We start from the raw sequence: 55888 nt of genomic DNA on the forward strand, positions 1-55888 counted from the left end.
TAGGAAAAGAACCCGCACACCACCGACATCAGCAGGTAGGTGAGCAACGGCTGGCCGACATACGCCTCCTGCACCACCAGCAGCAAACCGACGCTGGCACCGATCAGCGTGCCATAGGCGCGCTCAACGGCCTTCTTGCCGATATTGCCGTGGTGTTGCAAACCGCCGATCACCACCAGCATGGTCACCGATGCCCATTCACCATGGGGCAGGTTGATGCCGGTGGTCAGCAGGATCGTCGCCAGCAAGCCGATGGATACGCGCACGGCGTGGATCAGTTTGGCGTGGCGATAGCGGCGGTAGGGGTCGAGCAAGGGGCGCAGCAGGCGCCGGGCGAAGAGTGGCAGGTTCATCGGTAATTAAAGTGGCCTCGGTTTTGGATATGTACACAATCCAAATGTGGGAGGGGGCGGTCCCCTCCCACATTGCGATCGGCATTGTGCTTAGAAGATATAGTCGGTGGTCAGGAAGCTTGAGTCACGGTTACGCAGGATATCGCTGACCAGCGCCTTGTTGCTGTCCTGGAACTTGGTCGCCACCAGGGTGCGGATCGAAAACACGCGCAGCGCATCATGTACCGACAGCGTGCCTTCGGCCGAGTTCTTGCGCCCGTTGAACGGGAAAGTGTCCGGGCCGCGCTGGCATTGGGCGTTGATATTGATGCGGCCGACCTGGTTGGCGAAGGTGTCCACCAGGCGTCCGACTTCCACGGCGTTGGTGCCGAAAATACTCAATTGCTGGCCGAAGTCCGAGTCGAGTACGTACTCGATCACCGTCTCCAGATCGCGGTAGGGCACGATGGGCACCACCGGGCCGAATTGTTCCTCGTGGTACACGCGCATCTGCGGGGTCACCGGGTACAGCACCGCCGGATAGAAGAACGAACCACGATGGGTACCGCCATTGGCATTCACCACGTGGGCGCCGTGTTGTTGGGCATCGGCCACCAGGTCGTTGAGGTAATCCACCTTGCCGACTTCCGGCAGCGGTGTCAGTGAAACCCCGTCTTCCCAGGGCATGCCGGGCTTGAGGGTCTCCAGCTTGCGGTTGAATTTCTCGATGAAGCTGTCGACCACGTCTTCATGCACAAACAGGATTTTCAGCGCGGTGCAACGCTGGCCGTTGAAGGACAGCGAACCGGTGACAGCCTCGCTGACGGCGTTGTCCAGGTCCACCTCGGGCAGCACGATGCCGGGGTTTTTCGCATCCAGGCCCAGGGCCGCACGCAGGCGGTGCGGCTTGGGGTGCAGCTTTTTCAAGTCGCTGGCGGCCTTGTTGGTGCCGATAAAGGCAAAGATGTCGATCTTGCCGCTGGCCATCAACGCACTGACGGTTTCGCGGCCGCTGCCGTAGATCACGTTGATCACCCCGGCCGGGAAGCTGTCGCGGAAGGCTTCCAGCAACGGACGGATCAGCAGCACACCGAGTTTGGCCGGCTTGAACACCACGGTATTGCCCATGATCAGCGCCGGGATCAGCGTGGTAAACGTCTCGTTGAGCGGGTAGTTGTAGGGGCCCATGCACAGCGCCACGCCCAGGGGCACGCGGCGGATTTGCCCGAGGGTGTCCTGTTCCAGCTCGAAGCGGCTGCTGCGGCGGTCGAGTTCCTTGAGGGCATTGATGGTGTCGGTGATGTAGTCGCAGGTGCGGTCGAATTCTTTCTGCGAGTCCTTGAGGTTCTTACCGATCTCCCACATCAGCAGGGTGACCACTGCGTCGCGCTGTTCGCGCATACGTCGCAAAAACGCCTCGACGTGCTGGATACGCTCCACCACGCGCATCGTCGGCCATTCACCCTGGCCACGATCATAAGCGCGCACGGCGGCATCGAGGGCGGTGAGGGCGGTGTCGGCGTCCAGCAACGGCGTGCTGCCGATCACCACGCGGCGGTCGCCCAATTGCACCGGGCTCTGCACCTGGGCCAAGGGGCCGTTCCACACCTGCAACTGGCCATCCACCAGGTAGTCACGCTGTTCGATGGGCGCCGCCAGGCGGTATTGCTCGGGAATATCGGCGACGCTGGTGGGAAACAGCTGGGCGAGCAGGTTGCTGGTGGTCATGGCACTACCCCTGAAATAGTTGCAAAACATGACGAGAGAGTCACCCAACACAGGGCTCTATGGCAAGGCTTGTGCGCGTTGCATACACACCTGGGCGTGTCGCCTGCTCTTCGAGATAGTAGACTGCGCGCCTTTCTTGAAGGAGTTCACATGAGTCAGTACCAGCCGGGCATTCTTGCCGCACCGGTGCCTTTGCAGGCACGCCATCTGTTTTTTGCCGTGGACACCCTGGCAGCCGTGCCCGCTGCGCTGGACGCGCTGGTGCAGTTGGCCGATTCGGCGGCAGTGGTCGGATTTGGCGAGCCGCTGGTCAACGCGCTGGGTGCAACGGTTGATGGTTTGCGCAGCTTTCCTGCCGTGAGCGCACCGGGTGCGCACAACCCGTCCACCCAGCAGGCACTGTGGGTGTGGCTGCATGGCGTCGATCGCGGTGAGTTGCTGCTGCGCAGTCGCGCTTTCGAGAAGGCCCTGGCCCCGGCGTTTCGCCTGGTGCAGTCAACCGAAGGCTTCCGCTACAAGACCGGCTTCGACCTCACCGACTACGAAGACGGCACTGAAAACCCCCACGACGACGCTGCCGTTGAAGCCGCCCTGACCGACAGCGGTGCCAGCTTCGCCGCGATCCAGCAATGGCAGCACGACCTCGATGGCTTCGCCGCGTTGCCCGCCCAGGAGCGCGACCATATCATCGGCCGCCGCCATGGCGACAACGAAGAGCTTGAAGACGCTCCCGAATCCGCCCACACCAAACGTACCGCCCAGGAAAGCTTCACCCCGGAAGCCTTCGTGGTGCGCCGCTCCATGCCCTGGGCCGAAAATGGCCAGGCCGGGTTGATGTTCCTCGCATTCGGCCATTCCTTCGATGCGTTCGAAGCCCAACTGCGCCGCATGAGCGGGTTGGAGGACGGGATTGTCGATGGCCTGTATCGCATCAGCACGCCGTTGACCGGTGGTTACTACTGGTGCGCGCCGGTCAAGGACGGACGCCTGGACCTGAGTGCAATCCTTCAAGGACCGCGTATCTAACGCTGTCCGGACTTGGGTGGCGAAGCGGTTTTTGCGTACGACTGCGGAACCACCCTGGCGTGGGTCGCCACAGAGACAACAGTCTGCTTTGCATATCCGTTTTTCGACGGTATGTAGAGCGGATTTGTCGAGTAATCAAGGAAACTCACTCATGGCTATCATTCATCAGCACCACGTGTCTCTTGTCCATAGTGCATCTTTCGCCACCCATGCCCCTGTTGTTGCCCATTGGCACCCTGCCAACCCTTATGCGGGGCTGTCCGACGCCGCGCTGGCGCGGGAGTTTGACAAAAATTTCGATGCATTCAGGCCAGCAGGCTCGCCACATGCGACGCTGGGGAAAATTCGTGAGGTCGCGAGGCGCCCGCTGACGGGAGATGCGCAACAAAACAAGTTGACAATGTTGGCCAGGGAAGTGCTCAAGCGTGACCAGGTGATGAATCAGCTGGATACGGTGGATGTTGCGGGTCGGGACGGTATTATTGGCCGCTGGAATCCGAAGATGGCCGCCGCCAAGTTATCGGACGTTCCCCCACAATGCTCTGCTTCAACTCCAGAAGCTTGCCGTCCCAGTCCCATCATTGCTGCGAGCTTGATTGTTTACTAAGGGATGACAGGCAGGCGTGATGCGCGATGAGGCGCACATTCCATGTTCATCAACATGAAAATTTTGACAGCGGCGCCATGGGCCACTGAAATCAATCCCCGTTGATCGTATGCTAGTGGCCTTTGTTACCTGTCCGGATGGTTCATGTCTTCTGTCGTCGATGGGCTGCCCCTCAATAAACGCCTGCCGGCCGTGATCGCGATCTCCCTGGGGATCGGCATGGCGACCCTGGACACGGCCATCGTCAACACGGCCTTGCCGACCCTGGCCGAAGGGATTGGCACCGATTCCGCCTCGGTGATCTGGGTGGTCAATGCCTACCAGTTGGCGATTATCGCCACGGTTCTGCCGTTTGCGTCCCTCAGCGATGTGCTCGGGCACCGCCGCGTGTATCTCGGCGGGTTGCTGCTGTTTATCGTCTCGTCGCTGTTTTGCGGACTGGCCGGTTCGCTGGTGACCCTGACTGCCGCGCGAGTGGTGCAGGGGCTGGGGGCGGCGGCGATCATGAGCGTCAATACGGCGTTGCTGCGGCATATCTACCCGTCAAAAATGCTCGGGCGTGGCCTGGGCTATAACTCGCTGGTGGTGGGGCTGGCGTTTACCCTGGGGCCCACGGCGGCGTCGGCGATTCTGTCGGTGGCGACCTGGCACTGGCTGTACCTGATCAATGTGCCGTTGGGGCTGTTGGCCCTGGGATTGGGCCTGCGTTCATTGCCGACCCTGCCGATGGCCGGGCATGCCTTCGACCGCCTCGCGGCTGCACTGTGTGCCGGGTTGTTCGCCTTGCTGGTGCTGGGGCTGGGCACGGCGGTGCATGGTGCGCAGGGGGCGTTGACCCTGGGCTTGATTGCGGTGGCGCTGCTGTGTGGCGCCTTGCTGCTGCGTCGGCAGGCCGGTCACCCGGCGCCGATGCTGGCGTTGGATCTGTTCAAGCGGCCAGTGTTTGCCTTGTCTTCCTTGACGGCGATCTGCGCCTTCAGCGCCCAGGGCCTGGCCTTTGTGTCGCTGCCCTTTCTGTTGCAGGCGGTGTTGGGGCATAGCCAGGTGGAAACCGGGTTCCTGATGACACCGTGGCCGGCGGTTGTGGCGGTGATGGCGTTGGTCGCCGGGCGCCTGGCTGACCGTGTGTCCCTGGGCCTGCTGTGCGGTATCGGGCTGTTGATGTTGAGTGTGGGCATGGCCGGGTTGGCGACCTTGGGCCACGGCGCGTCGGCCTTCGATATTGGCTGGCGCATGGCGTTGTGCGGTGCCGGTTTCGGCTTCTTCCAGTCGCCCAACCTCAAGGCCTTGATGACCAGTGCGCCGTTGGCGCGCAGCGGTGGGGCCAGCGGCATCGTGGCGATTTCGCGGTTGCTGGGGCAGACGCTGGGGGCGTCGTTGGTGGCGCTGTGTTTCCACCTGTCCCTGGGCAATGGCCCGCTGTATGCGCTGTGGCTGGGTTGCGTGTTTGCGCTGGTGGGCGCCGTGGCCAGTGGCCTGCGTTTGCTGCCCTACGGGAAAAAGCCGTTGTAAAACCTGCGGTGGGAGGGCTACCGTGGCGACCTGAATATTTCGGGATGTTTCAGATTTATGTCCAGCCTGGCCCTCCGCACTGCCGATACCCATTCCCGCCGCGCTGCGTTGACCCTGGCCTTATGCCTGCCCAGTGACGTGTTGCTTTATCTGCTGCTGCCCATGGAGTCCCAGGCCTTCGGCATCACGCTCGCCCAGGCCGGGGTGTTGCTGGCGGCCAACCGCCTGGTGCGGATTTTCGGCTATCGGCATGTGTTGAATTTCTACGCGCGCAACGGTGATCGCCTGACCTGCATGATTGCCGCCGGCGCCGCAACGCTGTGCGCCCTGGGCAATTCGGTGCTGTCGGGTTTTGCCGCGTTGTTGGGGCTGCGGCTGGTGTGGGGCCTGTGTTTTGCCGCGTTGAACCTGTCGACTCAGGTATTGGCCACCTCCGAACCGGAGGGCGCCGCGCGCCGGGCCGGGCGTTCGCGGGCCCTGATCGCCTGGGGGCCGATGCTGGCGTTGCCGTTCGGTGGTTGGCTGACGCTGTGGGCCGGGCCGCGTCCGATCTTTGTGATCCTCGCCGGCTGTTGCCTGGTGGGGCTGTGGATGGCGCGCGGCCTGCCCAGCGCCGGGCATGATTTGCACAGCACCCCGGGGCGCCGTTTCAAGTGGCCCGACAGCGTGGCGCTGTGGTCGTTTATCGAAGGCGTGGCGCTGGACGGACTGTTTATTTTCGGCCTGTCGATCCAGGCGCAGAAGCTGCTCGGCGGTAATGCGGTGCTGATCGCCGGCGGCTTGATGGCCCTGCGTTATGTCTCGGAAATGCTCCTGAGCCCCCTGGGAGGTCACGCCGCCCAGCGCTTTGGCGCGACCTCGATGTTGTTGCTGTTTTCGTTCCTGAGTGCCTTGGCCTTGACGGCGTTCGGCAGCTATTGGGTGATTGTCGGCGCGGCGGCGGTGTTGGTGCTGCGCGCGTTGCAACTGCCCCTGGTGACCACCCTGGTCGCCGAGCGCAACCCCGGTTCGCTGCGGGTGTCGGCCCTGGCGTCGAATGCGGTATGGCGTGACATCGGTGCGGGCCTCGGGCCACTGCTGGCAGGCCTGCTGTTGCCGGTGGCCTCGGCACCCCTGGTGTTTGGCGTGGCGGGTGCGGCGATTGCGGTGAGTGCGTTGTTCTGCTGGCGCACCCGTGTGGCAGCAGACTGACTTACGTGCGTTTCAATCCTTCCAGCCAGGCGGGATCAAAGCGGGTTTGTTCGGTGTCGATCCCCAGTGCCAGCATCGTGTTCTTATGCGCGTCCATTTCACCGACCAACTGCGCCTGGGCACTGGAGTTGGCGTCCAGGGCGTGCATCTGCGTCAGCCCCAGGTGATAGAAACGCAGTATCTTCATGGCCGTCGGATCATTCGCCTGCACACGCTCGGTGACGGTGTGCATCACGTTGGTCACGCGCATCAGGGTGCGCTTGAGCTGCCAGCCATACACGGCCGGTGCCAGCCACGGTTGGGTGCGGAACGGGCCGCGCAGCAGGGCGACCGTTATCAACACCCCGGCGAATACGCCACCGACATTAAAGCGGAAGTTGTCACCGCCGGGTTCGCCGAACAGCATCACCGCCAGGCTCGACAGCAGCATGGCCAGGGCCACGAACAGCACGGCCACGATCAGCGTGCTGCGGCGCGTCTGTTGGCGGTAGGTGACGGGGTCGCAGGGTTTGAGCTCGAACATCCGGTCCAGGTCTCCAGGGCGGGTAGGGGGGAAGGCATCTTCTCATGGTCAGCGGTCAGTGGTGGGGCAATCAAGTTGAACCATGATCTGGGGCAGTTTCTCTAAACCGGTGTAGTCCCTTTGAGGTCAACCACCATGCCCGAATACAAGCAGCCACCGCCCGGAACCCCCGACCCTGACCGCACGCCCGGTGAAGAGGAGCGCGACAACGATGCCTTGCGCCCCAATGACCCGAAAGAGCGTGACGCCCAGGATGATGTGGAGCGCGTCGAAGACGACCTGGAAAACCTCCACGACAAAGCTCGCCCGCTATAACAGGAGACCATGATGAACAAGCGCTCGGATGGACCGCCCTCCAATGAACACGCCAGCGGCAAGGATGAGCTGGGATTTGATCCGGACTCGCCCGATGTGGCTGATCCGCAGGTTGATCCCATCGGTCCGGCCATCGCCCCTCTGGATAAAAAGGCCAAGGACGACGGGAAAAAAAAGCCGCCCTACGATCCGTTGGGCGACTTGAAGAAATGAGCTGGGCCCCGCCAATGAGCGGGGCTTTTTGTTTATCTGGGCGGCATCCAGGTGACGTCGGTAATGCCGTACTTCTCGGCCCACGGGCGCGTGGTTTTTTTCACTTGCTCATGGCCGACCCGGCCGATACGGCTCACATGCGCAATGTCAGCGTCAACGGCTGCCCAGTGCCAGGCCTCGGCGTTGTTCATCACTTCGGCACGCACCACAAAGGACTTCGGTTGACCGTGCAGTTGGTAGTGGATGGTGTAGATTTTTGCGGTACTCATGTTGCCTCCCTGTCTTGTTATAGATGGATAGGGAACGGTTTAAAAAGGTTCACTCAAAATGACAATCTGCATGCTTGCGCGGCATAGTGACGCATTCCTCCCGCGCCCAAGGATCGCGCCATGACCCTCCTGAACCACAGCCGCCTGTACCTGCAACGCTTGGGTTACGACTCGCCACCACCGCCCACCCTGCAGACCCTGCGGGATTTGCAACTGCGTCATGTGTGCACCTTCGCCTTCGAAAGCCTGTCGACCCTGCTGCGCCTGCCGGTGCCGATCGACTTGCCCAGCGTCGAGCAGAAAGTCCTGTTCGATGGGCGGGGTGGGTATTGCTATGAGTTGAACCAGATGTTCCTGGCGCTGTTGCAGGAACTGGGGTTCGAGGCGCGCGGCATTACCGGGCGGGTTGTGATGGGTGGTCCGCCGGACGCACGTACGGCGCGCACCCATCGCCTGAGCCTGGTGACCCTGGACGGCGTGCGCTACATCACCGACGTCGGCTTTGGTGGCATGGTGCCCAGCAGTCCGTTGCAGTTGGACACGCAGGCCGTGCAGGCCACGGCCCATGAGCCGTATCGCCTGACACTCAATGAGCAGGAGGGCAGCTACACGTTGTGGGCCGAGGTCGCGGGGGAGTGGCGTGGCTTGTATGTGTTCGACCTGCAAGTGCAGGCAGACATCGACTACGAAATCGGTAACTGGTACGTCTCGACCCATCCAGGTTCGCCGTTCCTGGGCCAATTGAAAGTCGCACGCCTGGCAGCGGGCGAACGCCACACCTTGAACAACGCCCACTATGGGATTCACTACCTGGATCGGCCGAGTGACAAGCGTGTGATCCAGAGCGCCGACGAGCTGCTGGACGTACTGGGCACTACCTTTGGGATTCGCGTGCCGGTTCACCCTCAGCTTGATTCAACCCTTGAGGGCTTGGTAATGGCTGCACGCCAGGAGTATTGATCTAGAGCCATCGCTGAACCGTTTTACCTCCAAGTGGGGGCAAATTTTTTCGAACCTTTGGTGCCAGCCTGGGTTCGAAGCGTTTCCTGAATAATTTGCCCACCAGACAAGGAGATGTAAACGATGTCCAAACTATTCGCAAACCTCCTCAAGCATTCCTCACTGCTGGCGCTGGTCGCCGCGCCAGCAGTGGCGTTCGCCGCACCGTCCACTGACCCGATTTCTACCTTTGGGATTCTGGGCAGCTACAACGACTTCAAGCTCGAAGGCGGTAGTGAAAGTGATAAGGACCACATGCCCGAAGCCGGTCTTTTCTACAACTTCGGCAACAAGCTCACCGCCGAGTCGGGCTTTATCTACCAGGCAGGTGTGGAAGCCAAGTACGGTAAAAAGAGTGATAACAAACTCAAGGAAGGCCAGGCCGACCTGGATCTCGGCTGGCGTGCCGCGCTGGATGCGCGCAACTTCGTCGACGTGATCGTTGGCGGCGGTTACAGCTGGACCCGCTATGAGCTGGACTCGAACGACTACGACATGGAACTCACCAACAAGTCGCCGTTCGCCAAGGCAGCCCTGGGCTACAACCATCAGTTCGATGACATGACGCTGCGTTTCGAAGCCGGTGCGCGTCGCACCATTGATGGTCGTACCAAGCTCAAGGTGGACGGCGTGGGCAGCGACACCGTAGACCTCAAGGACCGTACTAACCCGTATGCGGAAGTCAGCCTGCTGATGAACCAGAAGGGCGACCTGCCGGTGATGGCGGGCCTTTACTACACCCGCACCGAATACAAGCTCGACGGTGATTCCGAAGTGGCCGATAACACTCGGCTCAAGCGGGATGAGTACGGGGTCAAGCTAGGCATCGCGTTCTGACGCGGTTGCAATGTAAAACGCCCCGAACATTCGGGGCGTTTTTTTGGGCTGTTGCAGGTCAGCCCAGAACGCAAAAACGGCGCCCTGGGGCGCCGTTTCTGTTGATTCGCATACCGCTAAGGGATCAAACCCCCAGCACCGCGTGCTGCACCAGGGTCAGCAACGGTTGTGGGTACACGCCGAGGAAGAAGGCGAGCAGGGCGATAGCCAGCAGCATCACGCCACCGGCTTTCTGTTCCCAGTGCAGCTCGGCATCCACACGGCGCAGGTTTGGCTCGATCAGGTACAGGGTGACCATCACGCGCAGGTAGTAGAACACGCCGATGGCACTGCCCAGCACCAGGGACGCAACCAGCCACCACTCGTGGGCTTCGACACCGGTCGCGACGATGTAGAACTTGCCGATAAAGCCCGCGGTCAGCGGGATACCGGCCAGGGACAGCATCATCACGGTGAGTACGGCGGTCAGGTACGGACGGCGCCAGAACAGGCCGCGGTATTCGTACAGGGCGTCGGCGTCACGGCCCTTGTAAGGCGAGGACATCAGGGTGATCACGCCGAACGCGCCGAGGCTGGTGATCACGTAGGTGACCAGGTACACGCCGATGGCTTCCACGGCCAGGCCTTTGCTCGCCACCAGGGCGATCAACAGGTAGCCGAAGTGGGCGATGGACGAGTAACCCAGCAGACGCTTGAGGTTGTTCTGGGTCAGCGCCAGCAGGTTGCCGAACAGGATCGACGCGATGGCGATCACGGTCAACACGTTGCTCAGCACGCCGGTGTTGGCGGCAGGCGAGATCTGGAACAGACGCACCATCACCGCAAACACAGCGACCTTGGACGCGGTCGCCAGGAACGCCGCCACCGGCGCCGGGGCGCCTTCGTACACGTCCGGGGTCCACAGGTGGAACGGCACCAGCGACAGCTTGAACGCCAGGCCGATCAGCATCATCGCCAGGCCCAGTTGGGCAATCGGCGCGGGGCTGTTGGTGGCGGCCAGGGCGTGACCGATACCGGTGAAGCTCAGGCTGCCGGCTTCGGCGTAGAGCAGGGCCATACCGAACAACAGGAACGCGGAACCGGCGGCCGACAGCACCATGTACTTGATGCCGGCTTCCAGGGAACGCTTGTTGAAGAAGGCGTAGGCCACCAGGCCGTAGGTCGGGATCGACAGCAGTTCCAGGCCGATGAACAAGCCGGCCAGGTGCTGCGCGCTGACCAGCACGATACCGCCGGCCGCAGCCAGCAGGATCAGCAGGTACAGCTCTTCGCGGTTGCCCGGGTAGCCGGTGCCGCCTTCGCCGAGGTAGGCGTGGGCGAGGGTGACGCAGGCGAGGGTGGCGACGAGGATCAGCGCGATATACAGCAGCGCGAAGTCATCGACCATCATCAGCGGGGTCACCGCCAGTGGCGCGACCTTGAGTGCCGGGATAATCGACAGCAAGGCCAGGTTCAAACCGGCGCAGGACAGCAGGAACGTTTGTGAGTGATTGCGGCGCCAGGCGATCGCCAGCATCACCACCACGATGGTGAGGCTGGTGATCAGCAGCGGCGCAAGCGCGATAAAGTGTTGGATCGTGAATTCCATAGCGCTCTTACCGGGCCGAAGCGAGTTGAGAGAAGGCGGTGCCGAACCACTGCTGCACGCCATGCATCGTCGCGGCAGAAGTGTCCAGGAACGGTTGCGGGTACACGCCGATGTAGATCAGCAATACCGCAAGGCCGAGCACCATGATCAGTTCGCGAGCATCCATCCCTTTCAGGACGGTGTCGGACTTGGCCGGGCCGAAGTAGGCGCGGTGGATCATGATCAGCGAGTAGACCGAACCGAATACCAGGCCGGAGGTAGCAATGGCGCTGATCCACGGTGTTTGCACGAAGGCACCCATCAGGATCAGGAACTCGCCGATGAAGTTACCGGTACCCGGCAAGCCCAGGGAAGCGGCGGCGAAGAACAGGCTGATCGCCGGCAGGTACGCAATGCGCGACCACACGCCGCCCATCTCACGCATGTCACGGGTGTGCAGGCGCTCGTACAACTGGCCACTCAGGATAAAGAGTGCCGCGGCCGAGACACCGTGGGCCAACATCTGGATCACCGCACCTTGCAACGCCAGCTGGCTGCCGGAGTAGATGCCGATCAGTACGAAGCCCATGTGCGAAACGGACGAGAAGGCAATCAGACGCTTGATGTCGGTTTGGGCGAACGCGAGGAATGCACCGTAGAAGATCCCGATCAGGCCGAGGGTCATGGCAATCGGCGCGAACTCGGCCGAGGCGTTCGGGAACAGCGGCAGGGCGAAACGCAGCAGGCCGTAGGCCGCCGTCTTCAGCAGGATACCGGCCAGGTCCACGGAACCGGCGGTCGGCGCCTGGGCGTGAGCGTCAGGCAGCCAGGAGTGGAACGGCACCACCGGCAGCTTCACCGCGAAGGCGATGAAGAAGCCCAGCATCAGGATGTACTCGGTGGTCAGGGACATCTTGGTTTTCAACAGGTCGGCGTAGTTGAAGGTAATCACGCCAGTCGAGTTGAAGTTGACCAGTACCAGGCCCAGGATCGCCACCAACATGATCAGGCCGGAAGCCTGGGTGAAGATGAAGAACTTGGTCGCCGCGTAGATCCGGGTTTTCTTGCCGTCCGAAGAACTGTGACCCCAGAGCGCGATGAGGAAGTACATCGGCACCAGCATCATCTCCCAGAAGAAGAAGAACATGAACAGGTCGAGGGCGAGGAACACGCCGACAACGCCGCCCAGGATCCACATCAGGTTCAGGTGGAAGAAGCCCACGTGACGCTGGATCTCTTTCCAGGAGCAGAGTACCGAGAGGATACCCAGCAGGCCGGTCAGCAGGATCATCAACAGCGACAGGCCGTCGAGGGCCAGGTGCACGTTGATGCCGAAGCGCTGGATCCACACGTGCTTGAATTCAAGCGCGAACGTTGGATCGACACCCGGTGCCGGAGCGAATGAATAGTCGCCATGGGCCCACAGCCAGAGGCCGAGTGCGAGTTCCAGGGACATGGTCAGCAACGCAATCCAGCGGGGGAGGGTGGCGCCGAAGCGTTCACCCATCCAGCAGAGCAGGCCGCCGATAAAGGGGATCAGGATTAGCCAGGGCAGAATCATGACGGGCTCGTTTCCTTTCGCAAGTTCGCAAAGTTCATATCAGACCGCTACCACAACGATGGCGCCGATCACCAGCACGGCACCAGCAGCCATGGAAGCCGCATACCAACGCAACTGGCCGGTCTCGGTACGGCTCAGGGCGGTGTGACCGCCTTTGGCCGCGCGCGGGATCAAACCGATGGTCTGGTCGAGCGGGTCTTTACGCAGTACATGACTGATGGCCAGGTAGGGCTTGACGAACAGTTTGTCGTAGAGCCAGTCGAAGCCCCAGGCGGCGAACCACCAGGCCGAGAGGAAACGGCCGATGCCACTGTTGGCCACGGCGGTCACGAAGCGACGCTTGCCGAGGAACAGCAGGGCCGCCAGCAGGATGCCGGCGATGGCAATGGCGCCCGAGGCGATTTCCAGACTGTGCTTGGCGGCGCCGCCGGCATGGCCGGCGCTTTCCGGCAGTACACCGGCCAGTGGCGGGGTGATCAGCGCGCCGATGAAGGTCGACAGGATGATCAGCACCGACAGTGGCAGCCAGTGGGAGATGCCATGGCCTGCGTGGGCTTCGGTCTTGGCTTCACCGTGGAAGGTGATGAAGATCAGGCGGAAGGTGTACAGCGAGGTCATGAACGCACCCACCAGGCCTGCGTACAGCAGGTTCTGGTTACCGCTGGCAAAGGCTTCCCAGAGGATTTCGTCCTTGGAGTAGAAACCGGCGGTCACCAGCGGCAGGGCGGCCAGGGCGGCACCACCGACGATGAAGCTGGCGTAGGCCAGTGGCAGTTTCTTCCACAGGCCGCCCATCTTGAAGATGTTCTGCTCGTGGTGGCAGGCCACGATCACCGCACCGGAGGCCAGGAACAGCAGGGCCTTGAAGAAGGCGTGGGTCATCAGGTGGAAGATCGCCGCGTCCCAGGCGCCGACGCCCAGGGCCAGGAACATGTAGCCAATCTGGCTCATGGTCGAGTAGGCGAGGATCCGCTTGATGTCGGTCTGCACCAGCGCGGCGAAGCCGGCCAGTACCAGGGTCACGCCGCCGACGATGCCCACCAGGTGCAGGATGTCCGGCGCCAGGGTGAACAGGCCGTGGGTACGGGCGATCAGGTAGACACCGGCGGTAACCATGGTTGCGGCGTGGATCAGTGCCGACACCGGGGTAGGACCGGCCATGGCATCCGCCAGCCAGGTCTGCAGCGGCAGTTGCGCGGATTTACCCACGGCGCCGCCCAGCAGCATCAGGGTCGCCAGGGTGATCCAGAAGTCGCCGACCTGGAATTTCTGCGGTGCCAGCACCAGCAGTTCCTGGATGTTCAGCGTGCCCACCTGTTGGAACAGGATGAACAGGCCGATGGCCATGAACACGTCGCCGATCCGGGTGACGATAAACGCCTTGAGTGCCGCGTTACCGTTGTTGCGGTTGCTGTAGTAGAAACCGATCAACAGGTACGAGCACAGGCCCACGCCTTCCCAGCCGAAGTACAGGAACAACAGGTTATCGCCGAGCACCAGGAACAGCATGCTGGCGATGAACAGGTTGGTGTACGAGAAGAAGCGCGAGTAGCCCGCTTCACCACGCATGTACCAGGACGCGAACAGGTGGATCAGGAAGCCCACACCCACCACCACGCCGAGCATGGTGATCGACAGGCCGTCGACGTAGAGGGCGAAGTTGGGCTTGAAGCCTTCCACCGACATCCACTGCCACAGCACCAGGGTGTAGTGACCGCCTTCCGGCGGCGCCACGTTGAATTGCCAGATGACGTAGGCGGCAACGATGGCCGACAGGCCAATGGAGCCCACACCGATCAGGGCAGAAAGGTTTTCCGACCAGCGTCCGCGAGAGAACGACAGCAGCAGGAAACCGATCAGGGGAAATACGAAAGTCAGAAAGATCATGTTCATCCGCGCATCTCACTGGCAGCGTCGATATCAAGCGTGTGGAAGCGACGATACAGTTGCAGCAGGATCGCCAGGCCGATACTGGCCTCGGCGGCTGCCAGGCTGATCACCAGGATGAACATGACTTGTCCATCCGGCTGGCCCCAACGTGCACCTGCAACGATGAACGCCAGTGCCGCAGCGTTCATCATGATTTCCAGGCTCATCAACACGAACAGAATGTTACGGCGAACCATCAGGCCGACCAGGCCAAGGCAGAACAGGATGCCGGCGACCGCCAGACCATGCTCCAAAGGGATAGCAGGCATCGTCATTGCTCCTTGGCTTCGTTACGGCCCAAGTGGAAGGCGGTGATGGCTGCGGCGAGCAGCAGCATCGAAGCCAGTTCGACCACCAGCAGGTACGGGCCGAACAGGCTGATGCCCACGGCTTTTGCGTCCACGGTGGTGTGGCCGATGGCCTGGCCGCTCTGGTGAGCGAACAGCACATACAGCAGTTCACCCAGCAGCAGCGCTGCGAGGACAACCGGGCCGAGCCAGATGCCGGGCTTGAGCCAGACGCGTTCCTGGGCGACCGAGGCCGGCCCGAGGTTGAGCATCATCACCACAAACACGAACAGCACCATGATGGCGCCGGCGTAGGCGATCACTTCCAGCACACCGGCGAACGGTGCGCCGAGGCTGAAGAAGGTCATGGCCACGGCGATCAGCGAAATGATCAGGTAGAGCAGGGCGTGCACGGGGTTGGTGTTGGTGATCACGCGAAGCGTGGACACAACCGCGATACCCGATGCGAAATAGAAAGCGAATTCCATCTTTCTTCCTTAAGGCAGCAAGCTCTTCACGTTGATCGGCTCGGCTTCGTTTTGTGCGGCGCCTTTCGGCTTACCGGCAACGGCCATACCTGCAACACGATAGAAGTTGTAATCAGGGTTTTTACCGGGACCAGAGATCAGCAGATCTTCTTTCTCGTACACCAGGTCCTGACGTTTGAACTCGGCCATCTCGAAATCCGGTGTGAGCTGGATCGCGGTGGTCGGGCAAGCTTCCTCGCAGAGGCCGCAGAAAATGCAGCGCGAGAAGTTGATGCGGAAGAAGTCCGGGTACCAGCGACCGTCTTCGGTTTCAGCTTTCTGCAGGGAGATGCAACCCACCGGGCACGCCACGGCGCACAGGTTGCAGGCTACGCAACGCTCTTCGCCATCGGGGTCGCGGGTCAGCACGATGCGGCCGCGATAGCGCGGCGGCAGGTACACCGCTTCTTCCGGGTATTGCAGGGTGTCGCGTTTACGGAAGCCGTGACCGAACACCATCACCAGGCTTCGCAACTGGGTACCGGTACCCTTAACGATGTCGCCAATATATTTGAACATGGGTCAAATCCTCACTGAACCGCGCCCGCTGGCGTGTTCAACAACACAACGGCAGCAGTCACCAGCAAATTGATCAGGGTCAGCGGCAGGCAGAAACGCCAGCTGAAATCCATCACCTGGTCATATCGTGGACGCGGAATGGAAGCGCGCAGCAGGATAAACAGCATGATGAAGAACGCGGTCTTCAGGAAGAACCAGAAGAACGCCAACTGCGGCAGGATGCCGAACGGACCGTGCCAGCCGCCGAAGAACAGCGTGACCAGCAGGGCCGAGATCAAGATGATGCCGATGTATTCACCGACGAAGAACATGCCCCATTTCATGCCGGCGTATTCAATGTGGTAACCGTCGGCCAGTTCCTGTTCTGCTTCCGGCTGGTCGAATGGGTGACGGTGAGTCACGGCCACGCCAGCGATGAAGAAGGTACAGAAGCCGAAGAACTGCGGAATGATGAACCACAGGTTCTGCGCCTGGTACTCGACGATGTCGCGCATGTTGAACGAGCCGACCTGCACCACGATGCCCATCAGCGCGAGGCCCATGAACACTTCGTAGGACACGGTCTGGGCCGAGGCCCGCAAGCTGCCCAGCAGGGCGAACTTGTTGTTGCTCGACCAGCCGGCGAACAGCACCGCGTAGACCGACAGGCCGGCCATGGCGAAGAAGAACAGCAAGCCGATGTTCAGGTCCGCCACGCCCCAGGTCGGGGTGATCGGGATGATCGCGAAGGCGATCAGCAAGGCGCTCATGGCCACGACCGGTGCCAGGGTGAAGATCACCTTGTCGGCAAACGGCGGGGTCCAGTCTTCCTTGAAGAACATCTTCAGCATGTCGGCGGCGATCTGGAACATACCGAACGGGCCAACGCGGTTCGGACCGTAACGGTCCTGCCACCAGCCCAGCAGGCGACGTTCGACGAAGCTGAGCAGGGCGCCCGCGACCACCACGGCCAACAGGATCACGATGGCCTTGACGACCGAGATGATCACGTCGATCACTTCAGGGGTGAACCAGGTCATTGCGCTGCCTCCTGCAGACCGTCAACGGTTTTGCCGAAGATCGCCGGCGGGATGCCGGCGACGCCTTTAGGCAGGGCAACCAGGCCGGCACCCAGCTCTTCGTTGATACGCAGCGGCAGACGCAGGGTCTGGCCGGCCACGGTCACGCTGAGCAAGGCTCCGTCGTTGACGCCCAGGCGGTCGGCTTCGGACTTGGCCACGGACACGTAGGCCTCGGGAATGCGCTCTTGTACCGGCGCGGCCTTGGAAGAGGTCTCTTCGCTGCCGAACAGGTGGAAGAACGGCACGACCTGCCAGGTGCCCTGGGCCGGATTGAACGGACGCGGGACCGCAGCGAACCAGTTCAGCGCGTCGCCCTGGGTTTCGATCAGGCGGGTACCCGGGTCGCCGGCGCGGATATGCCCACCGACTTCGTCCTGGAACTTGTTCCAGGCCTGTGGCGAGTTCCAGCCCGGCGACCAGGCAAACGGCACCTGCTGACGCGGCTCGACCGAACCCGAGTAACCTTCCATGGAGAAGGCGAACGCGGTGTCGTTGTCTTGCGGGGTACGCGGCTCGTGCACGCTGATGTCGGCGCGCATGGCGGTACGACCGGAGTAACGCAGCGGCTCACGGGCGAGCTTCATGCCCTTGATGCGGAACGCGGCGGACGGTGCGGCGTCGACGATACGCGCCAGCTGCGGCGCGCTCGCGGCGGCTGCGGCGGTGACGTGGTCGAGCTGGGTCCAGTCGATCGGCTGGTTCAGCAGGGTCGCGCGCAGGGCATGCAGCCAGCGCCAGCCTTCGTGAACCAGGATGCTGGCGTCCATGTACTTCGGATCGAACACCTGGAAGAAGCGCTGGGCACGGCCTTCCTGGCTGACCAGGGTACCGTCGCCTTCGGCGAAGGTGGCGGCTGGCAGTACCAGGTGGGCGCGATCGCTGGTGGCGGTCTTCTGGTGGTCGGCGACGATCAGGACCTTGGCGGCGTTCAGCGCAGCGTCAACCTTGGTGGCGTCGGTGCGGGTGTACAGGTCGTTTTCCAGCACCACGATCGCATCGGCGGTGCCGTCGATCACAGTTTGCAGGGCGGCGTCCAGGGACTCGCCACCGAGCATGGCCAGGCCGAGGCTGTTGGCTTCCGGCACCACCAGGCTGATGGAACCGTTCTTGTCGCGCAGCTTCAAGGCCTTGGCGATGTTGGCGGCGGCTTCGATCAAGGCCTTGGAACCCAGCGAGGTACCGGCAATGATCAATGGACGCTTGGCTGCCAGCAGGGCGTCGGCAATGCGCTGGGCCAGTTCGACGGCTTCAGTGTCCAGGCCTTCGACTGCCGGCGCGCTGGCGTCGAGGGCGTGGGCCACGGCGAAACCGATGCGGGCCAGGTCGTCCGGTGCGGCGTGGACGCATTCTTCGGCGATGTCGTCGAGCTTGGTTTCCGCCAGGCTGGCGATAAACAGCGGGTTCAGCGCGTGCTGGCCGATGTTTTTCACCGCAGCGTCGAGCCAAGGCTGGACGCGCATGGCGTCGGCCATGTCTTCGGCCTTGCCTTTGACCGACTGGCGCAGGGACAGCGCGATACGCGCGGCGGTCTGGGTCAGGTCTTCACCGAGCACGAAGATGGCATCGTGGTCTTCGATGTCGCGCATGTTCGGCACCGGCAGCGGGCTGTCGTTCAGCACCTGCAGGACCAGGCGGATGCGCTCAAGCTCACCGGCTTCGATACCGGAGTAGAAGTGCTCGGCACCCACCAGCTCACGCAACGCGTAGTTGCTTTCGAGGCTGGCGCGGGGCGAGCCGATACCGACGATGTTGCGGCCGCGCAGCAGGTCGGCGGCTTTGTCCAGCGCCGCGTCCAGGCTCAGCTTGGCGCCATCGGCCAGCAGTGGCTGGCGTGGACGGTCTTCACGGTTGACGTAGCCATAGCCGAAACGACCACGGTCGCACAGGAAGTACTGGTTGACCGAACCGTTGAAGCGGTTTTCGATGCGACGCAGTTCGCCGTAGCGTTCGCCCGGGGAGATGTTGCAACCGCTCGAGCAGCCGTGGCAGATGCTCGGCGAGAACTGCATGTCCCACTTGCGGTTGTAGCGCTCGGAGTGGGTCTTGTCGGTGAACACACCGGTCGGGCAGACCTCGGTGAGGTTGCCGGAGAACTCGCTTTCGAGCACGCCGTCTTCAACGCGACCGAAGTACACGTTGTCGTGGGCGCCGAATACGCCGAGGTCGGTGCCGCCGGCGTAGTCTTTATAGAAGCGTACGCAGCGGTAGCAGGCGATGCAGCGGTTCATTTCGTGGGAAATGAACGGGCCCAGCTGCTGGTTCTGGTGGGTACGCTTGGTGAAGCGATAGCGGCGCTCGTTGTGGCCGGTCATCACCGTCATGTCTTGCAGGTGGCAGTGACCGCCTTCCTCACAGACCGGGCAGTCGTGGGGGTGGTTGGTCATCAGCCATTCGACAACGCTGGCGCGGAACGCCTTGGATTCTTCATCGTCGATGGAGATCCAGGTGTTGTCGGTGGCTGGGGTCATGCAGGACATGACGATACGACCACGGGTGTCGTTTTCGTCGGTGTACTGCTTGACCGCACACTGGCGACAGGCACCGACGCTACCAAGCGCGGGGTGCCAGCAGAAATACGGGATATCGAGGCCGAGTGACAGACACGCCTGTAACAGGTTGTCCGCCCCATCGACTTCGAGCGCTTTGCCGTCTACGTGGATAGTGGCCATGGTTCAAAGTTCTTCGTTGGCCCGTTGTCAGCGGGCGTGGCTAATGGAATCTTGTTATTCATGTGCATCTACACAGCCTTCACGGCGTCAGCACATGAGCAGGCGAAGGGCACGGACCCTTTGCCTGTTTAAGCGTTACGCGCCGACTACGATCGGCCTTGCCAGAGGCGGGACGGCGGCGCTGGTGGGCGCGATGCCGGCTTCGAACTCCGAGCGGAAGTATTTGATTGCGCTGCCCAATGGCTCCACGGCGCCCGGTGCGTGAGCACAGAAGGTCTTGCCTGGGCCGAGGAAACCGACCAGGCCCAGCAGGGTCTCGATGTCACCCTCGCGGCCTTCGCCATTTTCCAGGGCCATCAGCAGCTTGACGCTCCACGGCAGGCCGTCGCGGCATGGGGTACAGAAGCCGCAGGATTCACGGGCAAAGAACTGCTCCATGTTGCGCAGCAGCGAGACCATGTTCACGGTGTTGTCCACCGCCATCGCCAGGCCGGTACCCATCCGGGTGCCCACCTTGCCGATGCCGCCGGCATACATTTGTGCGTCGAGGTGCTCGGGGAGCAGGAAGCCGGTGCCGGCGCCGCCTGGCTGCCAGGCCTTGAGGGTGTAGCCGTCGCGCATGCCGCCGGCGTAGTCCTCGAACAGCTCGCGTGCGGTCACGCCGAACGGCAGTTCCCACAGGCCAGGGTTCTTGACCTTGCCGGAGAAGCCCATGAGCTTGGTGCCCATGTCTTCACTGCCTTCACGGGCCAACGATTTGTACCAGTCCACGCCGTCGGCGATGATCGCCGGCACGTTGCACAGGGTCTCGACGTTGTTCACGCAGGTCGGCTTGCCCCACACGCCCACGGCGGCAGGGAAGGGCGGCTTGGAGCGCGGGTTGGCGCGGCGGCCTTCGAGGGAGTTGATCAGTGCGGTTTCTTCACCGCAGATGTAACGCCCGGCGCCGGTGTGCACGAACAGTTCGAAGTCAAAACCCGAACCGAGGATGTTCTTGCCCAGCAGGCCTGCGGCCTTGGCTTCTGCCACTGCACGGTTGAGGTGCTTGGCGGCGGTGGTGTATTCGCCGCGCAGGAAGATGTAGCCACGGTAGGTTTTCAGCGCGCGGGCGCTGATCAGCATGCCTTCGATCAGCAGATGGGGCAGTTGCTCCATCAGCATGCGGTCTTTCCAGGTGTTGGGTTCCATTTCATCCGCGTTGCACAGCAGGTAGCGGATGTTGATGGATTCATCTTTGGGCATCAGGCCCCACTTAACACCGGTGGGGAAGCCTGCACCGCCGCGACCCTTGAGGCCGGCGTCCTTCACGGTCTGGACGATGTCGTCCTGGGCCATGTCGGCGAAGGCCTTGCGCGCAGCGGCGTAGCCGTTCTTGGCCTGGTACTCGTCGAGCCATACCGGCTCGCCGTCGTCACGCAGGCGCCAGGTCAGCGGGTGGGTTTCGGCCGAACGCTTGATCAGGTTGGCCGGGCCGAAGGAAGTCAGGGTCATGGGTAGCCCTCGAGCAATTGGGTCACGCCAGCGGGCTGCACGTCACCGAATGTGTCGTCGTCGATCATCAACGCCGGCGCCTTGTCGCAGTTGCCCAGGCAGCACACCGGCAGCAGCGTGAAGCGGCCGTCCGGGGTGGTCTGGCCGAGGCCGATGCCCAGCTTGGCCTGGATCTCGCTGACCACCGACTCGTGGCCACCGATGTAGCAGACCATGCTGTCGCACACGCGAATGATGTGGCGGCCGACCGGCTGGCGGAAGATCTGGCTGTAGAACGTTGCCACGCCTTCAACGTCGCTGGCGGGGATGCCGAGGATCTCGCCGATGGCGTAGAGGGCGCCGTCCGGCACCCAGCCACGTTCCTTCTGGACGATCTTCAAGGCCTCGATCGACGCCGCGCGCGGGTCTTCGTAGTGATGCAGCTCGTGCTCGATGGCCGAGCGCTCGGTTTCACTCAAGGTGAAACGGTCTGTCTGGATAAGCGTGCTGTTCATGCTTAGCGGTCCACGTCGGCCATAACGAAATCGATACTACCCAGGTACGCAATCAAGTCCGCGACCATCTCGCCTTTGATCACCGAAGGGATCTGCTGCAAGTGGGCGAAGCTTGGGGTACGAATCCGGGTGCGGTAGCTCATGGTGCCGCCATCGCTCGTCAGGTAATAACTGTTGATACCCTTGGTCGCTTCGATCATCTGGAAGGATTCGTTGGCCGGCATTACCGGGCCCCACGAAACCTGCAGGAAGTGCGTGATCAGGGTTTCGATGTGCTGCAGCGTGCGCTCTTTCGGCGGCGGCGTGGTCAGCGGGTGATCCGCCTTGTACGGGCCGGCCGGCATGTTGCGCATGCACTGCTCGATGATCTTCAGGCTCTGGCGCATTTCTTCGACACGCACGATGCAACGGTCGTAGGCATCGCCATTGGCGGCCAGCGGTACTTCGAACTCGAAGTTTTCGTAGCCCGAGTACGGACGCGCCTTGCGCAGGTCGAAATCGCAACCGGTGGAACGCAGGCCGGCACCGGTGACGCCCCATTCCAGGGCCTCTTTGGTGTTGTACTGGGCGACGCCGATGGTACGGCCCTTGAGGATGCTGTTATCCAACGCAGCCTTCTGGTACTCGTCCAGGCGCTTGGGCATCCAGTCGATGAATTCCTTGACCAGGCGTTCCCAGCCATTCGGCAGGTCATGGGCGACGCCGCCGATACGGTACCAGGCCGGGTGCAGGCGGAAACCGGTGATGGCTTCGATGACCTTGTAGGCGCGCTGACGGTCGGTGAAGGTGAAGAACACCGGGGTCATGGCGCCGACGTCCTGGATATAGGTACCCAGGAACAGCAGGTGGCTGGTGATCCGGAAGAACTCGGCCATCATGATGCGGATGGTGTCGACGCGGTCCGGAACCTTGATGCCGGCCAGCTTCTCGACCGAGAGCACGTACGGCAGGTTGTTCATCACGCCGCCGAGGTAGTCGATACGGTCGGTGTACGGGATGAAGCTGTGCCACGACTGACGCTCGGCCATCTTCTCGGCACCACGGTGGTGGTAGCCGATGTCCGGCACGCAGTCGACGATTTCTTCGCCGTCCAGTTGCAGGATGATGCGGAAGGCACCGTGGGCCGAAGGGTGGTTCGGGCCCAGGTTGAGGAACATGTAGTCCTCGTTGGTGCCGGAGCGCTTCATGCCCCAGTCTTCCGGACGGAAGCGCGCGGCCTCTTCTTCAAGCTGCTGCTTGGCGAGGTTGAGGCTGAACGGGTCGAATTCGGTGGCGCGGGCAGGGAAGTCCTTGCGCAGCGGGTGACCTTCCCACGTTGGCGGCATCATGATGCGCGTCAGGTGCGGGTGGCCCGGGAAGTCGATACCGAACATGTCCCAGACTTCGCGCTCGTACCAGCTGGCGTTCGGCCAGATACCGGTCACGGTCGGCACGCTCAGGTCGCTCTCGGACAGTGCGACCTTGATCATCACGTCGCTGTTACGTTCCAGCGACAGCAGGTGATAGAACACGGTGAAATCGGCGCCGCTCGGCAGGCCCTGGCGCTTGGTGCGCAGGCGTTCGTCCACGCCATGCAGGTCATAGAGCATGACGTACGGCTTGGGCAGGTTGCGCAGGAAGGTCAGGACTTCGACGAGCCTGGCGCGCGCCACCCACAGCACCGGCATGCCGGTGCGTGTGGCCTGGGCGGTGAAGGCGTCAGGGCCAAAACGGTTATTGAGTTCGACGACCACATCCTGGTCGTCTGCCTTATAAGGCGGGATGCGTCGAGCACTGCCTGTAGTCATGGTTTTTTATCGCTTTCGGTCAACGTAAAGAATGAAGCCAGGTTTTCGTTCTATAAAAGAAGCGGTGCTGGATCAGACTTCGTCTGGGCTGCGCAGGTTGGTGACTGCGATTCGCTGTTCGCGGCGCTGTTCCTTTTGCGACGGCATCTCGGCGCGGTACACGCCTTGATCGCCGACGACCCAGGAAAGCGGGCGACGCTCCTTGCCAATCGATTCCTGCAACAGCATCAAGCCTTGCAGGAATGCTTCGGGGCGGGGCGGGCAGCCAGGCACGTAGACGTCCACGGGCAGGAACTTGTCCACTCCCTGAACCACGGAGTAGATGTCGTACATGCCACCGGAGTTGGCGCACGAACCCATGGAGATAACCCACTTTGGCTCGAGCATTTGCTCGTAGAGACGCTGAATGATCGGCGCCATCTTGATAAAGCAGGTACCGGCGATAACCATGAAATCCGCCTGGCGCGGTGATGCCCGGATAACTTCGGCGCCAAAGCGCGCGATGTCGTGGGGCGCCGTGAAGGCGGTGGTCATTTCCACGTAGCAGCACGAAAGGCCGAAGTTGTACGGCCACAGGGAGTTCTTACGTCCCCAGTTGACCGCGCCACTCAGCACGTCTTCGAGTTTGCCCATGTAGATGTTCTTGTGGACTTGGTCTTCTAACGGATCGGAAACGGTTTCCCGTTCGCCGATGGGGTACTGCTCGTTAGGAGCATCCGGGTCGATCCTGGTGAGATTGTATTGCATCGCCAAAGCCTCATTGTTTCAGCTTCGCTTGCCGCTTACGACGAGCTTCCGGAGCCCAGTCAAGGGCGCCCACTCGAAATAGGTAGACAAGGCCTGCCAACAGAATTGCTATGAAAACGAGGGCTTCGACGAATCCGGTCCAGCCGCTTTCGCGGACGGACACAGACCAGGCAAAGAGAAAGAGGGCTTCGATGTCGAAGATCACGAAGAGCATCGCGACCAGATAGAATTTGGCTGAGAGCCGCAAGCGGGCGCCACCTGTAGGCAGCATGCCGGATTCGAACGGTTCATTCTTGCTGCGGCCCCAGGCTTTTGACCCGAGGAGGCTGGACACACCGAGCATGAAGGCGCAAAGGCCGACAACACCGAGGAGGAAAATGGCAAAGCCCCAGTTGTGGGCCATGAGTCCTGTCGCTTCGGTCATGCTGGAAATCCTTAACAGAGAGCAAAGGTCTCTGAGCTCGAAAAAGTAACGATGCAGTGACGATATGTCGCACTGCAATCAATCGCGGTGATTTTATGGCTAAACACCGGGCAAGTAAAATTCCTAGGGCGAAATTATTCGATGGAATAAGCACATAGTGCACCTTCTTGGGGCTGTAGCCCTTGCGGAGCGGGCATTAGCGGGCATTTGATCAAATGTGTTTTGTTTAACCTGTAACGAAGTTTTTATGTTCTAAATGATAATGAATATTGTTTGCGTGGGGTTTAAGCGATTGTTTCTCATACAGCGGAGTAAGTTGCCGTTACTTGCCTGATTAGCGCGAGTTGTTGGAGCGGATCTTTTAACCGATTTATCTGCGGCAAATACCGCTCTGGATCAAGGTTTTGCACAAAATCTTCAGGCTGCAAGCGTTCCTCATGTGGGAGGGAGTTGCCTCCTCCCACATTTGGCTTTGGTGAACCAGCGTGATGTGTACCGGCAAAAAAACGCCCCGAACCAGTCGGGGCGTGATTGTCGTGCGGCACTGCGGTTAGCTCTTTAACGGGTCCGCCGTGGCCGTGTACTCACATCGATCAGTGGAACTGCTCTTCTTCGGTCGAACCGGTCAGCGCGGTCACGGACGAGGTGCCGCCCTGGATCACGGTGGTCATGTCGTCGAAGTAGCCGGTGCCGACTTCCTGCTGGTGGGCCACGAAGGTGTAGCCCTTGGCGGCGTCAGCGAATTCCTGCTCCTGCAGCTTCACGTAGGCAGTCATGTCGTTGCGGGCGTAGTCGTGCGCCAGGTTGAACATGCTGTGCCACATGTTGTGAATGCCGGCCAGGGTGATGAACTGATGCTTGTAGCCCATGGCGGACAGTTCGCGCTGGAACTTGGCGATGGTCGCGTCGTCCAGGTTCTTTTTCCAGTTGAAGGAAGGCGAGCAGTTGTAGGACAGCAGTTGGTCCGGGTATTCCTTCTTGATCGCTTCGGCAAAGCGACGCGCTTCGTCCAGGTCCGGCTTGGCGGTTTCGCACCAGATCAGGTCGGCGTACGGTGCGTAGGCCAGGCCGCGGGCGATGGCCTGGTCGAGACCGGCGCGCACTTTGTAGAAACCTTCCTGGGTGCGTTCACCGGTTACGAACGGCTGGTCGTACGGGTCGCAGTCTGAAGTCAGCAGGTCCGCAGCGTTGGCGTCGGTACGGGCCAGGATGATGGTTGGCGTGCCGGCAACGTCAGCCGCCAGACGGGCAGCAGTCAGCTTCTGTACAGCTTCCTGGGTCGGTACCAATACCTTGCCGCCCATGTGGCCGCATTTTTTCACCGATGCCAGTTGGTCTTCGAAGTGCACGCCAGCAGCGCCAGCTTCAATCATGCTCTTCATCAGCTCATAGGCGTTCAGTACGCCGCCGAAACCGGCTTCGGCGTCGGCCACGATGGGCGCGAAGTAGTCGATGTAGCCTTCGTCGCCCGGGCCTTTACCGGCTTTCCACTGGATCTGGTCGGCACGACGGAACGAGTTGTTGATGCGCTTGACCACGGTCGGCACGGAGTCCACCGGGTACAGCGATTGGTCGGGGTACATGGATTCAGCGGAGTTGTTGTCCGCTGCCACTTGCCAGCCGGACAGGTAGATCGCCTGGATACCGGCTTTCACCTGTTGGACTGCCTGGCCGCCAGTGAGGGCGCCCATGCAGTTGACGAAATCTTTCTCGGGGCGGAAGGACGGCTTGGCACCTTGGGTGACCAGCTTCCACAGCTTCTCGGCGCCGAGTTTTGCAAAGGTGTGCTCAGGTTGAACCGAGCCACGCAGGCGGACGACGTCAGCAGCGGAATAAGCGCGGGTTACGCCTTTCCAGCGTGGGTTTTCAGCCCAGTCTTTCTCGAGGGCTGCAATTTGCTGTTCGCGTGTCAGTGCCATGGGGGAAAACCTCGTCGCATAGGTCTAGGTGGAAAATTCCATTTGCCAGCCACGTAGTGAATGCGTGGTTATGGCTGCTCGCTGACCAGAAGCTCAGGTGTTCAAGTCAAGTTCGGCGGGGCAGGCGACGGGATGAACGATGGCTCAAGGGGGGAGTTGAGCAGGCAAGGGCGAACTGCGAACGGTCTTCGGGCATCGTGGGCCTTTGTACGATCCATCAGTGTGTAGCCGGGTTACCTGGTTAGCTTCCGTCCCTCGGGACAACTTCGTTCCAGTCGCAACCTCGTCAAACACACCTTGTGGGCGGTACAGACACGAATCGGCTCGGGTGGGTAGCTTGGAGCGTCGATCCGAAGGCCCTTGCCAGGGCCCCTGATTAGCGGGAGCGAGGCCATCATGCCCATGCTTTTTTGGATCGTCAAATGTTTTGTAGTGCTTTTTTTCAGGCACTACATCTTTAGTCTAATACGACTCATCAGTCAGTTTTTGGTGCTTCAGTTCAGGGTGTCGACCTTAACCCGCAACGTCAGGTCATCGCGGCCCTGGGTAGAGTAGCTGCGGGTTGTGGAGGATTTGTCGGCCTGGGTCTCGCGGTTGATGCCGGCCAGGGGGATCCATTCGCCAAGGCGCCCGCTGACGGTTGTGTCGGTGCTTTGCACATTCACTACATCGGGACGTTCCTGGCTCATGCGGTCACGGTTGGTACTGATCGCCAGATGCACGGTCTCGCCGGTGACGCTGGCGGTGACATAGAAGCCCTGGGTGACGTTGCGGTACTGGGTCTGGTTCTGCGGGCGACCGTAGGCGTCAGGCTGAGTGGTGGTCATTGGCACGCTCTGGCCGACCTGGATCAGCGCGGGCACGCCTTCGCTGGCCTGAATCTGCTGGATGCCGCCGTCGCGGCTGGCGGTGCCGTAGCTGATGATGCGGGTCTGGCTGTCGCCGCTGTTCTGCTGGTTGTTTTCATTGGTATCGACGGTGATCAGCAGACGTTTGGCTGGTGTATCCAGCTGGGCGAGCAGCGTGCGCAGGTCCTGGATCTTGCCGGGGGCAGCGTTAACGATAAGCTGGTTGCCGTAGGCGCTGACGGTGCCGTCCTTGCCGATGAAGTTCTGCGCAACCGGGAGCAGGTCGGTGCTGGTGCGGTTGCTCAGGTTGACGACTTCGGTGTCGGCCATTGCCGAGCAACTGGCGGTGAGGAGGAGGGCGGTGAGCAGGGTGCGTAGGGACATGTCCGTGATCTCTGCGAGTCATTTGGGCTTGATAGTGCCAGTTTGTCGGCCTGGAGTGTAGTAAGCGGACTTGCCTGTGGTGAGCGGGCTTGCCCCGCGCTGGGCTGCGTAGCAGCCCCTATAAAAAACGCCGCGTTCTTACGGAAAGAATGCGGCGTTTGGTTTGGGGCTGCTGCGCAGCCCAGCGCGGGGCAAGCCCGCTCACCACAGGACCACAGGCAAGCTGGCTCACCACAGGCAAGCCCTTACAGCAGGGATCAGGCCCCGCGCACCATATCGACATGGGGAATCCCGACTTCCAGGAATTCCTCGCTGACAATCTTGAAGCCCAGTCGCTCATAGAACGGCGCCGCATACACCTGCGCGCTCAGGAACTGCTTGGTCTGGCCACGTTGCTCGGCCACGCCAATCACCGCTTCCATCAGCTTGTCGCCGACCTTCAGTCCGCGCCAGTCCTTGAGCACCGACACCCGGCCGATCTCGCCGCTGGGCAGCAGGCGCGCGGTACCAATCGGAAAGTCGCCTTCGAATGCAAGGAAATGCACTGCGTCTGCGTCGTCCGCATCCCACTCAAGCTCAGGTGGAACCGATTGTTCAGCGATAAATACCGCTTCACGAATGCGCCGAATCTCGGCGATATCCTTATGCCAGTCCGCGACACCTACGTGAATCCTATTCATCGGCAAACCCCAGGCTTCCTTGCTTGACCAGCTCGCACAGCAGGTCACGGGCGTCTTCGTCCAACAGCCATTCGCCGAGGTTTTCGGCGTGCAGGGCATCGGCGGCGCAGACCAGTTTCAGCAGTTCGCGCAGTTTGCCCGGCAGGTAACGGCTCTGGCCGCTGGCGAACAGCAGGACGTCATCGTCGACTTCCGACCAGGCCATGCGCGCGCTTGGGTTGCGCACCAGGATCGCACCGTCCTGCAGGCTGTTGATGAAGTCGTCTTCGCCCAGTTCTTCGCCCGCCACCAGTTCCGGGTAGCGCGGCTCGGTCATGAATTGGCCGAACCAGGTCAGCAGCATGCGCTCGTCGCTCATGTGCTCGGCCAGCAGGCTCTTGAGGCGGTCGAGGGCGTCGCTCTGGATCTGGTGCGGGTCGCTGACCGGCTGCGCGTCGGCGTCAGTGTAGCGCTCTTCGTCGGTCAGGTACTGGGCAAGGAAGTCGGTGAAGTGGGTCAGCACTTCGGCGGCGCTTGGGGCGCGAAAGCCCACCGAGTACGTCATGCAGTCATCTTCGGCGATGCCGAAATGCGCCAGGCGTGGCGGCAGGTAGAGCATGTCGCCCGGTTCCAGCACCCATTCGGCGCTTTCTTCGAATTCGGCGAGGATGCGCAGGTCGGCGTGTTGCAGCAGCGGGCTTTCGGAGCTGCACATCTGGCCGATCTTCCAGTTGCGCTTGCCCTGGGCCTGCAGCAGGAACACGTCGTAGTTGTCGAAGTGCGGGCCTACGCTGCCGCCGGGTGCGGCAAAGCTGATCATTACATCGTCGATGCGCCAGCTTGGCAGGAAGCGGAACTGCTCCAGCAACTCGGCCACTTCCGGCACGAACTGGTCGACCGCCTGTACCAGCAGGGTCCACTCACGCTCAGGCAGGGTGCTGAAGGCGTCTTCGGCGAAGGGGCCGCGGCGCAGTTCCCACGGGCGTTCGCCGTGTTCGATCACCAGGCGCGATTCGACTTCTTCTTCCAGGGCCAGGCCGGCGAGTTCGTCGGCGTCGATCGGGCTTTCGAAGTCAGGGATCGCCTGGCGGATCAGCAGTGGCTTTTTCTGCCAGTAGTCGCGCAGGAATTCCCGTGCCGTGATGCCGCCCAGAAGTTGAAGAGGGATATCAGGATTCATGTGTAACCTATTGAAAAAAAGCACTTTTCAGACTGAAATAAAAACGCCCGGCGCGGCCGGGCGTCTCAAGGGGGCTTGCGCTAATCAGATGCGCTTGGCTTGCTCTACAGCGTTGCCGATGTAGTTGGCCGGGGTGAGCAGTTTCAGCTCGGCCTTGGCCGCGGCTGGCATGTCCAGGCCGTCGATGAAAGTTTGCAGTGCTTCAGGGCTGATGCCCTTGCCACGGGTCAACTCTTTCAGCTTCTCGTAAGGGTTTTCGATGTTGTAGCGGCGCATCACGGTCTGGATCGGCTCGGCCAGCACTTCCCAGCACGCGTCCAGGTCAGCGGCGATTTTCTGCGCGTTGAGCTCCAGTTTGCTGATGCCTTTGAGGCTGGCTTCGTACGCGATCACGCTGTGGGCAAAGCCCACGCCGAGGTTGCGCAGTACGGTGGAGTCGGTCAGGTCGCGCTGCCAGCGGGAGATCGGCAACTTGCTGGCCAGGTGCTGGAACAGGGCGTTGGCGATGCCGAGGTTGCCTTCGGAGTTTTCGAAGTCGATCGGGTTGACCTTGTGCGGCATGGTCGACGAACCGATTTCACCGGCAATGGTGCGCTGCTTGAAGTAGCCCAGGGAGATGTAGCCCCAGATATCGCGATCGAAGTCGATCAGGATGGTGTTGAAGCGCGCAATGGCGTCGAACAGCTCGGCGATGTAGTCGTGCGGTTCGATCTGCGTGGTGTACGGGTTGAAGCCCAGGCCCAGCTCGTCTTCGATGAAGGCGCGGGCGTTGGCTTCCCAGTCGATCTCCGGGTAGGCCGACAGGTGGGCGTTGTAGTTGCCGACAGCGCCGTTGATCTTGCCCAGCAGTGGGACTGCGGCGACTTGAGCGATCTGGCGCTCCAGGCGGTACACCACGTTGGCGAGTTCCTTGCCCAGGGTAGTCGGCGACGCCGGCTGGCCGTGGGTGCGCGACAGCATCGGCACGTCGGCGAAACGGATGGCCAGCTCGCGGATGGCTTCGGCGGTCTGGCGCATCAGCGGCAGCATCACGTCATCACGGCCTTCGCGCAGCATCAAGGCGTGGGACAGGTTGTTGATGTCCTCGCTGGTGCAGGCAAAGTGGATGAATTCGCTGACCTTGGCCAGTTCCGGCAGCTTGGCCGCCTGCTCCTTGAGCAGGTATTCGATGGCCTTGACGTCGTGGTTGGTGGTGCGCTCGATCTCTTTCACACGCTCGGCGTGCTCCAGGGAGAAGTTGTCCGCCAGGGCATCGAGTACAGCGTTGGCTTCGGCGGAGAACGCCGGTACTTCGCTGATGGCGGGGTGAGCGGCCAGGCGCTGGAGCCAGCGCACTTCAACCAGTACACGAGCACGGATCAGGCCGTATTCGCTGAAAATAGGGCGCAGGGCCTGGGTTTTGCCGGCGTAGCGGCCGTCAACAGGGGAAACCGCAGTGAGCGAAGAGAGCTGCATGGGGTGTTCTCGGACAGTCGGGCAACGAAATGGGGCGCGTATCATACATGAAAAAATTCGCCGGTCCGTTGCCAACTGACCGGCGTATTACGCGTAACGGCTTGAAAATAGCCTGTCGGTGCGACTTATTCGTTGCGCATCAACGGGTAAAGCTCTTTGAGCAATTTGCGTCGGCTGATCACCAGCTGCCAACGATGACCGCCCAATTGCCGCCACAACCGCGCCGACCGAATACCGGCCAGCAGCAGTGCGCGGATTTTCGAGGCGTTGTTCGGTTGCTGCAGGTTGCGCATGTCGCCGTGCACCTGGATGCGTTGGCGCAAGGTGCTCAAGGTGTCCTGGTACAGCGCACCGCAGGCGGCGATCACGTTTTCGTGGGCCGGGCCGAAGTGTTCTACCTGGGACTGGATCTGTGGCAGGCGTTTGCCGATGGTTTCCAGCATGTCTTCGCGCTTGGCCAACTGGCGCTCGAGGCCGAGCATCGACAGGGCGTAGCGCAGCGGCTCGCGCTGCAAGGTGCTGGGGTCGCGCTCCAGGGCGCCGATCAGGGCGCGATAACCTTCACGCAGTGCGAGGTCGTCGCCGCCGTAGACTTCCAGGGTGTCCTTGGGGTCGCGGATCAGCAGGCTGCCGAGCATGCAGGTCAGGCCGGCTTCGGTGACCTGGCCGGTCTTGGCGATCTTGTCCACCAGCACGGCGGAGAGAAATACCCCGCCGAGTGCCGTCAATTGCTCCTGGGTCGGGCTCATGCCGGGTTGCTCCAGGCTTCGGCGACTTCAATCACGCCGCCGCCCAGGCAGATTTCGCCGTCATAGAACACCACGGACTGGCCAGGAGTGACCGCACGTTGCGGGTCATCAAAGGTGGCGCGGTAGCCCGTCGCGGTTTTTTCCAGGGTGCAGGGCTGGTCGCCCTGGCGATAGCGCACCTTGGCCGTCAGGCGGCGCGGGGTGCTCAGGTCGATCGGGTTGACCCAATAGATCTCCGAGGCCAGCAGCGCGCCCGAGAACAGCAGCGGGTGTTCATTGCCCTGGCCGACGATCAGCACGTTGTGCTCCAGGTCCTTGACCAGCACGTACCACGGCTCTTCGCCGGCATCCTTCAAGCCGCCGATGCCCAGGCCCTGGCGCTGGCCGATGGTGTGGTACATCAAGCCATGGTGACGGCCGATCACTTCGCCGTCGGTGGTCTTGATCTCGCCCGGTTGCGCCGGCAGGTACTGCTTGAGGAAGTCGCTGAAACGGCGCTCGCCGATAAAACAGATCCCGGTGGAATCCTTCTTCTTGGCGGTCGCCAGGCCGTGTTGCTCGGCGATCCTGCGCACTTCTGGCTTTTCCAGCTCGCCCACCGGGAACAGGGTCTTGGCGATCTGTTCACCGCCGACGGCGTGCAGGAAGTAGCTCTGGTCCTTGTTCGGGTCCAGGCCCTTGAGCAGTTCGGTACGGCCATCGATGTCGCGGCGACGCACGTAGTGGCCAGTGGCAATCAGGTCGGCGCCAAGGATCATGGCGTAGTCGAGGAACGCCTTGAACTTGATTTCGCGGTTGCACAGGATGTCCGGGTTCGGCGTGCGACCAGCCTTGTATTCGGCCAGGAAGTGCTCGAACACGTTGTCCCAGTACTCGGCGGCGAAGTTGGCGGTGTGCAGCTTGATGCCAATTTTGTCGCACACGGCCTGGGCGTCCGCGAGGTCGTCCATGGCGGTGCAATATTCCGTTCCATCGTCTTCTTCCCAGTTCTTCATGAACAGGCCTTCCACCTCATAACCCTGCTCCATGAGCAGAACGGCGGAAACGGAAGAATCCACGCCGCCGGACATGCCGACGATGACGCGCTTCTTTTGTGTGTCAGAAGGGGCTGGATCACGCATAGGGTTTCAACGGGTGTCTTGAAAAAGGACGCGATTCTAACAGGCCTGGGCCCGCAAGGCTAAAGAGAAGGGCGGATCAATTCCAGGCTGTGACGCTGGCCGGCCAGATAATCATCGATACAGCGGATGATCAGCTCGCTACGCCAGTCGTCGCGCACGGCCAGCAGCTCGTCACGGCTCAGCCAGCGGGCGCGCAGGATGCCTTCGTCCAGTTGATAGTCCGGGTGGTGTTTCAGTGCCTTGGCAATAAAGCAGACGCGTTGATAGGTAACCCCGTTGCTGGGTGCGGTGTACAGGTAGATGCCGACGATGCCGGTGGCTTCCACGTCCCAGCCGGTTTCCTCGAGGGTTTCGCGCACGGCGGCCTCGGTCAGGGTCTCGTCTGGGTCGAGGTGGCCGGCAGGCTGGTTGAGCACGGCGCGGCCGCCCTTGAGTTCTTCGACCATCAGGAACTTGCCGTTGTCTTCGACGATGGTGGCGACGGTGATGTGGGGTTGCCAGGTCATGGGATGCCTCTCGATTCTGAATGCAGCGCAGTCTTGGAGCAGGATTACAGCAGTGTGGGAGGGGCAATCCCCCTCCCACAAGGATGATGCATAAGCAATCTGCATGATGCGCCTGACATTTTATGATTTTACCGATTTCAGCGCCTGGCGCAGCTTATCTCTCCAGAACCCTCAGTTTGGAGAGTGTCATGAACCCTATTGCCGATAAAAGCTACGAAGTACGCCTTACATCGCCACTGCCCATTGTCTTCATCCTGCTGTGGAGTTCCGGCTACATCGGCGGTGCGTACGGTGTGCGTTATGGCGAGCCCTTCACCATGACGTTCTATCGGTTTGCCCTGGCTGCCCTGGTGTTCCTGGGCGTTGCACTCGCCATCAAGGCGCAATGGCCTAAACGACTTGCCCCCTACCTCCATGCTGCGACAGTGGGGCTGCTGTTGCAGGCCCTGCAGTTCGGCGGCCTTTACACCGGCATCAGCCACGGCGTTCCCGCAGGGCAGGCGGCATTGATCGTCGGGCTGATGCCGGTGTTCGTGGTGATCGGTGCCTATTTCTGCCTGGGTGAACAATTGAGCTGGCGCGACCTGCCGGGTTCGATCCTGGGTGTTGGCGGCGTGGCCATCGTCGTGGCCAGCAGCTTTTTTGGCTCCGAGGCGTCAGTGGGTGGTTACGGCGCGGTGGGCTTGGCGCTATTGGGTATCACGCTTGGCACGCTCTACCAGAAGCGCTTTCTGGGCGGGGTGAATCTATGGGTGGGGTGTTTCATTCAGATGGTCACCGCGTCGTTGGTCATGTTGCTGCTGGCATACACCACTGAAACCATGCAGGTCACCGAGTGGGTTCCATTCGCAGCGTCGGTGGCCTGGATCACGCTGATGAACTCCGTGGGTGCGCTGACGCTGCTGTATTTGATGATTCGACGCGGGGAGGCGAGTAAGGCGACGAACTTGTTTCATGTGATTCCGGCGGTCACGCAGATCATGGCGTCGTTGGTGTTGGGTGAGGTGCCGAGTGGGGTGGCGATTGTAGGGTTTGTTGTTTCAGGGGCAGGGGTTTATTGGATGAATCATGTGCGCGCCAAGTAGGTAGTCTTGACAGGTATAGCGGGCGCCTTGCACTAATGGCAGGGAATAATTACTCACTCCCATGGGTGTGGCATGAGAGTCAATCTTGATATTCAGTCGCTGCGCAGTTTCCTCAAGGTCGCAGAGCTGGGCAGTTTCACTCGGGCCGCGCAAGCGTTGAGCCTGACCCAGCCGGCAATCAGCCAGCAAATTCGACGACTTGAGGATTTGCTGGGTGTCGAGCTTTTTGCCCGCGACAATCGGCAGGTGTTGCTCACCCTCGAAGGAGAGCGCTTGACCGGCTATGCCCAGCAAATGGTCAGCGTCAACGACAAAGTGGGGAGCCTGTTTGATGCCAGTCGCACTCAAGAGTCCGTGACGCTGGGTATTCCCGAATATTTCAGCGAGGAAATCCTGCAGCGCGTTATTCCTGCTCTGGCGCTTGAATTACCTTCAGTGCGAATTGTGGTCAAGGTCGCGCGTTCCCTGTTGCTCGCGGAGGCGTTCAGTGAGGGACGAATCGATATTGGCCTGATGATTGATGAGTTGCCAAAAGTCGCTGGCGTGCCTTTGCATGCACTTTCGTTGATGTGGCTGGGTGGCGAGTGTGCGGCAGCCCCCATGGAAGGGCAGGAAGTTTCGCTGGCGCTGTTCAAGGCGCCCTGCGTGTTCAGGAGCCTGGCGATTCGGCGTTTGGAGGAGAGTGGCATCAGGTGGCGCTGCGTGTATGAGTCTGAAGACTTGATGTCGCTGCGTTCAGCGGTCCAGGCGGGAGTCGGTGTGACGCTTTTACCCTGGTTTGCCCAGGTGCCGGGCTTGAAAAACGTCGAAGCGCTCGCGCATTTGCCTGCGCTGCCGGGGTTTGGGGTTGAACTCAAGCAGCGGCCGGGCTGGGAGCCTTGGTACAAACCGCAGTTCCTGGCGATTATCGAGGCCGCATGGCGCGAGGAATACGGTGTTGCATAAACCCTGAAAACACAAACCCCGGCACGTGGCCGGGGTTTGTGATGCATCCCTACAACCTTACTTCAACTTGGCAATCGCCGCATTGAGGGTGTTGCTTGGGCGCATGGCCTTGCTGGTCAGCTCCGGGTTCGGCGCGTAGTAGCCGCCGATGTCCACTGGCTTGCCCTGTACGGCATTGAGCTCGGCAACGATGGTTGCTTCGTTCGCGGCCAGGGTCTTGGCCAGTTCGCTGAATTGACCTTGCAGTGCAGTGTCTTCGGTCTGGGCGGCCAGGGCCTGGGCCCAGTACAGCGCCAGGTAGAAGTGGCTGCCGCGGTTGTCGATGTTGCCGACTTTGCGCGATGGCGACTTGTTGTTGTCGAGGAACTGGCCGGTGGCCTGGTCCAGGGTCTTGGACAGCACCAGGGCTTTCGGGTTGTTGTACGTCACACCCAAATGCTCGAGGGAAGCGGCCAGGGCCAGGAACTCACCCAGGGAATCCCAGCGCAGGAAGTTCTCTTCCAGCAGCTGTTGCACGTGCTTCGGCGCCGAACCGCCGGCGCCGGTTTCGAACAGGCCACCGCCATTCATCAGCGGTACGATGGACAGCATCTTGGCGCTGGTGCCCAGTTCCATGATCGGGAACAGGTCGGTCAGATAGTCGCGCAGTACGTTGCCGGTCACCGAGATGGTGTCCAGGCCTTTGCGGGTACGTTCCAGGGTGAACTTCATCGCGTCGACCGGCGACATGATGCGGATGTCCAGGCCTTCGGTGTTGTGGTCTTTCAGGTAGGCCTGGACTTTCTCGACCACGACGCCGTCGTGTGCACGCTTGGGGTCCAGCCAGAAGATGGCCGGGGTGTTGCTGGCGCGGGCACGGTTGACGGCCAGCTTGACCCAGTCCTGGATCGGCGCGTCTTGGGTCTGGCACATGCGGAAGATGTCGCCGGCTTCGACTTTCTGTTCCATCAGCAGGTTGCCCTTGCTGTCGGTCACGCGGACGACGCCGTCAGCCTTGACCTGGAACGTCTTGTCGTGGGAGCCGTACTCTTCGGCTTTTTTCGCCATCAGGCCAACGTTTGGCACGCTGCCCATGGTGGTAGGGTCGAAGGCGCCGTTGGCCTTGCACTCTTCGATCACCGCCTGGTAGATGGTGGCGTAGCAGCGATCCGGGATCACGGCCTTGGTGTCGTGCAGCTGGCCGTCGGTGCCCCACATCTTGCCGGAGTCACGGATCATGGCCGGCATCGAGGCGTCGACGATCACGTCGCTCGGCACGTGCAGGTTGGTGATGCCTTTGTCGGAGTTGACCATCGCCAGGGAAGGGCGAGCGGCGTAGACCGCCTGGATGTCAGCTTCGATCTGCGCCTGCTGCTCGGCCGGCAGGGCCTTGATGCGGGCGTACAGGTCGCCGATGCCGTTGTTCAGGTTGAAGCCGATTTGTGCCAGCACGTCTGCGTGCTTGGCCAGGGCGTCTTTATAGAATTCGGCAACGATCTGGCCGAACATGATCGGGTCGGAGACCTTCATCATGGTGGCTTTCAGGTGGACCGACAGCAGTACGCCTTGTTTCTTGGCGTCTTCAATTTCAGCGGCGATGAAGCTGCGCAGGGCGTTCTTGCTCAGTACTGCGCTGTCGATGATTTCGCCGGCCTTGACGCTGGTCTTTTCTTTCAGGACGGTGGTGGTGCCGTCCTGGGCGACCAGCTCGATCTTGACAGCGTCAGCGGCTTCGATCTGCACGGCTTTTTCGCTGCCGTAGAAGTCGCCGTTGCTCATGTGGGCAACGTGGGACTTGGAGTCTGCAGCCCAGGCGCCCATCTTGTGCGGGTGCTTGCGAGCGTAGTTCTTGACCGACAGCGGCGCGCGGCGGTCGGAGTTGCCTTCGCGCAGTACCGGGTTCACGGCGCTGCCCTTGACCTTGTCGTAACGTGCACGGGTTTCTTTTTCCGCGTCGGTGGTTACGGTTTCCGGGTAGTCCGGCAGGGCGTAGCCCTGGGCCTGCAGTTCCTTGATCGCCGCTTGCAGCTGCGGGGTCGAGGCGCTGATGTTAGGCAGCTTGATGATGTTGGCTTCAGGGGTAACGGCCAGGTCGCCCAGTTCGGCGAGGTGGTCCGGTACGGCCTTGGTGCCCAGTTGCTCGGGGAAGCTTGCGAGGATGCGCCCTGCGAGGGAGATGTCGCGGGTTTCCACGGCAATATCAGCGGAAGCGGTGAAGGCCTCTACGATAGGCAGCAGTGAATAGGTGGCGAGGGCTGGGGCTTCGTCGGTGAAGGTGTAGATGATCTTCGAGCGGGTGGGCATATTCGGATTAACTCTCTTCTTTGCTGAAAGCGTGCGCAGAAACTCGAGATGCGCCGGGTGGAGCGCGTTCGTTCAAAGTCATCCATGAGCGAAAGGTCGAGGTTTCTTCGCGGTGATGTTGGGTTGCATCAGTCGAGCGTCAAGCGGGTGGACTATTGTATTAGTCCTGCTTTGTAGCGGAGGGCCCTGTTCCAGAGCGGTCTGCCATCGTGACTCTTTGGTCAGCGGCGGCATTATACATAGGTCGCTATGCTTACGCCGAGCCTTCATACAAAAGGTGTGTCGTCCATTGGTCTAAAGGTCGCAGGTACCGGGTTACGCCTAAAGTCGCACGAAGTGCTCAAGATTGGCGCTTTTCCCTTTGCTTTCAGGCTTGTAGGCGGCAATTTATGCTGTTTTCGATGCAAATGAGCATGGCGCGAGGTTTCAGTCGCCATTTATCTGGAGTAGGCTCGAACGCAGCCAGATGTTCAATCCATAGATGGAGTTCAGCATGGGATACAAGAAGATTCAGGTTCCGGCAGTCGGCGACAAAATCACCGTCAATGCAGACCATTCTCTCAATGTTCCTGACCAACCGATCATCCCGTATATCGAAGGTGACGGTATTGGCGTCGACATCAGCCCGGTGATGATCAAGGTGGTCGACGCCGCTGTTGAAAAGGCCTACGGCGGCAAGCGCAAGATCTCGTGGATGGAGGTGTACGCCGGCGAGAAAGCGACCCAGGTCTACGACCAGGACACCTGGCTGCCCCAGGAAACCCTGGATGCGGTCAAGGATTACGTGGTGTCCATCAAGGGCCCGCTGACCACTCCGGTAGGGGGCGGCATTCGTTCGCTGAACGTGGCCCTGCGTCAGCAACTCGACCTCTACGTGTGCCTGCGCCCGGTGCGCTGGTTCGAAGGTGTGCCCAGCCCGGTCAAGAAACCAGGCGATGTGGACATGACCATCTTTCGCGAAAACTCCGAAGATATTTACGCCGGGATCGAGTGGAAGGCCGGCTCGCCGGAAGCGACAAAGGTCATCAAGTTCCTCAAGGAGGAAATGGGCGTCACCAAGATTCGTTTCGATCAGGATTGCGGCATTGGTATCAAGCCGGTATCGCTGGAAGGCACCAAGCGCCTGGCGCGCAAGGCCCTGCAATATGTAGTGGATAACGATCGCGACTCGCTGACCATCGTGCACAAAGGCAACATCATGAAGTTCACCGAAGGGGCCTTCAAGGAATGGGCCTACGAAGTGGCGGCTGAAGAATTCGGTGCGACCCTGCTGGATGGCGGCCCGTGGATGCAGTTCAAGAACCCGAAGACCGGCAAGAATGTAGTGGTCAAGGATGCCATCGCCGATGCCATGCTCCAGCAGATCCTGTTGCGTCCGGCCGAGTATGACGTGATCGCGACCCTCAACCTGAACGGCGACTACCTGTCCGACGCCCTGGCGGCAGAGGTGGGCGGTATCGGGATTGCGCCGGGTGCCAATCTGTCCGACACCGTTGCCATGTTCGAGGCGACCCACGGTACTGCGCCCAAGTATGCGGGCAAGGACCAGGTCAACCCGGGTTCATTGATCCTGTCGGCGGAAATGATGCTGCGTCATATGGGCTGGACCGAAGCGGCCGACTTGATCATCAAGGGCACCAACGGTGCTATCTCGGCCAAGACCGTGACTTATGACTTCGAACGCCTGATGGATGGCGCGAAGCTGGTGTCTTCGTCGGGCTTTGGGGATGCATTGATTTCGCACATGTAAAAGCCTGGTACAAAAAAACCGGCCAACCCAAGTCGATCGGGTGGCCGGTTTTTTATCGCATGTCACTCGCTTCGCGGGGTGTCAGGCCGTTTGTTTCTTTTCGTTATGAGCGGTTGATGGCGTGTTTTTTTCATGTGTTTCGGCTTTCACTGCACCGATATTCACGGCGTGCAGCCCTTTCGGTCCTTGAATGATTTCAAAGCTCACAGCTTGGCCCGCCTTCAGCGTTTTGTACCCATCCATGTTAATCGCTGAATAGTGCGCAAAAAGGTCCTCGGTTTTACCGTCTTCATTAACAAAGCCATATCCCTTGGCGTTGTTGAACCACTTGACCTTGCCACTGATCTTGACGCCAGACATACCCATATCCCTCTGCACCAGACTCCATCACTGGAGTATCATCCAGTTTATCCGTCCTAACCCGAATAAATAAGGTTGACTGCGCGGACCTTTTTTACCCACTGTGGGTTCTATTGGTTGTAACACCGATTTGCCGATAGTCAAGGCGACTGAGCGGTCAGAGTTGAAATTCTGACAGGTCGCCCCCACCACTGTATTTGAACCACTGACGAACCTTTCTTTCCATGCATGCAATCAGCCAGATTCGACTAACATTCAATCAGGATCGACCGGATCACGAACACGATGACGACGGTTCTGCAGGCATTGCTGTTCAGGAGGCCAAGCCTGCTTTACAGGCGCCGCCGATGTACAAGGTGGTTTTGTTCAACGATGACTACACACCGATGGATTTCGTGGTCGAAGTGCTCGAGGTGTTTTTTAACCTGAACCGCGAGTTGGCGACCAAGGTAATGCTGGCCGTTCACACAGAAGGACGGGCAGTATGTGGAGTGTTTACCCGTGACATCGCCGAGACAAAGGCCATGCAGGTCAACCAGTACGCCAGGGAAAGCCAGCATCCGCTACTCTGTGAAATCGAGAAGGACGGTTAACGCCGACCACTTGGGTATGAGGTGAAGCTATGTTAAACCGCGAGCTCGAAGTCACCCTCAATCTTGCCTTCAAGGAGGCTCGTTCGAAGCGTCATGAATTCATGACCGTCGAACACCTGCTGCTGGCACTTTTGGATAACGAAGCTGCCGCCACGGTACTACGTGCGTGCGGCGCCAATCTCGACAAGCTCAAGCATGACCTGCAGGAGTTTATCGACTCCACCACGCCACTGATCCCCGTGCATGACGAGGACCGTGAGACCCAGCCAACCCTGGGCTTCCAGCGGGTATTGCAGCGTGCTGTTTTCCACGTACAGAGCTCCGGTAAGCGTGAAGTCACAGGCGCCAATGTGCTTGTGGCGATCTTCAGCGAACAGGAAAGCCAGGCAGTGTTCCTGCTCAAGCAGCAAAGCGTTGCCCGTATCGATGTCGTCAACTACATCGCCCACGGTATCTCCAAGGTGCCTGGGCACGGCGATCATTCCGAGGGTGAGCAGGATATGCAGGACGACGAGGGCGGTGAGTCTTCTTCTTCAAGCAACCCGCTGGATGCCTATGCCAGCAACCTCAATGAGCTGGCGCGCCAGGGGCGGATCGATCCGTTGGTGGGGCGTGAGCTTGAGGTGGAGCGCGTAGCGCAGATCCTGGCGCGCCGTCGCAAGAACAACCCGTTGCTGGTGGGTGAGGCGGGCGTGGGCAAGACCGCGATTGCCGAAGGCCTGGCCAAGCGCATCGTCGACAACCAGGTGCCGGACCTGCTGGCCAATAGTGTCGTCTACTCCCTTGACCTGGGCGCGTTGCTCGCCGGGACCAAGTACCGTGGCGATTTCGAGAAGCGCTTCAAGGCCCTGCTCGGCGAGCTGAAAAAACGCCCGCAGGCGATCCTGTTCATCGACGAGATCCACACCATCATTGGTGCCGGTGCGGCATCCGGTGGTGTGATGGACGCCTCCAACCTGCTCAAGCCGTTACTGTCGTCGGGTGATATCCGCTGCATCGGTTCGACCACCTTCCAGGAATTCCGCGGCATCTTCGAGAAAGATCGTGCCTTGGCGCGTCGCTTCCAGAAAGTCGACGTGTCCGAGCCGTCGGTCGAAGACACCATCGGCATCCTGCGCGGGCTCAAGGGGCGGTTTGAAGCGCACCACGGCATCGAGTACACCGATGAGGCGCTGCGTGCGGCCGCCGAGTTGGCGTCGCGCTACATCAATGACCGGCACATGCCGGACAAGGCCATCGATGTGATCGACGAGGCAGGGGCCTACCAGCGCCTGCAGCCGGTCGAGAAGCGTGTGAAGCGCATCGACGTGCCTCAGGTCGAGGACATTGTCGCGAAGATCGCGCGGATTCCGCCAAAACACGTCAACAGTTCCGACAAGGAGCTGCTGCGTAACCTGGAGCGCGACCTCAAGCTCACCGTGTTCGGCCAGGACGCAGCGATCGACGCGCTGTCCACCGCGATCAAGCTGTCGCGTGCGGGCCTCAAGTCGCCGGACAAGCCTGTCGGTTCGTTCCTGTTCGCCGGTCCTACCGGTGTCGGCAAGACCGAGGCGGCGCGGCAATTGGCCAAGGCCATGGGGATCGAGCTGGTGCGCTTCGACATGTCCGAATATATGGAGCGTCACACCGTGTCGCGCCTGATCGGTGCGCCTCCGGGCTATGTCGGTTTCGACCAGGGCGGCCTGTTGACCGAGGCGATTACCAAGCAGCCCCATTGCGTACTGCTGCTCGATGAAATCGAGAAGGCCCACCCGGAAGTCTTCAACCTGCTGCTGCAGGTAATGGACCACGGGACCCTGACCGACAATAACGGGCGCAAGGCGGACTTCCGCAATGTCATCCTGATCATGACCACCAACGCCGGTGCCGAGACGGCCGCGCGGGCTTCGATCGGCTTTACCCACCAGGATCACTCGTCCGATGCGATGGAAGTGATCAAGAAGAGCTTCACGCCGGAGTTCCGCAACCGCCTGGATACCATTATCCAGTTTGGTCGCCTCAGCCATGAGGTCATCAAGAGTGTGGTGGACAAGTTCCTTACCGAGCTTCAGGCGCAGTTGGAAGACAAGCGCGTGCAACTGGATGTCACGGAAGCGGCACGCAGCTGGATCGCCGAAGGTGGCTACGACGCGGCAATGGGCGCTCGCCCGATGGCGCGCCTGATCCAGGACAAGATCAAGCGGCCGCTGGCCGAAGAGATCCTGTTTGGCGAGCTTTCCGACCATGGTGGCGTGGTGCATATCGACCTGAAGGATGGCGAGCTGACCTTCGAGTTCGAAACCACGGCTGAAATGGCCTGATCGTTCTGCAATAACGCAAAAGGCGCCGAAAGGCGCCTTTTTGCTGTCTTGAAATGCAATTCTCAGAATGGGGCTTGCCCCCTCCCACAGGATCCCTTGGTGTTGGAGAAATCCCATGCACACAAAAACGCCCGGCATAACCGGGCGTTTTGTATTGACTTGCTTAGCGAGCGCGGTAAGTGATGCGCCCTTTGCTCAAGTCATAGGGCGTCAGCTCGACGCGCACTTTGTCACCGGTAAGAATACGAATGTAGTTCTTGCGCATCTTGCCGGAGATATGCGCGGTTACGACGTGCCCATTTTCCAACTCCACACGAAACATGGTGTTGGGCAGGGTGTCGACGACAGTGCCTTCCATTTCGAAGCTGTCTTCTTTCGACATGCAGTAAAGCCCTCGGTATCCAGTGAATGGCCCGGTGCAACTGCGCCAGGCAAAAGCGGCGTGCATTGTGCCCGAAAAAGGGTGTTTAAGCCAAGGGGTTCTAGTTAAGCGTGACCCATCTTTGATTAATCAGCAGTTCTATGGGGCGATATTGGGTCTTGTAGTTCATTTTTTTGCAGTTCTTGATCCAGTATCCGAGGTACACCGCCTCCAGTTCCAGGCGCAGTGCTTCACCGATTTGCCAGAGGATCGCGAAACGCCCGAGGCTGCGCCGCTCTTCGGCTGGCTCGTAGAAGGTGTAGACCGCTGATAGGCCGTTAGGCAGCAAATCGGTCACGGCGACGGCCACCAGGCGGCCGTCCGCGCGAAATTCGTAAAAGCGCGAGAACGGCAGGTCACGCACCAGGAAGGTGGAAAACTGGTCGCGGCTGGGTGGGAACATATCGCCGTCGGCGTGGCGCTGCTCGATATAGCGCTGGTACAGGTCGAAGTATTCTTCGGTAAATCGCGGCTTGGCAGCTGTCACCGTCAGGTCTGCGTTGCGCTTGAGGATGCGCTTCTGATTGCGGTCCGGCAGAAACTGCGCCACGGGGATGCGTGCCGGCACGCAGGCATTGCAGTTCTGGCAGTGGGGCCGGTACAGATGATCGCCGCTGCGTCGAAAACCCATTTCCGAGAGATCGGCATACACGTGCACATCCATTGGCTGGCTGGGGTCGAGGAACAGCGTGGTGGCCTGCTCGTCGGGCAGATAGCTGCAAGAGTGGGGTTGAGTGGCATAAAACTTCAAGCGCGCCAACTCGGTCATGATCAACCCTCGGATAAGCTTTGAAATAAGTGTAAGCCAGGTGTGCGGATGTCGCCTAAGAAACCCATGGCCCGGAATTGCGTTGGTCCAGGTGGTCTTTTAGGAAATCGGCAAATTCACTGCGAGGAATGGCGCGAGCACCCAGGCTATGCAGGTGATCATTGGGCATCTGGCAGTCGATCAGTACAAAGCCCCAGGCCTGCAATTGCCGGGTCAATGTAGCAAAGCCGAATTTCGAGGCATTGTCGGCACGGCTGAACATGGATTCGCCAAAAAACAGCTGGCCCATCGCCAGGCCATACAGTCCGCCCACCAGCACGCCTTCGTCCCATACCTCAACCGAATGTGCATAGCCGCGCTGATGCAGTTCCAGATAGGCGCGCTGGATACCTTCGGTGATCCAAGTGCCATCGGCATACGCACGCGGCGCGGCGCACGCCTGGATGACGGCGGCAAAGTCCTGGTCGAAGGTCACGGTATAGCGCTGCTGGCGCAATAGTTTGCCCAGGCTGCGGGAGACATGCAGCTCGTCGGGGAATATCACGGTGCGCGGGTCCGGCGACCACCAGAGGATCGGCTGGCCCTCCGAGAACCAGGGAAAGCAACCGTGGCGGTAGGCTTGCACCAGTCGCTCGGCCGACAGGTCGCCACCGGCGGCGAGCAGGCCATTGGGTTCACGCATGGCCTTGGCCAGCGGGGGAAATGTCAGTGAGTCGCGTTGTAACCAGGTCAGCATGGCATCCAGGCTTGCGGAAGGGGAGGGGAGTGGCAGGCGGATCGCCTGCCCCAAGGGGTGTGATTATTGTCGACGCAGCGCTGTGGGGCCAGCCCGAATCGGCTGTTGGCGTGCATAAGCGTGAGCGGGTGTTTCTGCAACTCTCTGCGTGAGGCGTGGTCGTAATCGGGTCTGGCCCATGCAGGCCATTTGCCAAGCTTGCCTGGATTGGTAAAAACAGCTCATAAGCCTTTGTCAGCAAAGACAATGCATGCTCAAATTGAACATGTTGTGACACACAATTGGCTATGCTGCCTGAAGAAAGCCAAGTGGCGTGGCAACCGCAACACAAACCCGTACAATGCGGCCATTGTGGCGTTATCGCCATTTCATCCAGCAATCGCCCAGTGTTAAAAGTAGATTCCACGACGTTCGTTCATTTTTCAGCTGCTCGGATTGGGCAGTATTTGCACTTATTCAACAGATGGACGCGCTAACAGGCGCAGGAAAAGACCCGTTTTGAAGAAATCCGCCGCAACACCTAAAGCAGCCGTCGTGCCGGCCTGGCGCCAGCACCTGCACTATCGACTCAAGGAAGGCGCGCTGATCGCTATCGGCGCGCTGTGCCTGTTCCTGATGATGGCCTTGCTCACCTATGGCAAGGACGATCCGGGCTGGAGCCACAACAGCAAGATCGAAGACGTGCAGAACTTCGGTGGGCCTGCCGGTTCCTACAGCGCCGATATCCTGTTCATGGTGCTGGGTTACTTCGCCTATATCTTCCCGCTGTTACTGGCGATCAAGACCTGGCAGATCTTCCGCCAGCGTCATGAGCCGTGGCAGTGGAGCGGCTGGCTGTTTTCGTGGCGCCTGATCGGCCTGGTATTCCTGGTGCTGTCCGGTGCCGCCCTGGCGCATATTCATTTCCACGCACCCACCGGCCTGCCGGCGGGCGCGGGTGGGGCGCTGGGCGAGAGCCTCGGCGACCTGGCGCGCAAGACCCTGAATATCCAGGGCAGCACCCTGATGTTTATCGCGCTGTTCCTGTTTGGCCTCACCGTGTTCACCGACCTGTCGTGGTTCAAGGTGATGGACGTGACGGGCAAGATCACCCTCGACCTGCTGGAGCTGTTCCAGGGCGCTGCCAACCGCTGGTGGGCCGCCCGGGTCGAACGCAAGCGCATGGTGGCCCAGTTGCGCGAGGTGGATACCCGCGTCAACGAAGTGGTGGCCCCAAGCACACCGGACCGCCGTGAGCAGGCCAAGGTCAAGGAACGCCTGATCGAACGCGAGCAGGCCCTGAGCAAGCACATGTCGGACCGCGAGAAGCAGGTGCCGCCGGTGATCGCCCCGGCGCCGCCCAAGCCGGCCGAGCCAAGCCATCGCGTGCAGAAAGAGAAACAGGCGCCGTTGTTTGTCGACAGCGCCGTGGAAGGCACCTTGCCGCCGATCTCGATCCTCGACCCGGCCGAAAAGAAACAGCTCAACTATTCCCCTGAGTCCCTGGCGGCCGTCGGCCATCTGCTGGAAATCAAACTCAAGGAATTCGGCGTCGAGGTGTCGGTGGACTCGATCCATCCCGGCCCGGTGATTACCCGTTACGAAATCCAGCCGGCTGCCGGCGTCAAGGTCAGCCGCATTTCCAACCTGGCCAAGGACCTGGCGCGCTCCCTGGCCGTGACCAGCGTGCGCGTGGTGGAAGTGATCCCGGGCAAGACGACCGTGGGTATCGAGATTCCCAACGAAGATCGCCAGATCGTGCGCTTCTCCGAAGTGCTGTCGACGCCCGAATACGACAACTTCAAGTCGCCGGTCACCCTGGCCCTGGGCCACGACATCGGCGGCAAGCCGGTGATCACCGACCTCGCCAAAATGCCTCACCTGCTGGTGGCCGGTACCACCGGTTCGGGTAAATCGGTGGGCGTGAACGCGATGATCCTGTCGATCCTGTTCAAGTCCGGCCCGGAAGACGCCAAGCTGATCATGATCGACCCGAAGATGCTCGAACTGTCGATCTATGAAGGCATTCCGCACCTGCTCTGCCCGGTGGTCACTGACATGAAGGACGCCGCCAACGCCCTGCGCTGGAGCGTTGCCGAGATGGAGCGCCGCTACAAGCTGATGGCGAAGATGGGCGTGCGTAACCTGTCGGGCTTCAACGCCAAGGTCAAGGAAGCCCAGGACGCCGGCACGCCGCTGACCGACCCGCTGTACAAGCGCGAAAGTATCCACGACGAAGCACCGCTGTTGAGCAAGCTGCCGACCATCGTGGTGGTGGTCGACGAGTTTGCCGACATGATGATGATCGTCGGCAAGAAGGTCGAAGAGCTGATCGCGCGTATCGCCCAGAAGGCGCGGGCGGCCGGTATTCACTTGATCCTCGCCACCCAGCGTCCGTCGGTGGACGTGATCACCGGCCTGATCAAGGCCAACATCCCGACCCGCATGGCGTTCCAGGTGTCGAGCAAGATCGACTCACGGACCATCATCGACCAGGGCGGTGCCGAGCAACTGCTGGGCCACGGTGACATGCTCTACATGCCGCCGGGTACCAGCCTGCCGATCCGGGTCCACGGCGCCTTCGTCTCCGACGATGAAGTGCACCGCGTGGTGGAGGCCTGGAAGCTGCGTGGCGCGCCCGAATACAACGACGACATCCTCGCCGGTGTCGAAGAGGCCGGCAGCGGCTTCGACGGTGGTAGCAGCGGTGGCGACGATGATGCCGAAACCGACGCGCTGTATGACGAAGCCGTGGCGTTCGTGCTGGAAAGCCGCCGCGCCTCGATTTCTGCGGTGCAGCGCAAGCTGAAGATCGGCTATAACCGCGCTGCGCGCATGATCGAAGCCATGGAAAACGCTGGCGTCGTCACTGCAATGAACACCAACGGCTCGCGCGAAGTCATCGCCCCCGGGCAGATGCGCGACTGATTCCGTGCCGCGTGGCAGCACGCGGCGCGCCCTTACGACTCAATGAGGACTCCCATGCGTCTTATCCGCATGCTGTTGTTGCCGGCACTGGCCCTGACCGCTGTTTCGGCCCACGCTGACCCGGCCTCCGTCGCCAGCCTGAAAAACCTGTTGGACAAATCCCAGACCCTGACTGCGCGCTTCTCCCAGCTCACCCTGGATGCCGGTGGCACCCAGTTGCAGGAAACCGCCGGCGAGATGGCCGTGCAGCGCCCAGGGTTGTTCTACTGGCACACCGAAGGCAAGGCCGAGCAGACCATCGTCTCGGACGGCCAGAAAGTCACCCTGTGGGACCCGGACCTGGAGCAGGCGACCATCAAGAAGCTCGACCCGCGCCTGAACCAGACGCCGGCGCTGCTGCTGTCGGGCGATGTGTCGAAAATCAACGACAGCTTCGACATCACCTCCAAGCAAACCAGCAACGTGATCGAGTTCACCCTCAAGCCGAAATCCAAGGACACGTTGTTTGACACGCTGTCCCTGTCGTTCGGCAACGGCGTGATCAATAACATGCGCCTGGTCGACAGCGTCGGCCAGCGCACCGATATCCTGTTCTCCGGGGTCAAGGCCAACCAGCCGGTACCGGCGTCCAAGTTCAAGTTCGACATCCCCAAGGGTGCCGACGTGATCCAGGAATAAACTGCCCAGAGGTTTCAAACGCTGCCCATGGATCTGTTTCGAAGTGACCCGATTGCCCAGCCTTTGGCCGCGCGCCTGCGCTCGACCAACCTGGATGAGTACGTCGGTCAGGAACACCTGCTCGCTCGCGGCAAGCCTTTGCGCGAAGCCCTGGAGCAGGGTGCGCTGCACTCGATGATTTTCTGGGGGCCGCCGGGCGTGGGTAAGACCACCCTGGCGCGGCTGCTGGCAAAAGTCTCGGATGCACACTTCGAAACGGTCTCGGCCGTGCTGGCCGGGGTCAAGGAGATCCGCCAGGCCGTCGAGGTGGCCAAGCAGCAGGCCGGACAGTACGGCAAGCGCACCATCCTGTTTGTCGACGAAGTGCATCGCTTCAACAAGTCGCAGCAGGATGCGTTTTTGCCCTACGTCGAGGATGGCACGCTGATTTTTATCGGTGCCACCACCGAAAACCCTTCGTTTGAATTGAACAATGCGTTGCTCTCGCGGGCGCGGGTCTATGTGCTCAAGAGCCTCGATGAAGCCGCGATGCAAAAGCTGTTGCACCGCGCCCTGAGCGAAGACAAGGGCTTGGGCAAGCGCCAACTGAGCCTCAGCGATGAAGGCTTCAAGATTCTGCTAAGCGCCGCCGATGGTGATGGCCGGCGCTTTCTCAACCTGCTGGAGAACGCCTCCGACCTGGCCGAAGACGGCAGCGAGATTGGCGTCGACCTGCTGCAAAGCCTGCTCGGCGATACGCGTCGGCGTTTCGACAAGGGCGGCGAAGCCTTCTACGACCAGATTTCGGCGCTGCACAAATCCGTGCGCGGCTCCAACCCGGACGGCGCGCTGTATTGGTTTGCGCGCATGATCGACGGCGGCTGCGACCCGCTGTACCTGGCGCGCCGCGTGGTGCGCATGGCCAGTGAAGACATCGGCAACGCCGACCCGCGCGCCCTGAGCCTGTGCCTGGCGGCCTGGGAAGTGCAGGAGCGCCTCGGCAGCCCGGAAGGTGAGCTGGCGGTGGCCCAGGCCATCACGTACCTGGCCTGCGCGCCGAAAAGCAACGCGGTGTACATGGGCTTCAAGTCCGCCCTGCGTGCGGCCGCCGAACACGGCTCCCTCGAAGTGCCGCTGCACCTGCGCAATGCGCCGACCAAGTTGATGAAACAACTGGGCTACGGTGATGAATACCGCTATGCCCATGATGAGCCGGACGCCTATGCCGCCGGCGAAGACTATTTCCCCGACGAGCTTGAGCCGCAGCCGTTCTACCAGCCGGTGCCCCGTGGCCTGGAGCTGAAGATCGGTGAAAAGCTCAATCACCTCGCCCAACTCGACCGCCTCAGCCCAAAACAGCGGAGAAAGTAGTGTTCAAGACGATTCTTGCCGTGTCCGCAGCCGGCATCGCTGGTACATTATTGCGTTTCGCCACCGGTACTTGGGTGAGCGCCCATTGGCCGAAGCATTTTTATGCGGCGACCCTGGCGGTCAACCTGGTGGGTTGCCTGATCATCGGGTTGTTGTACGGCTGGTTCCTGTTGCGCCCGGAAGTACCGATTGAAATTCGCGCCGGCTTGATTGTCGGCTTTGTAGGCGGTCTGACGACCTTTTCATCCTTTTCACTGGATACGCTGCGCCTGCTGGAAAGCGGGCAGGCCCTGGTCGCCTTCGGGTACCTCGGCATCAGCGTGTTCGGCGGGCTGCTCGCCACCTGGGCCGGCCTGTCCTTGACCAAACTTTGATAAACGAGAGACCGACATGCTCGATTCCAAACTGTTACGTAGCAACCTTCAGGACGTAGCGGACCGCCTGGCATCCCGTGGCTTTGCCTTGGATGTTGCGCGCATCGAAGCGCTGGAAGAACAGCGCAAGACCGTCCAGACCCGCACCGAAGCACTGCAGGCTGAGCGGAATGCGCGTTCCAAATCCATCGGTCAGGCCAAGCAACGTGGCGAAGACATCGCGCCGTTGATGGCGGACGTCGAGCGCATGGGCACCGAGCTGTCCGACGGCAAGGTCGAGCTGGAAGGCATTCAGTCCGAGCTGGATTCGATCCTGTTGGGTATTCCCAACCTGCCGCACGAGTCCGTGCCGATTGGCGAAGACGAAGACGGCAACGTCGAAGTGCGTCGCTGGGGCACGCCAAAAGCGTTTGATTTCGAGATCAAGGACCACGTCGCCCTGGGCGAATTGACTGGCGGCCTGGATTTCGAAACCGCCGCCAAGATGTCCGGTGCACGCTTTGCCTTGCTGCGCGGCCCGATCGCACGCATGCACCGTGCCCTGGCGCAGTTCATGATCAACCTGCACACCGGCGAGCACGGTTACGAAGAGGCCTACACCCCGTACCTGGTACAGGCGCCGGCGCTGATGGGCACCAGCCAGCTGCCGAAGTTCGAGGAGGACCTGTTCAAGATCAGCCGCGATGGCGAAGCCGATCTGTACCTGATCCCGACCGCCGAAGTGTCGCTGACCAATATCGTTGCGGGCGAGATCCTCGATGCCAAGCAACTGCCGCTCAAGTTCGTCGCCCACAGCCCGTGCTTCCGCAGTGAAGCCGGGGCGTCGGGTCGTGACACCCGCGGCATGATCCGCCAGCACCAGTTCGACAAGGTCGAGATGGTGCAAGTGGTTGAGCCGTCGACCTCCATGGACGCCCTGGAAGGCCTGACCGCCAACGCCGAACGCGTCCTGCAGCTGCTGGAGCTGCCGTACCGCGTCCTGGCGCTGTGCACCGGCGACATGGGTTTCAGCGCCGTGAAGACCTACGACCTCGAAGTGTGGGTACCCAGCCAGGACAAATACCGCGAGATTTCCTCGTGCTCCAACTGCGGTGATTTCCAGGCCCGGCGCATGCAGGCGCGTTTCCGTAACCCGGAAACCGGCAAGCCGGAGCTGGTGCACACCCTCAACGGTTCGGGCCTGGCTGTAGGTCGTACCCTGGTGGCGGTGCTGGAAAACTACCAGCAGGCTGACGGTTCGATCCGCGTACCTGAAGTGCTCAAGCCTTACATGGCGGGCGTCGAGGTCATCCGCTAAATGGAATTCCTGCCGCTGTTTCATAACCTGCGCGGCAGTCGTGTGCTGGTCGTCGGTGGGGGGGAGATTGCCTTGCGCAAATCCCGCCTGCTGGCTGACGCCGGCGCAGTGCTGCGGGTGGTTGCTCCCCAGATCGAAGACCAGTTGCGTGAGTTGGTGCATGGCAGTGGCGGGGAAATGATTCTGCGCGGTTATCAGGAGGCCGACCTGGAAGGCTGCACCCTGATCATCGCGGCGACCGACGACGAGCCACTGAACGCGCAAGTGTCCAGTGACGCCAAGCGTCGTTGCGTTCCGGTCAATGTGGTGGACGCGCCGGCCTTGTGCAGCGTGATTTTCCCGGCGATTGTCGACCGTTCGCCCTTGGTGATCGCGGTGTCCAGCGGCGGCGATGCGCCGGTGCTGGCGCGCTTGATCCGCGCCAAGCTGGAAACCTGGATTCCGTCCACCTACGGCCAGTTGGCCGGGCTGGCGGCGCGCTTTCGTGCCCAGGTCAAAGGTTTGTACCCGGATGTGCAGCAGCGTCGGGCGTTCTGGGAAGAAGTGTTCCAAGGGCCGATTGCCGACCGTCAGTTGGCCGGGCAGGGCGATGAGGCTGAGCGTCTGTTGATCGAAAAGGTCAACGGCGCACCGCCTTATGCGCCGGGCGAGGTGTACCTGGTCGGTGCCGGCCCGGGCGACCCGGACCTGCTGACCTTCCGTGCCCTGCGCCTGATGCAGCAAGCCGACGTGGTGCTGTACGACCGTTTGGTGGCGCCGGCGATTCTGGAGCTATGCCGTCGTGATGCCGAGCGCATCTACGTCGGCAAGCGCCGCGCCGACCACGCCGTGCCGCAAGACCAGATCAACCAGCAACTGGTGGACCTGGCCAAGCAAGGCAAGCGCGTGCTGCGCCTCAAGGGGGGCGATCCGTTCATCTTTGGTCGTGGCGGTGAAGAAATCGAGGAACTGGCGGCTCATGGCATCCCGTTCCAGGTGGTGCCGGGGATCACCGCAGCCAGTGGTTGCGCGGCGTACGCCGGGATTCCGCTGACCCATCGCGACTACGCACAGTCGGTACGCTTTATCACCGGGCACTTGAAGAACGGGACGTCGGACCTGCCTTGGAGTGACCTGGTAGGGCCGTCGCAGACCCTGGTGTTCTACATGGGCTTGATTGGCTTGCCGATCATCTGTGAGCAACTGATCAAGCATGGGCGTGCCGCGGATACCCCGGCGGCGTTGATCCAGCAGGGCACCACGTCCAACCAGCGCGTGTTTACCGGCACCCTGGCGGACTTGCCGCGCATGGTGGCGGAGCATGAAGTGCATGCGCCGACGCTGGTGATCGTCGGTGAGGTGGTGGTGCTGCGCGAGAAGCTGAAGTGGTTTGAAGGCGCCCAGTCACAAGTCTGAGCACCTGCGCACACATCGACTGTAGGAGCGAGCTTGCTCGCGAAAATCGTCAACGATAACGCGCCCATCCTGAATGCACGCGGTGTTTTTGAGTTCTTCGCGAGCAAGCTCGCTCCTACGGGTTTTGTATCAGCTCCAAATGCCTTTGCTGGTTAGCCGCGCTCGATCATGCCCGGCATCAAACGCCTGCAACGGCCCCTTCGGCACGATCGCCGTCGGGTTGATGGTGCGGTGGCTCCCATAGTAATGCCCCTTGATGTGTGTGAAATCCACCGTCTCGGCCACGCCCGGCCACTGATACATCTCCCTCAGCCAATTCGACAGGTTCGAATAATCGGCAATCCGCCGCAGATTGCATTTGAAGTGGCTGTAATACACCGCATCAAAACGAATCAGCGTGGTGAACAAGCGCACATCCGCCTCGGTCAGGTACTCGCCGGCCAGGTAGCGATGGTCGCCCAGGTGCTGCTCCAGGTGATCCAGTTCGGCAAACACATCATCAAACGCGCTTTCATACGCTTTTTGTGAGGTGGCAAAGCCTGCGCGGTACACGCCATTGTTCACGGCCGGGTAGATCCGCTCGTTGAGCCCATCGATGGTCGCGCGCAGCGGCTCAGGGTAGAAGTCCAGGGTGTTGCCGGTCAGGCCGTTGAACGCGCTGTTGAACATGCGGATGATCTCCGCCGATTCATTGCTGACGATGCGGTTGAGCTGCTTGTCCCACAGCACCGGCACGGTGACGCGGCCGGTGTAGTCGGCGGTGTCGGCGGTATAGCGCTGGTGCATGAATTCGAAACCATCGAGCTTATCGCCGGTGGAGCCGTGGGCCTTGTCGAAGGTCCAGCCGTTTTCCAGCATCAGCCAGCTGACCACGGACACGTCGATCACGCTTTCCAGGCCCTTGAGCTTGCGCAGGATCAGGGTGCGGTGGGCCCAGGGGCAGGCCAGGGACACATAAAGGTGATAACGACCGGCCTCGGCCTTGAAGCCGCCTTCGCCGCTGGGCCCCGGCTGGCCATCGGCGGTCACCCAGTGGCGGCGCTGGGCCTGTTCGCGCTGGAAAGCGCCATCTGCGCTACTTTCGTACCACTGGTCTTTCCAGTGTCCTTCGATCAGCAAACCCATGACTGGCTCCTTGGCTAATAAGCGTTGGAGCCCAGTCTAAAGGGATGAGTTCGAACTAAAAGCGCAAAGACCGGGCGTGAATGATCGATTAAATCGATTTGTCCCGTGCATCCCAGTATTGCCGGGCTAATTCGAACGCCTGTTCCCGTGGGTGGCCGAGGCCGCGCAAGGCCAGGGCCATGGTGGCGATCAGCGCCAGTTGCGGGTAGCTGTCTTCTACGTCGCCGCGCCACACGGCCTTCAAGTGATCAGGCTCCAGGGTTGCCGGCTTGACGTGGCGCTGGTCGGAGAGGGCAGGCCATTCTTCATCCCAGCTTTCGCCACCGGTGGTGCCATAGAGGTGGCTGATCGTGTCGGGGTTGATCTCGACTTCGCCGCCGTCGCCCTTGACCACGATCACATGATCGCCAAGCAGGCCGCTGGCATCGCGGTGCACGCCCTGGTAACCGGGGTGGAAAATGCTTTGCAGGCCGCAGCGCGCATTCAGCGGGTTGAGCAGGCGCGCCAGGGAGTGGATCGGCGAGCGCAGGCCGAGGGTGTTGCGCAGGTCGATCATGCGTTGCAGTTGCGGCGCCCAATCGCCCAGCGGGATAAACGCCAGGTTGCCTTGTTCAAACGCGGTCCCGACCTGCTGCCAATTACGGCACAGCGGGATGTGCAGGGTTTGCAGCAATTGTTCGGTGTACAGCCGGCCCGCCGTGTGTGCGCCGCCGCCGTGCATGAGGATGCGCACGCCATGTTGCGCCAGGCACTTGGCCGCCAGCAGGAACCACGGCAGGTGGCGCTTCTTGCCGGCGTAGGTCGGCCAGTCGACATCCACATTCAGTGCGGGGGCGTTCAAGCGTTCACGCACGGCTTCGGTAAAGCCGGCGAGTTCTTCCGGGCTTTCTTCCTTGTGGCGTAGCAGCATCAGGAAGGCGCCGAGCTGGGTGTCTTCGACTTTTTCGTCGAGCAGCATGCCCATGGCTTCGCGGGCCTCTTCGCGGGTGAGGTTGCGCGCGCCGCGCTTGCCTTTGCCCAGGATGCGCACGAACTGCGCAAACGGATGCTCGGCAGGGGTTTCAAGGGTCAGTGGGGCAAAGTCGGTCATAAGCAATTCGTCGGCCGGGGCAGGCCCGCCAGCTTGGCGGCGAGTTTGGCGGGAGTGCCGTTGAACAGTGTGTTGAGGTGCAGGCTGTTGCCCTTTTGCGGGCCGAGCTTCAAGGCGGTGTACTTGATCAGCGGCCGCGTGGCAGGGGACAGCTGGAATTCGGCGTAGAACTGGCGCAGCAGTTCGAGGATCTGCCAATGATCGGCGGTCAATTCCAGGCCTTCGACGGCGGCCAGGGCATTGGCCACCTCATCGGACCATTCATTCAGGTCGACGAGGTAACCGTCCTTGTCCAGGTCCAGGGTGCGCGCGCCTATGGTCAGGGTGTTCATAGCCAGGTGTTGACCTTGCTGTAGTCGAGCGACAGCTGCACGAAACCCGGGTAGTCCACGCTGTCGGCCCAATCCGGCAGCGGCAGATTGCGCGCCTGCATGTCTTCGGCCAGCACAAAAACCTTTATGCCCTTGGTGTGCAGGGCCGCGTTATGCAGCCCATAGGCGCCATCGCCGCAGAGCAGGATCGCGTCTTCGGCGCCACAGATACGCAGGCAACTGTCGAGGCGGCTGTCGGTAAACGGGGAGTGGGAAACCACATGTAGAGTCGACATCAGAGGGTCATCACCTGGTCGTAACGGTCAATCAGCTTGGCGATCGCTTCGCTGTCCAGCGACTGGGCATTGGCCGGCTGCGTCAGCCCGCGCTCACCCAGGCTATGGCTGCAGGCGAACACGTCATCGATGCCGAACAGGCCCAACGCCTGCAAGTTAGCGCTGAGGTCCTTTTGCTGCACGGCCTTGGCGTCCTGATGCGGCGCCAGTTGGAACACGCCGTCATCCATGAACAGCACGCCGATCGGCAGATCAAACGCGCCCCCGGCCAGCACGATATCCAGCGCTTCGCGCGCGCTCGGCCCGGACCAGGGCGCCTGGCGGCTGATCACTAACAAGGATTTGGACATGTCACGGCCCTCCAAAACAGATCAGGCGGTCGGCGGC

General features: G+C 61.1%; 55 protein-coding genes (2 of these 55 only partly in view). 19 read left to right on the forward strand and 36 right to left on the reverse strand.

Annotated features, from left to right (window positions below):
- Positions 1–353: the start of an FUSC family protein gene (locus PspCFBP13509_RS13550; protein ID WP_137212172.1), read on the reverse strand. 709 nt of this gene lie to the left of the window's left edge; 353 of the gene's 1062 nt are visible here — the first part of the coding sequence; the start codon lies at positions 351–353; the stop codon falls past the left edge of the window.
- A 90-nt stretch (positions 354–443) separates the two neighbouring features.
- Positions 444–2060: an NADP-dependent glyceraldehyde-3-phosphate dehydrogenase gene (locus PspCFBP13509_RS13555; protein WP_065927054.1), complete on the reverse strand. Its 1617-nt coding sequence runs from the start codon at positions 2058–2060 to the stop codon at positions 444–446.
- A gap of 150 nt (positions 2061–2210) precedes the next feature.
- On the opposite strand from PspCFBP13509_RS13555, the gene PspCFBP13509_RS13560 reads away from it, so the two are divergent.
- The 4 genes from PspCFBP13509_RS13560 (at position 2211) to PspCFBP13509_RS13575 (ending at position 6396) form a co-directional block, all read left to right on the forward strand.
- Positions 2211–3086, forward strand: a complete 876-nt coding sequence (locus tag PspCFBP13509_RS13560; protein WP_137212173.1) for a Dyp-type peroxidase — start codon at positions 2211–2213, stop codon at positions 3084–3086.
- A gap of 151 nt (positions 3087–3237) precedes the next feature.
- On the forward strand, positions 3238–3693 hold the full coding sequence (locus tag PspCFBP13509_RS13565; RefSeq protein WP_137212174.1) for a hypothetical protein: 456 nt from the start codon (positions 3238–3240) through the stop codon (positions 3691–3693).
- Between the two features lie 144 nt (positions 3694–3837).
- Positions 3838–5205, forward strand: coding sequence for an MFS transporter (locus tag PspCFBP13509_RS13570; RefSeq protein WP_137212175.1), 1368 nt, complete (start codon positions 3838–3840; stop codon positions 5203–5205).
- A 57-nt stretch (positions 5206–5262) separates the two neighbouring features.
- Entirely contained in the window at positions 5263–6396 is a 1134-nt protein-coding gene (locus tag PspCFBP13509_RS13575) for an MFS transporter (RefSeq protein ID WP_065927057.1), read from the forward strand.
- A 1-nt stretch (position 6397) separates the two neighbouring features.
- Here PspCFBP13509_RS13575 and PspCFBP13509_RS13580 read toward each other — a convergent pair whose 3' ends face one another.
- Positions 6398–6919, reverse strand: coding sequence for a DUF3087 domain-containing protein (locus tag PspCFBP13509_RS13580; RefSeq protein WP_065927058.1), 522 nt, complete (start codon positions 6917–6919; stop codon positions 6398–6400).
- Between the two features lie 135 nt (positions 6920–7054).
- On the opposite strand from PspCFBP13509_RS13580, the gene PspCFBP13509_RS13585 reads away from it, so the two are divergent.
- Both PspCFBP13509_RS13585 and PspCFBP13509_RS13590 read left to right on the forward strand, forming a co-directional pair.
- On the forward strand, positions 7055–7234 hold the full coding sequence (locus PspCFBP13509_RS13585; protein WP_027606318.1) for a hypothetical protein: 180 nt from the start codon (positions 7055–7057) through the stop codon (positions 7232–7234).
- A gap of 12 nt (positions 7235–7246) precedes the next feature.
- On the forward strand, positions 7247–7447 hold the full coding sequence (locus tag PspCFBP13509_RS13590; protein WP_027606319.1) for a DUF6021 family protein: 201 nt from the start codon (positions 7247–7249) through the stop codon (positions 7445–7447).
- A 32-nt stretch (positions 7448–7479) separates the two neighbouring features.
- Here PspCFBP13509_RS13590 and PspCFBP13509_RS13595 read toward each other — a convergent pair whose 3' ends face one another.
- Positions 7480–7716: a DUF6555 family protein gene (locus PspCFBP13509_RS13595; protein WP_027606320.1), complete on the reverse strand. Its 237-nt coding sequence runs from the start codon at positions 7714–7716 to the stop codon at positions 7480–7482.
- 120 nt (positions 7717–7836) lie between these two features.
- Between PspCFBP13509_RS13595 and PspCFBP13509_RS13600 the strand changes: the two genes are divergently transcribed.
- Together PspCFBP13509_RS13600 and PspCFBP13509_RS13605 are read left to right on the forward strand one after the other, a co-directional pair.
- Complete coding sequence (locus PspCFBP13509_RS13600; protein WP_065927060.1) at positions 7837–8676, forward strand: arylamine N-acetyltransferase family protein; 840 nt, start codon at positions 7837–7839, stop codon at positions 8674–8676.
- 123 nt (positions 8677–8799) lie between these two features.
- Positions 8800–9552, forward strand: coding sequence for an outer membrane beta-barrel protein (locus tag PspCFBP13509_RS13605; protein ID WP_065927061.1), 753 nt, complete (start codon positions 8800–8802; stop codon positions 9550–9552).
- Positions 9553–9676: 124 nt separating this feature from the next.
- Here the strand turns inward: PspCFBP13509_RS13605 and nuoN are convergent, their stop codons facing one another.
- The 21 genes from nuoN to PspCFBP13509_RS13715 form a co-directional block, all read right to left on the reverse strand.
- On the reverse strand, positions 9677–11140 hold the full coding sequence (nuoN, locus tag PspCFBP13509_RS13610) for an NADH-quinone oxidoreductase subunit NuoN (protein ID WP_003174731.1): 1464 nt from the start codon (positions 11138–11140) through the stop codon (positions 9677–9679).
- Positions 11141–11147: 7 nt separating this feature from the next.
- Entirely contained in the window at positions 11148–12680 is a 1533-nt protein-coding gene (nuoM, locus tag PspCFBP13509_RS13615; protein ID WP_017527174.1) for an NADH-quinone oxidoreductase subunit M, read from the reverse strand.
- A 39-nt stretch (positions 12681–12719) separates the two neighbouring features.
- Entirely contained in the window at positions 12720–14573 is a 1854-nt protein-coding gene (nuoL, locus tag PspCFBP13509_RS13620) for an NADH-quinone oxidoreductase subunit L (protein WP_065927062.1), read from the reverse strand.
- A complete protein-coding gene (nuoK, locus tag PspCFBP13509_RS13625; RefSeq protein WP_003174727.1) occupies positions 14570–14878 on the reverse strand; it encodes an NADH-quinone oxidoreductase subunit NuoK in 309 nt (102 codons plus the stop codon). The genes nuoL and nuoK overlap by 4 nt, the downstream gene beginning before the upstream one ends.
- Before the next feature lie 2 nt (positions 14879–14880).
- Positions 14881–15384 carry an NADH-quinone oxidoreductase subunit J gene (gene nuoJ / locus PspCFBP13509_RS13630; protein WP_003174726.1) on the reverse strand — a complete coding sequence of 168 codons (504 nt, stop codon included), beginning with the start codon at positions 15382–15384 and terminating at the stop codon, positions 14881–14883.
- Between the two features lie 9 nt (positions 15385–15393).
- Entirely contained in the window at positions 15394–15942 is a 549-nt protein-coding gene (nuoI, locus tag PspCFBP13509_RS13635) for an NADH-quinone oxidoreductase subunit NuoI (RefSeq protein WP_003174725.1), read from the reverse strand.
- 11 nt (positions 15943–15953) lie between these two features.
- Complete coding sequence (nuoH, locus tag PspCFBP13509_RS13640; protein ID WP_017137518.1) at positions 15954–16961, reverse strand: NADH-quinone oxidoreductase subunit NuoH; 1008 nt, start codon at positions 16959–16961, stop codon at positions 15954–15956.
- A complete protein-coding gene (gene nuoG / locus PspCFBP13509_RS13645; protein WP_137212176.1) occupies positions 16958–19672 on the reverse strand; it encodes an NADH-quinone oxidoreductase subunit NuoG in 2715 nt (904 codons plus the stop codon). Before nuoG ends, nuoH begins: the two co-directional genes overlap by 4 nt.
- A gap of 135 nt (positions 19673–19807) precedes the next feature.
- Positions 19808–21163 (reverse strand): NADH-quinone oxidoreductase subunit NuoF, encoded by a 1356-nt coding sequence (nuoF, locus tag PspCFBP13509_RS13650; protein WP_027606325.1) that lies wholly within the window; start codon positions 21161–21163, stop codon positions 19808–19810.
- A complete protein-coding gene (nuoE, locus tag PspCFBP13509_RS13655) occupies positions 21160–21657 on the reverse strand; it encodes an NADH-quinone oxidoreductase subunit NuoE (protein ID WP_010566874.1) in 498 nt (165 codons plus the stop codon). The genes nuoF and nuoE overlap by 4 nt, the downstream gene beginning before the upstream one ends.
- A gap of 2 nt (positions 21658–21659) precedes the next feature.
- Positions 21660–23444 carry an NADH-quinone oxidoreductase subunit C/D gene (gene nuoC, locus PspCFBP13509_RS13660; RefSeq protein WP_065927064.1) on the reverse strand — a complete coding sequence of 595 codons (1785 nt, stop codon included), beginning with the start codon at positions 23442–23444 and terminating at the stop codon, positions 21660–21662.
- Between the two features lie 72 nt (positions 23445–23516).
- A complete protein-coding gene (locus PspCFBP13509_RS13665; RefSeq protein ID WP_003174719.1) occupies positions 23517–24191 on the reverse strand; it encodes a NuoB/complex I 20 kDa subunit family protein in 675 nt (224 codons plus the stop codon).
- Positions 24192–24201: 10 nt separating this feature from the next.
- The gene (locus PspCFBP13509_RS13670; RefSeq protein ID WP_003219575.1) at positions 24202–24615 is read right to left on the reverse strand and encodes an NADH-quinone oxidoreductase subunit A; all 414 of its coding nucleotides are present in this window, start codon (positions 24613–24615) and stop codon (positions 24202–24204) included.
- Between the two features lie 593 nt (positions 24616–25208).
- The gene (gene aceA, locus PspCFBP13509_RS13675; protein ID WP_003219577.1) at positions 25209–26534 is read right to left on the reverse strand and encodes an isocitrate lyase; all 1326 of its coding nucleotides are present in this window, start codon (positions 26532–26534) and stop codon (positions 25209–25211) included.
- Positions 26535–27028: 494 nt separating this feature from the next.
- On the reverse strand, positions 27029–27766 hold the full coding sequence (locus tag PspCFBP13509_RS13680; RefSeq protein WP_065927065.1) for a secretin N-terminal domain-containing protein: 738 nt from the start codon (positions 27764–27766) through the stop codon (positions 27029–27031).
- Positions 27767–28023: 257 nt separating this feature from the next.
- Positions 28024–28446, reverse strand: a complete 423-nt coding sequence (locus tag PspCFBP13509_RS13690) for a GNAT family N-acetyltransferase (RefSeq protein WP_065927066.1) — start codon at positions 28444–28446, stop codon at positions 28024–28026.
- On the reverse strand, positions 28439–29605 hold the full coding sequence (locus PspCFBP13509_RS13695; RefSeq protein ID WP_027606329.1) for a ribosomal protein uL16 3-hydroxylase: 1167 nt from the start codon (positions 29603–29605) through the stop codon (positions 28439–28441). Before PspCFBP13509_RS13695 ends, PspCFBP13509_RS13690 begins: the two co-directional genes overlap by 8 nt.
- 84 nt (positions 29606–29689) lie before the next feature.
- Positions 29690–31060: an adenylosuccinate lyase gene (gene purB, locus PspCFBP13509_RS13700; protein WP_065927067.1), complete on the reverse strand. Its 1371-nt coding sequence runs from the start codon at positions 31058–31060 to the stop codon at positions 29690–29692.
- A 125-nt stretch (positions 31061–31185) separates the two neighbouring features.
- On the reverse strand, positions 31186–31809 hold the full coding sequence (gene hflD, locus PspCFBP13509_RS13705) for a high frequency lysogenization protein HflD (RefSeq protein WP_027606331.1): 624 nt from the start codon (positions 31807–31809) through the stop codon (positions 31186–31188).
- Entirely contained in the window at positions 31806–32930 is a 1125-nt protein-coding gene (gene mnmA / locus PspCFBP13509_RS13710) for a tRNA 2-thiouridine(34) synthase MnmA (protein ID WP_065927068.1), read from the reverse strand. The genes hflD and mnmA overlap by 4 nt, the downstream gene beginning before the upstream one ends.
- A gap of 59 nt (positions 32931–32989) precedes the next feature.
- On the reverse strand, positions 32990–33436 hold the full coding sequence (locus PspCFBP13509_RS13715) for an NUDIX hydrolase (protein ID WP_137212177.1): 447 nt from the start codon (positions 33434–33436) through the stop codon (positions 32990–32992).
- Positions 33437–33624: 188 nt separating this feature from the next.
- Between PspCFBP13509_RS13715 and PspCFBP13509_RS13720 the strand changes: the two genes are divergently transcribed.
- Together PspCFBP13509_RS13720 and PspCFBP13509_RS13725 are read left to right on the forward strand one after the other, a co-directional pair.
- Positions 33625–34521 carry a DMT family transporter gene (locus tag PspCFBP13509_RS13720; RefSeq protein WP_065927070.1) on the forward strand — a complete coding sequence of 299 codons (897 nt, stop codon included), beginning with the start codon at positions 33625–33627 and terminating at the stop codon, positions 34519–34521.
- A gap of 72 nt (positions 34522–34593) precedes the next feature.
- Positions 34594–35466, forward strand: a complete 873-nt coding sequence (locus tag PspCFBP13509_RS13725) for a LysR family transcriptional regulator (RefSeq protein WP_065927071.1) — start codon at positions 34594–34596, stop codon at positions 35464–35466.
- A gap of 57 nt (positions 35467–35523) precedes the next feature.
- Here PspCFBP13509_RS13725 and PspCFBP13509_RS13730 read toward each other — a convergent pair whose 3' ends face one another.
- Positions 35524–37749 (reverse strand): NADP-dependent isocitrate dehydrogenase, encoded by a 2226-nt coding sequence (locus PspCFBP13509_RS13730; RefSeq protein WP_065948350.1) that lies wholly within the window; start codon positions 37747–37749, stop codon positions 35524–35526.
- Positions 37750–38242: 493 nt separating this feature from the next.
- Between PspCFBP13509_RS13730 and icd the strand changes: the two genes are divergently transcribed.
- On the forward strand, positions 38243–39499 hold the full coding sequence (gene icd, locus PspCFBP13509_RS13735) for an NADP-dependent isocitrate dehydrogenase (protein ID WP_027606337.1): 1257 nt from the start codon (positions 38243–38245) through the stop codon (positions 39497–39499).
- 81 nt (positions 39500–39580) lie between these two features.
- Here the strand turns inward: icd and cspD are convergent, their stop codons facing one another.
- Positions 39581–39859: a cold shock domain-containing protein CspD gene (gene cspD / locus PspCFBP13509_RS13740; RefSeq protein WP_043293603.1), complete on the reverse strand. Its 279-nt coding sequence runs from the start codon at positions 39857–39859 to the stop codon at positions 39581–39583.
- Positions 39860–40083: 224 nt separating this feature from the next.
- Here cspD and clpS point away from each other — a divergent pair, with 224 nt between their 5' ends.
- Both clpS and clpA read left to right on the forward strand, forming a co-directional pair.
- Positions 40084–40452 (forward strand): ATP-dependent Clp protease adapter ClpS, encoded by a 369-nt coding sequence (gene clpS, locus PspCFBP13509_RS13745; protein ID WP_010567912.1) that lies wholly within the window; start codon positions 40084–40086, stop codon positions 40450–40452.
- Positions 40453–40481: 29 nt separating this feature from the next.
- Entirely contained in the window at positions 40482–42752 is a 2271-nt protein-coding gene (gene clpA, locus PspCFBP13509_RS13750; RefSeq protein ID WP_027606339.1) for an ATP-dependent Clp protease ATP-binding subunit ClpA, read from the forward strand.
- Positions 42753–42915: 163 nt separating this feature from the next.
- On the opposite strand, the gene infA is transcribed toward clpA, so the two are convergent.
- The 3 genes from infA to aat form a co-directional block, all read right to left on the reverse strand.
- The gene (gene infA, locus PspCFBP13509_RS13755) at positions 42916–43134 is read right to left on the reverse strand and encodes a translation initiation factor IF-1 (protein WP_002553999.1); all 219 of its coding nucleotides are present in this window, start codon (positions 43132–43134) and stop codon (positions 42916–42918) included.
- A gap of 100 nt (positions 43135–43234) precedes the next feature.
- The gene (locus tag PspCFBP13509_RS13760) at positions 43235–43942 is read right to left on the reverse strand and encodes an arginyltransferase (protein ID WP_053128509.1); all 708 of its coding nucleotides are present in this window, start codon (positions 43940–43942) and stop codon (positions 43235–43237) included.
- Positions 43943–43997: 55 nt separating this feature from the next.
- On the reverse strand, positions 43998–44678 hold the full coding sequence (gene aat / locus PspCFBP13509_RS13765) for a leucyl/phenylalanyl-tRNA--protein transferase (protein WP_137212178.1): 681 nt from the start codon (positions 44676–44678) through the stop codon (positions 43998–44000).
- A gap of 498 nt (positions 44679–45176) precedes the next feature.
- Between aat and PspCFBP13509_RS13775 the strand changes: the two genes are divergently transcribed.
- Genes PspCFBP13509_RS13775 through cysG form a run of 6 tightly spaced genes read left to right on the forward strand, consistent with a single transcriptional unit; the run spans position 45177 to position 52679 of the window.
- Positions 45177–47585, forward strand: coding sequence for a DNA translocase FtsK (locus PspCFBP13509_RS13775; protein WP_065927074.1), 2409 nt, complete (start codon positions 45177–45179; stop codon positions 47583–47585).
- Positions 47586–47639: 54 nt separating this feature from the next.
- Positions 47640–48263, forward strand: coding sequence for an outer membrane lipoprotein chaperone LolA (gene lolA / locus PspCFBP13509_RS13780; protein ID WP_016975527.1), 624 nt, complete (start codon positions 47640–47642; stop codon positions 48261–48263).
- A gap of 27 nt (positions 48264–48290) precedes the next feature.
- Positions 48291–49613, forward strand: a complete 1323-nt coding sequence (locus PspCFBP13509_RS13785; RefSeq protein WP_027606344.1) for a replication-associated recombination protein A — start codon at positions 48291–48293, stop codon at positions 49611–49613.
- Entirely contained in the window at positions 49613–49987 is a 375-nt protein-coding gene (gene crcB / locus PspCFBP13509_RS13790) for a fluoride efflux transporter CrcB (RefSeq protein WP_065948349.1), read from the forward strand. The genes PspCFBP13509_RS13785 and crcB overlap by 1 nt, the downstream gene beginning before the upstream one ends.
- A gap of 16 nt (positions 49988–50003) precedes the next feature.
- Positions 50004–51284, forward strand: a complete 1281-nt coding sequence (gene serS / locus PspCFBP13509_RS13795) for a serine--tRNA ligase (protein WP_065948348.1) — start codon at positions 50004–50006, stop codon at positions 51282–51284.
- Positions 51285–52679 (forward strand): siroheme synthase CysG, encoded by a 1395-nt coding sequence (gene cysG, locus PspCFBP13509_RS13800; protein ID WP_065948347.1) that lies wholly within the window; start codon positions 51285–51287, stop codon positions 52677–52679.
- Between the two features lie 129 nt (positions 52680–52808).
- Here cysG and PspCFBP13509_RS13805 read toward each other — a convergent pair whose 3' ends face one another.
- From PspCFBP13509_RS13805 to tusD, 6 genes are all read right to left on the reverse strand, one after another.
- Complete coding sequence (locus PspCFBP13509_RS13805; protein WP_065927077.1) at positions 52809–53804, reverse strand: glutathione S-transferase family protein; 996 nt, start codon at positions 53802–53804, stop codon at positions 52809–52811.
- Positions 53805–53892: 88 nt separating this feature from the next.
- Positions 53893–54894 carry a glycosyl transferase family protein gene (locus PspCFBP13509_RS13810; protein ID WP_065927078.1) on the reverse strand — a complete coding sequence of 334 codons (1002 nt, stop codon included), beginning with the start codon at positions 54892–54894 and terminating at the stop codon, positions 53893–53895.
- A complete protein-coding gene (locus tag PspCFBP13509_RS13815; RefSeq protein WP_137212179.1) occupies positions 54891–55226 on the reverse strand; it encodes a TusE/DsrC/DsvC family sulfur relay protein in 336 nt (111 codons plus the stop codon). The genes PspCFBP13509_RS13810 and PspCFBP13509_RS13815 overlap by 4 nt, the downstream gene beginning before the upstream one ends.
- A complete protein-coding gene (tusB, locus tag PspCFBP13509_RS13820) occupies positions 55223–55501 on the reverse strand; it encodes a sulfurtransferase complex subunit TusB (protein WP_053128523.1) in 279 nt (92 codons plus the stop codon). The genes PspCFBP13509_RS13815 and tusB overlap by 4 nt, the downstream gene beginning before the upstream one ends.
- Positions 55501–55851 carry a sulfurtransferase complex subunit TusC gene (tusC, locus tag PspCFBP13509_RS13825; protein ID WP_065948345.1) on the reverse strand — a complete coding sequence of 117 codons (351 nt, stop codon included), beginning with the start codon at positions 55849–55851 and terminating at the stop codon, positions 55501–55503. The genes tusB and tusC overlap by 1 nt, the downstream gene beginning before the upstream one ends.
- 1 nt (position 55852) lies before the next feature.
- On the reverse strand, positions 55853–55888 hold the 3' end of the coding sequence (gene tusD / locus PspCFBP13509_RS13830) for a sulfurtransferase complex subunit TusD (protein WP_065948344.1). The gene runs 357 nt beyond the window's last position; the window shows 36 of its 393 coding nt (coding positions 358–393); the start codon falls outside the window, past its right edge; the stop codon is at positions 55853–55855.

Origin of the sequence: Pseudomonas sp. CFBP13509 (genome assembly GCF_005233485.1) — a bacterium.
GTDB lineage: Bacteria > Pseudomonadota > Gammaproteobacteria > Pseudomonadales > Pseudomonadaceae > Aquipseudomonas > Aquipseudomonas marginalis.

Bases quoted from the DNA above. Each gene is read 5' to 3' on its own strand.
- PspCFBP13509_RS13555 (WP_065927054.1), bottom strand. From the start codon at position 2,060: ATGACCACCAGCAACCTGCTCGCCCAGCTGTTTCCCACCAGCGTCGCC.
- PspCFBP13509_RS13560 (WP_137212173.1), top strand. From the start codon at position 2,211: ATGAGTCAGTACCAGCCGGGCATTCTTGCCGCACCGGTGCCTTTGCAG.
- PspCFBP13509_RS13565 (WP_137212174.1), top strand. From the start codon at position 3,238: ATGGCTATCATTCATCAGCACCACGTGTCTCTTGTCCATAGTGCATCT.
- PspCFBP13509_RS13570 (WP_137212175.1), top strand. From the start codon at position 3,838: ATGTCTTCTGTCGTCGATGGGCTGCCCCTCAATAAACGCCTGCCGGCC.
- PspCFBP13509_RS13575 (WP_065927057.1), top strand. From the start codon at position 5,263: ATGTCCAGCCTGGCCCTCCGCACTGCCGATACCCATTCCCGCCGCGCT.
- PspCFBP13509_RS13580 (WP_065927058.1), bottom strand. From the start codon at position 6,919: ATGTTCGAGCTCAAACCCTGCGACCCCGTCACCTACCGCCAACAGACG.
- PspCFBP13509_RS13585 (WP_027606318.1), top strand. From the start codon at position 7,055: ATGCCCGAATACAAGCAGCCACCGCCCGGAACCCCCGACCCTGACCGC.
- PspCFBP13509_RS13590 (WP_027606319.1), top strand. From the start codon at position 7,247: ATGAACAAGCGCTCGGATGGACCGCCCTCCAATGAACACGCCAGCGGC.
- PspCFBP13509_RS13595 (WP_027606320.1), bottom strand. From the start codon at position 7,716: ATGAGTACCGCAAAAATCTACACCATCCACTACCAACTGCACGGTCAA.
- PspCFBP13509_RS13600 (WP_065927060.1), top strand. From the start codon at position 7,837: ATGACCCTCCTGAACCACAGCCGCCTGTACCTGCAACGCTTGGGTTAC.
- PspCFBP13509_RS13605 (WP_065927061.1), top strand. From the start codon at position 8,800: ATGTCCAAACTATTCGCAAACCTCCTCAAGCATTCCTCACTGCTGGCG.
- nuoN (WP_003174731.1), bottom strand. From the start codon at position 11,140: ATGGAATTCACGATCCAACACTTTATCGCGCTTGCGCCGCTGCTGATC.
- nuoM (WP_017527174.1), bottom strand. From the start codon at position 12,680: ATGATTCTGCCCTGGCTAATCCTGATCCCCTTTATCGGCGGCCTGCTC.
- nuoL (WP_065927062.1), bottom strand. From the start codon at position 14,573: ATGAACATGATCTTTCTGACTTTCGTATTTCCCCTGATCGGTTTCCTG.
- nuoK (WP_003174727.1), bottom strand. From the start codon at position 14,878: ATGCCTGCTATCCCTTTGGAGCATGGTCTGGCGGTCGCCGGCATCCTG.
- nuoJ (WP_003174726.1), bottom strand. From the start codon at position 15,384: ATGGAATTCGCTTTCTATTTCGCATCGGGTATCGCGGTTGTGTCCACG.
- nuoI (WP_003174725.1), bottom strand. From the start codon at position 15,942: ATGTTCAAATATATTGGCGACATCGTTAAGGGTACCGGTACCCAGTTG.
- nuoH (WP_017137518.1), bottom strand. From the start codon at position 16,961: ATGACCTGGTTCACCCCTGAAGTGATCGACGTGATCATCTCGGTCGTC.
- nuoG (WP_137212176.1), bottom strand. From the start codon at position 19,672: ATGGCCACTATCCACGTAGACGGCAAAGCGCTCGAAGTCGATGGGGCG.
- nuoF (WP_027606325.1), bottom strand. From the start codon at position 21,163: ATGACCCTGACTTCCTTCGGCCCGGCCAACCTGATCAAGCGTTCGGCC.
- nuoE (WP_010566874.1), bottom strand. From the start codon at position 21,657: ATGAACAGCACGCTTATCCAGACAGACCGTTTCACCTTGAGTGAAACC.
- nuoC (WP_065927064.1), bottom strand. From the start codon at position 23,444: ATGACTACAGGCAGTGCTCGACGCATCCCGCCTTATAAGGCAGACGAC.
- PspCFBP13509_RS13665 (WP_003174719.1), bottom strand. From the start codon at position 24,191: ATGCAATACAATCTCACCAGGATCGACCCGGATGCTCCTAACGAGCAG.
- PspCFBP13509_RS13670 (WP_003219575.1), bottom strand. From the start codon at position 24,615: ATGACCGAAGCGACAGGACTCATGGCCCACAACTGGGGCTTTGCCATT.
- aceA (WP_003219577.1), bottom strand. From the start codon at position 26,534: ATGGCACTGACACGCGAACAGCAAATTGCAGCCCTCGAGAAAGACTGG.
- PspCFBP13509_RS13680 (WP_065927065.1), bottom strand. From the start codon at position 27,766: ATGTCCCTACGCACCCTGCTCACCGCCCTCCTCCTCACCGCCAGTTGC.
- PspCFBP13509_RS13690 (WP_065927066.1), bottom strand. From the start codon at position 28,446: ATGAATAGGATTCACGTAGGTGTCGCGGACTGGCATAAGGATATCGCC.
- PspCFBP13509_RS13695 (WP_027606329.1), bottom strand. From the start codon at position 29,605: ATGAATCCTGATATCCCTCTTCAACTTCTGGGCGGCATCACGGCACGG.
- purB (WP_065927067.1), bottom strand. From the start codon at position 31,060: ATGCAGCTCTCTTCGCTCACTGCGGTTTCCCCTGTTGACGGCCGCTAC.
- hflD (WP_027606331.1), bottom strand. From the start codon at position 31,809: ATGAGCCCGACCCAGGAGCAATTGACGGCACTCGGCGGGGTATTTCTC.
- mnmA (WP_065927068.1), bottom strand. From the start codon at position 32,930: ATGCGTGATCCAGCCCCTTCTGACACACAAAAGAAGCGCGTCATCGTC.
- PspCFBP13509_RS13715 (WP_137212177.1), bottom strand. From the start codon at position 33,436: ATGACCTGGCAACCCCACATCACCGTCGCCACCATCGTCGAAGACAAC.
- PspCFBP13509_RS13720 (WP_065927070.1), top strand. From the start codon at position 33,625: ATGAACCCTATTGCCGATAAAAGCTACGAAGTACGCCTTACATCGCCA.
- PspCFBP13509_RS13725 (WP_065927071.1), top strand. From the start codon at position 34,594: ATGAGAGTCAATCTTGATATTCAGTCGCTGCGCAGTTTCCTCAAGGTC.
- PspCFBP13509_RS13730 (WP_065948350.1), bottom strand. From the start codon at position 37,749: ATGCCCACCCGCTCGAAGATCATCTACACCTTCACCGACGAAGCCCCA.
- icd (WP_027606337.1), top strand. From the start codon at position 38,243: ATGGGATACAAGAAGATTCAGGTTCCGGCAGTCGGCGACAAAATCACC.
- cspD (WP_043293603.1), bottom strand. From the start codon at position 39,859: ATGTCTGGCGTCAAGATCAGTGGCAAGGTCAAGTGGTTCAACAACGCC.
- clpS (WP_010567912.1), top strand. From the start codon at position 40,084: ATGCATGCAATCAGCCAGATTCGACTAACATTCAATCAGGATCGACCG.
- clpA (WP_027606339.1), top strand. From the start codon at position 40,482: ATGTTAAACCGCGAGCTCGAAGTCACCCTCAATCTTGCCTTCAAGGAG.
- infA (WP_002553999.1), bottom strand. From the start codon at position 43,134: ATGTCGAAAGAAGACAGCTTCGAAATGGAAGGCACTGTCGTCGACACC.
- PspCFBP13509_RS13760 (WP_053128509.1), bottom strand. From the start codon at position 43,942: ATGACCGAGTTGGCGCGCTTGAAGTTTTATGCCACTCAACCCCACTCT.
- aat (WP_137212178.1), bottom strand. From the start codon at position 44,678: ATGCTGACCTGGTTACAACGCGACTCACTGACATTTCCCCCGCTGGCC.
- lolA (WP_016975527.1), top strand. From the start codon at position 47,640: ATGCGTCTTATCCGCATGCTGTTGTTGCCGGCACTGGCCCTGACCGCT.
- PspCFBP13509_RS13785 (WP_027606344.1), top strand. From the start codon at position 48,291: ATGGATCTGTTTCGAAGTGACCCGATTGCCCAGCCTTTGGCCGCGCGC.
- serS (WP_065948348.1), top strand. From the start codon at position 50,004: ATGCTCGATTCCAAACTGTTACGTAGCAACCTTCAGGACGTAGCGGAC.
- cysG (WP_065948347.1), top strand. From the start codon at position 51,285: ATGGAATTCCTGCCGCTGTTTCATAACCTGCGCGGCAGTCGTGTGCTG.
- PspCFBP13509_RS13805 (WP_065927077.1), bottom strand. From the start codon at position 53,804: ATGGGTTTGCTGATCGAAGGACACTGGAAAGACCAGTGGTACGAAAGT.
- PspCFBP13509_RS13810 (WP_065927078.1), bottom strand. From the start codon at position 54,894: ATGACCGACTTTGCCCCACTGACCCTTGAAACCCCTGCCGAGCATCCG.
- PspCFBP13509_RS13815 (WP_137212179.1), bottom strand. From the start codon at position 55,226: ATGAACACCCTGACCATAGGCGCGCGCACCCTGGACCTGGACAAGGAC.
- tusB (WP_053128523.1), bottom strand. From the start codon at position 55,501: ATGTCGACTCTACATGTGGTTTCCCACTCCCCGTTTACCGACAGCCGC.
- tusC (WP_065948345.1), bottom strand. From the start codon at position 55,851: ATGTCCAAATCCTTGTTAGTGATCAGCCGCCAGGCGCCCTGGTCCGGG.